The organism is Ruegeria sp. C11, assembly GCF_056537725.1.
In genome coordinates this window covers 1-56,659 of sequence record NZ_JBQFSB010000010.1, presented here as the reverse complement: position 1 = coordinate 56,659, position 56,659 = coordinate 1, and the positions used below count along the sequence as shown (strand labels likewise).

At 57.9% G+C, this 56,659-nt stretch carries 54 protein-coding genes and 1 tRNA gene (1 of these 55 cut by a window edge); 33 read left to right on the top strand and 22 right to left on the bottom strand.

Annotation, left to right across the window (positions count from 1 at the left end; translation table 11 throughout):
- On the top strand, positions 1-472 hold the 3' portion of the coding sequence (locus ACR0NA_RS17170) for a DUF899 family protein (RefSeq protein ID WP_480730974.1). The gene continues 176 nt to the left of window position 1, outside the view; 472 of the gene's 648 nt are visible here — the last part of the coding sequence; the start codon falls outside the window, past its left edge; the stop codon is at positions 470-472.
- Here the strand turns inward: ACR0NA_RS17170 and ACR0NA_RS17165 are convergent.
- The 3 genes from ACR0NA_RS17165 to ACR0NA_RS17155 form a co-directional block, all read right to left on the bottom strand.
- Entirely contained in the window at positions 469-840 is a 372-nt protein-coding gene (locus ACR0NA_RS17165; RefSeq protein WP_480730972.1) for a DUF922 domain-containing protein, read from the bottom strand. The genes ACR0NA_RS17170 and ACR0NA_RS17165 overlap by 4 nt on opposite strands.
- An 89-nt stretch (positions 841-929) precedes the next feature.
- Positions 930-2,318, bottom strand: coding sequence for an adenosylhomocysteinase (gene ahcY / locus ACR0NA_RS17160; RefSeq protein WP_480453074.1), 1,389 nt, complete (start codon positions 2,316-2,318; stop codon positions 930-932).
- Positions 2,319-2,419: 101 nt separating this feature from the next.
- Positions 2,420-2,734: a hypothetical protein gene (locus tag ACR0NA_RS17155; RefSeq protein WP_170655303.1), complete on the bottom strand. Its 315-nt coding sequence runs from the start codon at positions 2,732-2,734 to the stop codon at positions 2,420-2,422.
- A gap of 206 nt (positions 2,735-2,940) precedes the next feature.
- Here ACR0NA_RS17155 and ACR0NA_RS17150 point away from each other — a divergent pair, with 206 nt between their 5' ends.
- Together ACR0NA_RS17150 and ACR0NA_RS17145 are read left to right on the top strand one after the other, a co-directional pair.
- Positions 2,941-3,534, top strand: coding sequence for an HD domain-containing protein (locus ACR0NA_RS17150; protein WP_480730969.1), 594 nt, complete (start codon positions 2,941-2,943; stop codon positions 3,532-3,534).
- Positions 3,535-3,707: 173 nt separating this feature from the next.
- On the top strand, positions 3,708-4,919 hold the full coding sequence (locus ACR0NA_RS17145) for a caspase family protein (protein ID WP_480730967.1): 1,212 nt from the start codon (positions 3,708-3,710) through the stop codon (positions 4,917-4,919).
- Positions 4,920-5,027: 108 nt separating this feature from the next.
- Here the strand turns inward: ACR0NA_RS17145 and ACR0NA_RS17140 are convergent, their stop codons facing one another.
- Together ACR0NA_RS17140 and ACR0NA_RS17135 are read right to left on the bottom strand one after the other, a co-directional pair.
- Positions 5,028-5,582 carry an ActR/PrrA/RegA family redox response regulator transcription factor gene (locus tag ACR0NA_RS17140; RefSeq protein WP_170655312.1) on the bottom strand — a complete coding sequence of 185 codons (555 nt, stop codon included), beginning with the start codon at positions 5,580-5,582 and terminating at the stop codon, positions 5,028-5,030.
- An 84-nt stretch (positions 5,583-5,666) separates the two neighbouring features.
- Positions 5,667-6,287: an SCO family protein gene (locus tag ACR0NA_RS17135; protein ID WP_480730964.1), complete on the bottom strand. Its 621-nt coding sequence runs from the start codon at positions 6,285-6,287 to the stop codon at positions 5,667-5,669.
- Positions 6,288-6,377: 90 nt separating this feature from the next.
- Here ACR0NA_RS17135 and regB point away from each other — a divergent pair, with 90 nt between their 5' ends.
- From regB to trxA, 8 genes are all read left to right on the top strand, one after another.
- Positions 6,378-7,775 (top strand): sensor histidine kinase RegB, encoded by a 1,398-nt coding sequence (regB, locus tag ACR0NA_RS17130; protein WP_480730962.1) that lies wholly within the window; start codon positions 6,378-6,380, stop codon positions 7,773-7,775.
- Positions 7,776-7,842: 67 nt separating this feature from the next.
- Positions 7,843-9,351 carry a PAS-domain containing protein gene (locus tag ACR0NA_RS17125; RefSeq protein WP_480730960.1) on the top strand — a complete coding sequence of 503 codons (1,509 nt, stop codon included), beginning with the start codon at positions 7,843-7,845 and terminating at the stop codon, positions 9,349-9,351.
- A gap of 44 nt (positions 9,352-9,395) precedes the next feature.
- Positions 9,396-9,866, top strand: a complete 471-nt coding sequence (tsaE, locus tag ACR0NA_RS17120; RefSeq protein ID WP_480730958.1) for a tRNA (adenosine(37)-N6)-threonylcarbamoyltransferase complex ATPase subunit type 1 TsaE — start codon at positions 9,396-9,398, stop codon at positions 9,864-9,866.
- Positions 9,863-10,867 (top strand): aminoglycoside phosphotransferase family protein, encoded by a 1,005-nt coding sequence (locus tag ACR0NA_RS17115; RefSeq protein ID WP_480730956.1) that lies wholly within the window; start codon positions 9,863-9,865, stop codon positions 10,865-10,867. Before tsaE ends, ACR0NA_RS17115 begins: the two co-directional genes overlap by 4 nt.
- Positions 10,864-11,550 (top strand): nucleotidyltransferase family protein, encoded by a 687-nt coding sequence (locus ACR0NA_RS17110; protein ID WP_480730954.1) that lies wholly within the window; start codon positions 10,864-10,866, stop codon positions 11,548-11,550. The genes ACR0NA_RS17115 and ACR0NA_RS17110 overlap by 4 nt, the downstream gene beginning before the upstream one ends.
- On the top strand, positions 11,543-14,470 hold the full coding sequence (addB, locus tag ACR0NA_RS17105; protein WP_480731206.1) for a double-strand break repair protein AddB: 2,928 nt from the start codon (positions 11,543-11,545) through the stop codon (positions 14,468-14,470). The genes ACR0NA_RS17110 and addB overlap by 8 nt, the downstream gene beginning before the upstream one ends.
- Entirely contained in the window at positions 14,467-17,826 is a 3,360-nt protein-coding gene (gene addA, locus ACR0NA_RS17100) for a double-strand break repair helicase AddA (protein WP_480730952.1), read from the top strand. The genes addB and addA overlap by 4 nt, the downstream gene beginning before the upstream one ends.
- Before the next feature lie 60 nt (positions 17,827-17,886).
- Positions 17,887-18,207: a thioredoxin gene (gene trxA / locus ACR0NA_RS17095; protein ID WP_170655334.1), complete on the top strand. Its 321-nt coding sequence runs from the start codon at positions 17,887-17,889 to the stop codon at positions 18,205-18,207.
- A gap of 84 nt (positions 18,208-18,291) precedes the next feature.
- Here the strand turns inward: trxA and ACR0NA_RS17090 are convergent, their stop codons facing one another.
- A complete protein-coding gene (locus ACR0NA_RS17090) occupies positions 18,292-18,648 on the bottom strand; it encodes a hypothetical protein (protein ID WP_480730950.1) in 357 nt (118 codons plus the stop codon).
- Between the two features lie 191 nt (positions 18,649-18,839).
- Between ACR0NA_RS17090 and ACR0NA_RS17085 the strand changes: the two genes are divergently transcribed.
- Positions 18,840-19,190 carry a Lin0512 family protein gene (locus ACR0NA_RS17085; protein WP_480730948.1) on the top strand — a complete coding sequence of 117 codons (351 nt, stop codon included), beginning with the start codon at positions 18,840-18,842 and terminating at the stop codon, positions 19,188-19,190.
- A complete protein-coding gene (locus tag ACR0NA_RS17080) occupies positions 19,187-19,549 on the top strand; it encodes a Lin0512 family protein (protein ID WP_480730946.1) in 363 nt (120 codons plus the stop codon). The genes ACR0NA_RS17085 and ACR0NA_RS17080 overlap by 4 nt, the downstream gene beginning before the upstream one ends.
- 60 nt (positions 19,550-19,609) lie before the next feature.
- Here the strand turns inward: ACR0NA_RS17080 and ACR0NA_RS17075 are convergent, their stop codons facing one another.
- A complete protein-coding gene (locus tag ACR0NA_RS17075; RefSeq protein ID WP_480453090.1) occupies positions 19,610-19,804 on the bottom strand; it encodes a DUF1127 domain-containing protein in 195 nt (64 codons plus the stop codon).
- A 198-nt stretch (positions 19,805-20,002) separates the two neighbouring features.
- Here ACR0NA_RS17075 and hslV point away from each other — a divergent pair, with 198 nt between their 5' ends.
- Positions 20,003-20,554, top strand: coding sequence for an ATP-dependent protease subunit HslV (gene hslV, locus ACR0NA_RS17070; protein WP_480453091.1), 552 nt, complete (start codon positions 20,003-20,005; stop codon positions 20,552-20,554).
- A 7-nt stretch (positions 20,555-20,561) separates the two neighbouring features.
- On the opposite strand, the gene ACR0NA_RS17065 is transcribed toward hslV, so the two are convergent.
- Together ACR0NA_RS17065 and ACR0NA_RS17060 are read right to left on the bottom strand one after the other, a co-directional pair.
- A complete protein-coding gene (locus ACR0NA_RS17065; RefSeq protein WP_480730944.1) occupies positions 20,562-21,803 on the bottom strand; it encodes an MFS transporter in 1,242 nt (413 codons plus the stop codon).
- A gap of 129 nt (positions 21,804-21,932) precedes the next feature.
- Positions 21,933-22,331 (bottom strand): DM13 domain-containing protein, encoded by a 399-nt coding sequence (locus ACR0NA_RS17060; RefSeq protein WP_480730942.1) that lies wholly within the window; start codon positions 22,329-22,331, stop codon positions 21,933-21,935.
- A gap of 199 nt (positions 22,332-22,530) precedes the next feature.
- On the opposite strand from ACR0NA_RS17060, the gene hslU reads away from it, so the two are divergent.
- The 3 genes from hslU to ACR0NA_RS17045 all read left to right on the top strand — a co-directional run bounded on the left by hslU (position 22,531) and on the right by ACR0NA_RS17045 (position 26,268).
- Complete coding sequence (gene hslU, locus ACR0NA_RS17055) at positions 22,531-23,838, top strand: ATP-dependent protease ATPase subunit HslU (protein WP_480730940.1); 1,308 nt, start codon at positions 22,531-22,533, stop codon at positions 23,836-23,838.
- A gap of 103 nt (positions 23,839-23,941) precedes the next feature.
- The gene (locus tag ACR0NA_RS17050) at positions 23,942-25,051 is read left to right on the top strand and encodes an alpha/beta hydrolase (RefSeq protein WP_480730938.1); all 1,110 of its coding nucleotides are present in this window, start codon (positions 23,942-23,944) and stop codon (positions 25,049-25,051) included.
- Complete coding sequence (locus ACR0NA_RS17045; protein WP_480730936.1) at positions 25,048-26,268, top strand: MFS transporter; 1,221 nt, start codon at positions 25,048-25,050, stop codon at positions 26,266-26,268. The genes ACR0NA_RS17050 and ACR0NA_RS17045 overlap by 4 nt, the downstream gene beginning before the upstream one ends.
- Here ACR0NA_RS17045 and ACR0NA_RS17040 read toward each other — a convergent pair.
- From ACR0NA_RS17040 to ACR0NA_RS17030, 3 genes are read right to left on the bottom strand one after another with little or no spacing between them, the layout of a single operon-like run.
- The gene (locus ACR0NA_RS17040) at positions 26,265-26,852 is read right to left on the bottom strand and encodes a Smr/MutS family protein (protein ID WP_480730934.1); all 588 of its coding nucleotides are present in this window, start codon (positions 26,850-26,852) and stop codon (positions 26,265-26,267) included. The genes ACR0NA_RS17045 and ACR0NA_RS17040 overlap by 4 nt on opposite strands.
- The gene (gene mltA, locus ACR0NA_RS17035; protein ID WP_480730931.1) at positions 26,852-27,892 is read right to left on the bottom strand and encodes a murein transglycosylase A; all 1,041 of its coding nucleotides are present in this window, start codon (positions 27,890-27,892) and stop codon (positions 26,852-26,854) included. The genes ACR0NA_RS17040 and mltA overlap by 1 nt, the downstream gene beginning before the upstream one ends.
- On the bottom strand, positions 27,889-28,548 hold the full coding sequence (locus tag ACR0NA_RS17030) for a Tim44/TimA family putative adaptor protein (RefSeq protein ID WP_480453099.1): 660 nt from the start codon (positions 28,546-28,548) through the stop codon (positions 27,889-27,891). The genes mltA and ACR0NA_RS17030 overlap by 4 nt, the downstream gene beginning before the upstream one ends.
- Positions 28,549-28,656: 108 nt before the next feature.
- Between ACR0NA_RS17030 and ACR0NA_RS17025 the strand changes: the two genes are divergently transcribed.
- The gene (locus tag ACR0NA_RS17025) at positions 28,657-29,157 is read left to right on the top strand and encodes an FxsA family protein (protein WP_480730928.1); all 501 of its coding nucleotides are present in this window, start codon (positions 28,657-28,659) and stop codon (positions 29,155-29,157) included.
- 54 nt (positions 29,158-29,211) lie between these two features.
- On the top strand, positions 29,212-29,712 hold the full coding sequence (gene secB, locus ACR0NA_RS17020; RefSeq protein ID WP_170655362.1) for a protein-export chaperone SecB: 501 nt from the start codon (positions 29,212-29,214) through the stop codon (positions 29,710-29,712).
- A 25-nt stretch (positions 29,713-29,737) separates the two neighbouring features.
- On the opposite strand, the gene dnaQ is transcribed toward secB, so the two are convergent.
- The 4 genes from dnaQ to ACR0NA_RS17000 are packed head-to-tail and all read right to left on the bottom strand — an operon-like array spanning position 29,738 to position 32,475.
- A complete protein-coding gene (dnaQ, locus tag ACR0NA_RS17015; protein ID WP_480730926.1) occupies positions 29,738-30,463 on the bottom strand; it encodes a DNA polymerase III subunit epsilon in 726 nt (241 codons plus the stop codon).
- Positions 30,456-31,049, bottom strand: coding sequence for a dephospho-CoA kinase (gene coaE / locus ACR0NA_RS17010; RefSeq protein WP_480730924.1), 594 nt, complete (start codon positions 31,047-31,049; stop codon positions 30,456-30,458). The genes dnaQ and coaE overlap by 8 nt, the downstream gene beginning before the upstream one ends.
- Entirely contained in the window at positions 31,046-31,879 is an 834-nt protein-coding gene (locus ACR0NA_RS17005) for a shikimate dehydrogenase (protein WP_480730922.1), read from the bottom strand. The genes coaE and ACR0NA_RS17005 overlap by 4 nt, the downstream gene beginning before the upstream one ends.
- On the bottom strand, positions 31,876-32,475 hold the full coding sequence (locus ACR0NA_RS17000) for a Maf family protein (RefSeq protein WP_480730920.1): 600 nt from the start codon (positions 32,473-32,475) through the stop codon (positions 31,876-31,878). The genes ACR0NA_RS17005 and ACR0NA_RS17000 overlap by 4 nt, the downstream gene beginning before the upstream one ends.
- Before the next feature lie 406 nt (positions 32,476-32,881).
- Here ACR0NA_RS17000 and hemJ point away from each other — a divergent pair, with 406 nt between their 5' ends.
- From hemJ to ACR0NA_RS16965, 7 genes are all read left to right on the top strand, one after another.
- Positions 32,882-33,331: a protoporphyrinogen oxidase HemJ gene (hemJ, locus tag ACR0NA_RS16995; protein ID WP_480730918.1), complete on the top strand. Its 450-nt coding sequence runs from the start codon at positions 32,882-32,884 to the stop codon at positions 33,329-33,331.
- 125 nt (positions 33,332-33,456) lie between these two features.
- The gene (gene rho, locus ACR0NA_RS16990) at positions 33,457-34,728 is read left to right on the top strand and encodes a transcription termination factor Rho (protein ID WP_170655374.1); all 1,272 of its coding nucleotides are present in this window, start codon (positions 33,457-33,459) and stop codon (positions 34,726-34,728) included.
- Between the two features lie 30 nt (positions 34,729-34,758).
- Complete coding sequence (gene mnmE / locus ACR0NA_RS16985) at positions 34,759-36,045, top strand: tRNA uridine-5-carboxymethylaminomethyl(34) synthesis GTPase MnmE (RefSeq protein WP_480730916.1); 1,287 nt, start codon at positions 34,759-34,761, stop codon at positions 36,043-36,045.
- A 12-nt stretch (positions 36,046-36,057) separates the two neighbouring features.
- Positions 36,058-37,926 (top strand): tRNA uridine-5-carboxymethylaminomethyl(34) synthesis enzyme MnmG, encoded by a 1,869-nt coding sequence (gene mnmG / locus ACR0NA_RS16980; RefSeq protein WP_480730914.1) that lies wholly within the window; start codon positions 36,058-36,060, stop codon positions 37,924-37,926.
- Positions 37,923-38,546, top strand: a complete 624-nt coding sequence (gene rsmG / locus ACR0NA_RS16975) for a 16S rRNA (guanine(527)-N(7))-methyltransferase RsmG (protein ID WP_480730912.1) — start codon at positions 37,923-37,925, stop codon at positions 38,544-38,546. The genes mnmG and rsmG overlap by 4 nt, the downstream gene beginning before the upstream one ends.
- Positions 38,539-39,342, top strand: a complete 804-nt coding sequence (locus tag ACR0NA_RS16970; RefSeq protein WP_170655382.1) for an AAA family ATPase — start codon at positions 38,539-38,541, stop codon at positions 39,340-39,342. Before rsmG ends, ACR0NA_RS16970 begins: the two co-directional genes overlap by 8 nt.
- A 20-nt stretch (positions 39,343-39,362) precedes the next feature.
- Complete coding sequence (locus tag ACR0NA_RS16965) at positions 39,363-40,259, top strand: ParB/RepB/Spo0J family partition protein (RefSeq protein ID WP_480730910.1); 897 nt, start codon at positions 39,363-39,365, stop codon at positions 40,257-40,259.
- On the opposite strand, the gene ACR0NA_RS16960 is transcribed toward ACR0NA_RS16965, so the two are convergent.
- From ACR0NA_RS16960 to rph, 4 genes are read right to left on the bottom strand one after another with little or no spacing between them, the layout of a single operon-like run.
- The gene (locus ACR0NA_RS16960; protein WP_480730908.1) at positions 40,249-40,602 is read right to left on the bottom strand and encodes a YbaN family protein; all 354 of its coding nucleotides are present in this window, start codon (positions 40,600-40,602) and stop codon (positions 40,249-40,251) included. The two genes, ACR0NA_RS16965 and ACR0NA_RS16960, sit on opposite strands and share 11 nt — an antisense overlap.
- Before the next feature lie 3 nt (positions 40,603-40,605).
- A complete protein-coding gene (hemW, locus tag ACR0NA_RS16955; protein WP_480730906.1) occupies positions 40,606-41,760 on the bottom strand; it encodes a radical SAM family heme chaperone HemW in 1,155 nt (384 codons plus the stop codon).
- Positions 41,750-42,364 carry an RdgB/HAM1 family non-canonical purine NTP pyrophosphatase gene (rdgB, locus tag ACR0NA_RS16950; protein WP_480730904.1) on the bottom strand — a complete coding sequence of 205 codons (615 nt, stop codon included), beginning with the start codon at positions 42,362-42,364 and terminating at the stop codon, positions 41,750-41,752. Before rdgB ends, hemW begins: the two co-directional genes overlap by 11 nt.
- Positions 42,361-43,074, bottom strand: coding sequence for a ribonuclease PH (gene rph / locus ACR0NA_RS16945; protein ID WP_480730902.1), 714 nt, complete (start codon positions 43,072-43,074; stop codon positions 42,361-42,363). The genes rdgB and rph overlap by 4 nt, the downstream gene beginning before the upstream one ends.
- 112 nt (positions 43,075-43,186) lie before the next feature.
- Here rph and hrcA point away from each other — a divergent pair, with 112 nt between their 5' ends.
- A complete protein-coding gene (gene hrcA / locus ACR0NA_RS16940) occupies positions 43,187-44,251 on the top strand; it encodes a heat-inducible transcriptional repressor HrcA (RefSeq protein ID WP_480730900.1) in 1,065 nt (354 codons plus the stop codon).
- Between the two features lie 10 nt (positions 44,252-44,261).
- The gene (locus tag ACR0NA_RS16935) at positions 44,262-44,825 is read left to right on the top strand and encodes a nucleotide exchange factor GrpE (protein WP_170655396.1); all 564 of its coding nucleotides are present in this window, start codon (positions 44,262-44,264) and stop codon (positions 44,823-44,825) included.
- Between the two features lie 58 nt (positions 44,826-44,883).
- On the opposite strand, the gene mutS is transcribed toward ACR0NA_RS16935, so the two are convergent.
- On the bottom strand, positions 44,884-47,496 hold the full coding sequence (gene mutS, locus ACR0NA_RS16930; protein WP_480731203.1) for a DNA mismatch repair protein MutS: 2,613 nt from the start codon (positions 47,494-47,496) through the stop codon (positions 44,884-44,886).
- A gap of 162 nt (positions 47,497-47,658) precedes the next feature.
- On the opposite strand from mutS, the gene ACR0NA_RS16925 reads away from it, so the two are divergent.
- Together ACR0NA_RS16925 and ACR0NA_RS16920 are read left to right on the top strand one after the other, a co-directional pair.
- Positions 47,659-49,914, top strand: coding sequence for an NADP-dependent malic enzyme (locus ACR0NA_RS16925; protein WP_480730898.1), 2,256 nt, complete (start codon positions 47,659-47,661; stop codon positions 49,912-49,914).
- A 3-nt stretch (positions 49,915-49,917) separates the two neighbouring features.
- On the top strand, positions 49,918-50,793 hold the full coding sequence (locus ACR0NA_RS16920) for a ribokinase (RefSeq protein ID WP_480730896.1): 876 nt from the start codon (positions 49,918-49,920) through the stop codon (positions 50,791-50,793).
- Here the strand turns inward: ACR0NA_RS16920 and msrA are convergent.
- Entirely contained in the window at positions 50,787-51,452 is a 666-nt protein-coding gene (msrA, locus tag ACR0NA_RS16915; RefSeq protein WP_480730894.1) for a peptide-methionine (S)-S-oxide reductase MsrA, read from the bottom strand. The genes ACR0NA_RS16920 and msrA overlap by 7 nt on opposite strands.
- 239 nt (positions 51,453-51,691) lie before the next feature.
- Here msrA and ACR0NA_RS16910 point away from each other — a divergent pair.
- The 3 genes from ACR0NA_RS16910 (at position 51,692) to katG (ending at position 56,293) form a co-directional block, all read left to right on the top strand.
- Positions 51,692-51,767 (top strand) — tRNA-Thr (locus ACR0NA_RS16910).
- 254 nt (positions 51,768-52,021) lie between these two features.
- Entirely contained in the window at positions 52,022-53,359 is a 1,338-nt protein-coding gene (locus tag ACR0NA_RS16905; RefSeq protein ID WP_480730892.1) for a hypothetical protein, read from the top strand.
- A 738-nt stretch (positions 53,360-54,097) separates the two neighbouring features.
- Positions 54,098-56,293, top strand: coding sequence for a catalase/peroxidase HPI (katG, locus tag ACR0NA_RS16900; protein WP_480730890.1), 2,196 nt, complete (start codon positions 54,098-54,100; stop codon positions 56,291-56,293).
- The last annotated feature ends 366 nt before the right edge of the window (positions 56,294-56,659 follow it).

The window sequence follows — 56,659 nt, the reverse complement described above, 5'->3', positions numbered from 1 at the left end:
AGTCAATCTGTCATCGCTGTTTGGTGACCATGACGCGCTGGCGGTCTATTCCCTGATGTACGGTCCCAACGCCAAGGCCCCCTGCCCGATGTGTTCGGCCTTTCTGGACGGTCTGAACGGTCAGGTCGACCATATTATGCAAAAAGTGGCGGTGGCTGTGGTGGCGCAGAACGAGCCGCAGAAGCTGAAAGAGCTTAAGGCGCAGATGAACTGGGACAGCCTGCCGCTATATTCTGCGCTCGGGACCAGCTATCAACGCGATTATTTTGCTGAAAGCGACAAAGGCGACCAGCTGCCCATCCTGAACATATTCGTCCGCGATCCGGATGGCGTCCGTCATTTCTGGAGTTCCGAGCTGTTCTTTGAGCCCAGCAACTGGCAACCCCGCCATATCGATACGATCTGGCCACTGTGGAACCTGCTTGACCTGACACCGCAAGGACGCGGAGATTTCATGCCGCCGCTGCGCTAAAAAGAAACGCCATCAAGCGCGCCGTGGTCGGTTTTCCAGTCGAAAAGCCGGTCCTGAAAGCGCCATTTCAGGATCGTTGAATATGCGCCTTTGCACCCCTGCCGGGCAATCTGCTCGGCCGCGCGATGTCCATGGCGAGCGTGTTGCTTTTCATGAGCGGTCAATCCGGACAGCATAACATTCCATCTGGACCGCACGTTCAACGGCAATGAATTCGGGTCGGTGTGGCGGGGTAAGGTTATGGAAACGCGCAGCTTCACGTTACAATCAGCGTCCCAGTCCAAGGACCATCTGGTGTAACCCCACCATCCATAGGGGCCACCCGCTTTCATTTCGGCGCGCAATTCAGGAACCGAATTGCCAGACACCGAATAGTATACGGTTTCTTCTTCTACCGCGTATTGGGCGGCCGCGGGGGCCGCCCATAAAGCCACGCAAAAAGCGCAGGCCCTGATCATCAGTAACGGTAATGTTCCGGCTTGAACGGGCCCTCGGGTTTCACACCGATGTAGTCAGCCTGCTCGTTATCCAGCTGGGTCAACCGGACGCCGATACGGTCAAGATGCAGCCGGGCGACCTTTTCATCCAGATGCTTGGGCAGGATGTAGACGTCATTGTTGTACTCATCACCCTTGGTGAACAGCTCGATCTGCGCCAGAACCTGATTGGTGAACGAGGCCGACATCACGAACGACGGGTGGCCGGTGGCGTTGCCAAGGTTCAGCAGACGGCCTTCGGACAACAGGATGATGCGGTTGCCCGAGGGCATTTCGATCATGTCCACCTGGTCCTTGATGTTGGTCCATTTGTGGTTCTTCAGATTGGCCACCTGAATTTCGTTGTCGAAGTGACCGATATTGCCGACGATGGCCATATCCTTCATCTCGCGCATATGCTCGATGCGGATCACATCCTTGTTGCCGGTGGTGGTGATAAAGATATCTGCGCTGTCGACGACGTCTTCCAGCAGCACCACCTCGAAGCCGTCCATGGCGGCCTGCAGGGCACAGATCGGATCGACTTCGGTGACTTTCACGCGGGCACCCGCACCACGCAGCGACGCGGCCGAGCCTTTGCCCACATCGCCATAGCCGCAAACCACAGCAACCTTGCCCGCCATCATGGTGTCGGTGGCGCGGCGGATACCGTCGACCAGCGATTCCTTACAGCCATATTTGTTGTCGAACTTCGACTTGGTGACGCTGTCGTTCACGTTGATCGCCGGGAACGGCAGGTGGCCGTCCCTGACCAGCTGATACAGACGGTTCACGCCGGTGGTGGTTTCCTCGGACACGCCCTGGATCTGGTCGCGCATCTTGGTGAACCAGCCCGGAGAGGCCGCCATGCGCTTGGAAATCTGCGCCTTGATCACCTCTTCCTCTTCCGAACCCGGAACGGGGATGATGTCCTCACCCGCTTCGGCGCGCGCGCCCAACAGGATATACAGCGTTGCATCGCCACCATCATCCAGGATCATGTTCGGGCCATCTTCGAACAGGAAGGATTTGTCGAGGTAATCCCAATGCTCTTCAAGGGTCTGGCCCTTGATGGCAAATACTGGAATTTCTGCCTTGGCGATTGCAGCCGCGGCGTGGTCCTGCGTCGAAAAGATGTTGCACGACGCCCAACGCACATCCGCGCCCAGCGCCACCAGTGTTTCAATCAGAACGGCGGTCTGGATGGTCATGTGCAGCGAGCCGACGATGCGCGCGCCCTTCAGTGGCTTACTGTCCCCGTATTCGGTGCGCAACGCCATCAGGCCCGGCATCTCGGTTTCCGCAATATCCAGTTCCTTGCGGCCAAAATCAGCCAGCGAAATGTCTTTGACGATATAGTCCCCGGCCATCAGATGCTCCATTCCGGTTAATAATGTTCCGGAAAGCCCCTAACATCCCCTGAAACAGGTGGCAACGCAGATGGCAGGACTATGGGCCGCGCAGCTGCAAATCAGCTTGGCGTGCCTTCTGCCTTTATTTTTGGTATCGCTTCAAAAAAATCTGTGCCGGCGGCAACAATGCAGCTTATGCCGTTGGCATTGGTCAAAAGCACGGTGTAGGTGCCCGTAGCCTTCGAGGACCAGACCTCCATCACCGACTGTGCACCACGTGATTTCTGCAGCCCTCCAAAGGTCAGTTCCTCGGAATAGGTACTCTGCAGTTTCGCGATGACATCATCGCGTTGCGCACAGCTGGCGGCAAGGGCAGGCGGCGCAGTGGCGGCCATGCCGAATGCAAGGGCGACACCCAACAGACGTTTGAACATGACATGCTCCTTTCGTAACTGGTTTCGTTTCGAGAGGGGCACACCGGGAGAAGCATGCGCCCCCCTCAGGTCTTTATGTCGGGATCACCACGTGCCGGTTCAAAGCACGAATGCTCAAGAAAAAGTTGGCAGCATGTGATCCTGACAGGTAAAGCATACCATAAAAATGCGGCTTAATCGCGGCTGTTCGGACGAGGCATGGCATAATGGCAACACAACCCAGAGCATGGCAGCGGATGCTGTCGGGCCGCAGGCTGGACCTGCTGGACCCGACGCCGGTGGATATCGAGATCGAAGATATCGCCCACGGACTGGCCTTTGTGGCGCGCTGGAACGGGCAGACGGCGGGGGATTTTGCTTATTCCGTGGCCGAACATTCCCTGCTGGTCGAAGAACTTTTTGGCCGTATTTCGCCCAACGCACCGGCAAAATGGCGGCTGGCGGCCCTGTTACACGACGCTCCGGAATATGTGATCGGCGACATGATCTCGCCCGTAAAATCCGCCGTCGGTCCCGACTACGGCGCGCTAGATGATCGGCTGGCGGCGGCCATCCACATCCGGTTCGGCTTGCCTGCGGCGGTGCCCAAAACGGTGAAGCGGCAGATCAAGAAGGCCGACAAGATCAGCGCATGGATGGAGGCCACCCAGATCGCGGGCTTTTCCGAGGCCGAGGCGACGAAGTTCTTTGGTCGCCCGGACAAGTCAGTAATGGAGGGGCTGGAAATCCGGTTACGCCCGCCACTTGAGGTGCGGGAGGCATATACGGCAAGGCATGGGGCGTTGTTGGAGTTACTTTAGTTATCCGTTTTGAGCCAATGCTTGCCCTGAACGTGTGCACAAAGCTGGGTAAGCGCTAACTGTCGTGAATTGCGATGAGAGGTGCGAAACAGGCATCACACCATGACTGGTGCGCGTGTTATCGTGTAGTCTACAATTGGTTAGACGCTATCACGACAGACCTCAGATCAAAAATGTCAGACGATAGGTTACAATTTGAGCGCGAAAAGTGGCGCGACGAGATTCAGCTTCGCCGTGACGAACACGAACTCAAAAAGCGCGAAATGTCCCGCTCTGGGTGGAGAAGCCCATTGGTCGTTGCAATTGCAGCGGCTGCATTGGCTGCGATTAGCAATGGTGCGATCTCATTCCTAGACGCAAGACAACAGCGTGCTTTGGAGTTTCAGAGAACACAAGCACAGCTGAAGCTTGAAGATCAACGGGCTGAAGCCGCTCGTATCTTGGAAATGATCAAGAGTGGGGATGCGTCAGCTGTTCGCAACAACTTGCAATTTTTGATCGAGGCCGGCCTCATCGAAAATGAAGACCTGATCAGGCGCCTTGCGATTTATCTCAAAACAACGCCCGATGAGAGAATACCTCGATTGCCTCAACAGATTGCGCCGGGTGATGTTCCTTCGCGCAGGCTACATGTTCTGGCTGTGGGTGTTGGGGACTATCAGGCTTCTGCGATTTATTCCCTTAGCGCGCCCGTGGGTGATGCTGAAGCTGTTGTTGCAAACGCAATTCGACAACGTGGAGGACTCTATAGTGATGTCTCATCATTTCTCCTTACCGACGCAGAGGCGACCCGAAGCAACATTCTAAGAGCTGTTGAAGATCTCAATCACAGAGCCTCTGCAGCTAGTGGCGATGTTGCACTCATTCACTTTTCCGGACATGCCCATCAGGTAGACGAAGAGTTCTTTATCGTGCCTTATGACGCGGAATTTAATAGCGAAGCCGGACCTATTGATGCGTCATTCATTTCGATCTCTGAGCTTGGGGAGCTGCTGTCTGAACTAATCGAAACTACGTTCGTCGTGCTCACGATAGACGCATGTCCGGGTGGGAATTATCGCGCATTAGAGACTGTGCTCCCCCAAGAGAGGCTAACATTGGTTGTTGCCTCGCTTCCTGGTCAAGCTTGTTTGGATACTGCTTCCCAAAACCATGGCGCGTTGACTCTTGCTCTCCTGGAGGCCCTCGCAGGTGATGGTGATGAGGACGGCAATGGGGCAATAACCGTATCGGAGTTTGTTAACTACGTGCTTCAACGCGTACCTGAAGTGACCGACGGACATCAGGTTCCAGCCGCATCGTTAGGGTTCGATGGCGTAATTCTCACCGCTAGCGACGAGACTCCGATGACAAATAGGAACCTTCCTACCGGCGATACAGAATAAAGCAGGCGCTCTCTGCAAAGCAGGCCTTCATCATTTGCCCGCTTAGCAGACATATTCGAATTCTTGAGATCAGAGCCCGAATATTGAGTATTCCCGATAGGCAGTGCCCTACCGTGGACTACGCTTTGCCAGAATCCGCTGCAACGTCCGGCGGTGCATGTTCAGACGCCGTGCGGTCTCGGAAACGTTCCGGTCACACAGCTCATAGACCCGCTGAATATGCTCCCAGCGTACGCGATCCGCGCTCATGGGGTTTTCCGGTGGTGGGGGCAGTTCGTCGCCCTTGGCCAGTAGCGCGTTGGTGATGTCGGTCGCATCGGCGGGCTTCGACAGGTAGTCCGTCGCGCCGATCTTGACCGCTGCCACGGCGGTGGCAATCGCGCCGTACCCGGTCAGCACCACGACCCGGCTGTCAGGGCGTTTTTCACGCAATACCTCGACCACATCCAGCCCGTTGCCGTCTTCCAGCCGCAGGTCGACGACGGCGTAGGCGGGCGGGCGGGCGGTGGCGATGGCCTTGCCTGCGGCGACGGAACCGGCGGTTTCAATCTCGAAACCGCGTTTTTCCATGGCCTTGGCCAGACGTCTCAGAAACGGCTCATCGTCATCCACCAGAAGCAACGACTTGTCGGGACCGATTTCCAGCTGAGGGGTGTCTGCCATGCCTATACTTTCCGCTATTGCTGTTCTTTGGCTTAACAGAGAGTATTAGCAGCGCCTTGAGAAAGATCAAACGCCCTATTTCGGTTACATCTTTTCCAGAAAACATCCGATCTTGTCGGCCATCTGTTCTGGCGTCTCTTCGCGTTTGAAGAATTCGACAAAACCGTCCTGTGGCGTCACCAGATAGGAAAAGGTCGAATGATCGACCAGGTAATACTCGTCGCTTTTGTCATGGGCCTTGGAATAGGCCCTGTATGATTTTTTGGCCGCCTTGACCTGTTCCGGCGATCCGGTCAGCCCGATCATTCTTTCATGCAGGTTAAACGCGAAATCTCCGACCACTTCGGGCGTGTCGCGATCGGGGTCGACGGAGATGAAGACAGGCGTGACGGATTGACCGCGTTCGGCAAGAACATCAATCACTTCCGCGTTGCGGGCCACATCTAGAGGGCATACATCCGGACAGAAGGTATAGCCGAAATAAAGAAGCGTCGGTTCGGTGATCACATCCTTGTCAGTCACCGTCTCGCCCTTGGCATTGACCAGTTCGAACGGGCCGCCAATAGCCCCTGCACCACCGGCGATCTGGCTGGACCGGCATTGTGCGAATTTGTCGTCCGAGCCGTTTCTCTGTGTCAGCAGCCACATAGCTCCCAGTCCGACGGCAAGAACGACGGTTGCGGCAATGGCAAGAAGGCGGGTCATGACAAAATACCTGACGTTTGGGCTTGTTGATCGTTTCGGCCGGGACACCTATCAAGTTGCACAGCCGTTGCAACAGGACATAATCGACGCATGACGGATTCCAAGACAAGCCTTTGGCGCGGGCATGAGCGCAGCAGCTGGATTCGCCTGCGCACGCTGATCCTGTTGCGCTGGGTGGCAATCATCGGGCAGATCACGGCGATCACCGTTGCCCAGCGCACCTATCACGTACAGCTGGAACTGGGTCTGTGTTATTTCGCGGTCGGCGTGTCCGTTATGGGCAACCTGACCGCGATCCTGCTGTTTCCGGAAAACAAGCGTCTGTCGGAATTCGAAAACTTTCTGATGGTGCTGTTCGACCTGCTGCAGCTGGCCTTTCTGCTGTATCTGACCGGCGGGTTGAACAACCCCTTTGCCCTGTTGCTTCTGGGGCCGGTGACGATTTCGGCAAATGTCATGAGCCTGCGTTCAACCCTGATCATCGGTGGTGTTGCCGTCATACTGACAAGCCTGCTGGCCCAGTTTCACCTCCCACTCAGGACCGAGCTGGGCCTTGTTCTGCACATTCCCGAAATTCTGGTGTTCGGAAACTGGGCCGCGATCGTGATCGCCATCGTCTTTCTTGGCGCCTATTCCTATCGCATCAGCTCCGAGATCCAATCCATGTCCGAAGCGTTGTCAGCCACCCATATGGCACTGGCGCGCGAGCAGAAGCTGACCGATCTTGGCGGTGTCGTCGCGGCCGCCGCGCACGAACTTGGCACGCCTCTGGCCACGATCAAGCTGACAAGTTCCGAGCTGATCGAAGAACTGGATGACCAGCCTGACCTGAAAGAAGACGCGGCCCTGATCCGGGAACAGGCGGACAGGTGCCGCGATATTCTTCGGGACATGGGGCGGGCGGGCAAGGACGACCTGCATCTGCGTCAAGCACCGCTTTCGACGGTGATTCACGAGGCGGCAGAGCCTCATATCAACCGGGGCAAAAACGTTCTGTTCGATGAAGGCCCCGGTGTCGGGGGCGACGTTCAGCAACCATCAATCCTGCGCAAACCCGAGATCATACACGGACTGCGCAACCTGATTCAGAATGCGGTGGATTTTGCCCGTTCGGACGTCTGGGTCGAAGCGGAATGGACAGAAGACTGGATCACGATTGACATCATGGATGATGGTCGCGGGTTTCCTCCGCAGATGATCGGCCGGATTGGTGACCCGTTCATGCGTCGGCGGCGCGCCGAATCCGAACAGAAAAGACGCCCCGAATACGAAGGCATGGGGCTTGGCCTGTTCATCGCCAAAACCCTTCTGGAACGCAGCGGTGCAGAGCTGAAATTTGCCAACGGATCCGACCCTTACCAAAATCTGACGGATCAACCGGACCGGCGTGGCGCGATCGTAAAGGTCATCTGGCCACGCAAACTGGTTGACGCGCAAACCGGCGACAACCCGGTGCCCTCGGGCGCGAACCAGCAGATTCAGGTGTGAGTTAACACGCCGTTAACCATTGTGGCGGCATAGTCCACGCAGTTTCCCCCGCAAGGGCATTTTCGTGATGATTGATTGGATCATTCTGATCGCAGTGAGCCTGACCTCTGCCTGTCTGGCGGTGTTATGGCTGCGCCCAAGGCAAACCCATGGGGACACAACGTTTGGCCTGTCGTCACCAAACTCGATCTTTGACACCGTATTCCTGTTCGACGGCCCCAAACTGATCAGCCATTCGGACATTGCCCTTGCGGGATATGAAACCGTCGCCGACTGGGATGATCTGCGCCGACTGCTGCAACGGGATTTTCCCACCTTTCCCGAAACACCCGATATCGTTCGTGCGCGTGGTGACGTGGTGGTCTCGGCCATCGACTGCACGGTCCAGCGCGTTGTGTCATGCGAATGGATCGACGGCGTTGTCCGTGTCAGGTTGCACGACATGGCCGATAAACCCGGCCCGGTTCACACCGAAACCAGCGATCCCATGCGACTGGCTATGGAAAAGGCGCCCTATCCGGTCTGGTTTCAGGATCATCGGATTAAGGTTAGCTGGTGCAACGCAGCTTACATCGCGCTGGTGCGCAGGGTCCGGGGACCGGACGCCGACCTGACAGAGCCGCTTTTTACCGGGCTCGACAACTCTGTTCAGCACCACAACAGGCTTCGGGTTTCGATTGATGCCGACCCATCGGGTCGAAAACTGTGGTTCGATCTGACACCGGTGAACCGGAATGATGGCGTGCTTTGCTACGCGGCAGACATAAACCCGATTGTCGAGGCGGAAACCGCACAGCGGAAATTTGTGCAGACAATGGCCAAGACCTTTGCGCAGCTTTCAATCGGGCTGGCCATTTTTGATCGAAACCGGCAACTGGCCCTGTTCAATCCGGCGCTCATCGACCTGACCAGACTGCCACCCGATTTCCTGAGTTGCCGTCCCAGCCTGCCCAGCTTTTTCGATCGCCTGCGCGATCAGAACATGATGCCCGAGCCGAAAAATTACCGCAGCTGGCGCAGCCAGATGGATGATCTGCTGGAGGCGGCAGAGGGGGGCAACTATCAGGAAACCTGGTCTTTGCCTTCGGGATCGGTGTATTCCGTCAATGGCCGCCCACACCCGGATGGCGCAGTGGCCTTTCTGTTCGAGGATATCACGGCGGAAATCACCCTGACCCGCCGGTTCCGGTCCGAGATGGACCTCATGCAGTCGGTATTCGATAAGCTGGCCGACGCAATCGCAGTGTTTTCGGATGACGGAACGCTGGCATTCTCAAACTACGCACACCAGATTCTTTGGGATGAAAGCGCGGAAGAAGGGTTCGCCCCGATGACGGTGCTAGAGGCCACCCGGACCTGGCAGGAACGATGCGCTGCCACGCCGATATGGGGCGAAATACGTGATTTCGTTGAGATGCGGGAAAATCGGGCGGAATGGTCCGCCGAAATCCGCCTGCGCTCGGGCGAAGGTCTGACCTGTACGGTCAGCCCAATCCAGAACGGGGCCACCATTGTTCGTTTTACCGGGGACACGGTTCCGGTTGAAATTCCCGATCTCAGACAAATCCACGCCTGAACCGGGTTGCGGCTGAGTCGCGGCAAGGCCATTGTGGCGCCATGATGCAAACGCCGCATTCGATCACGCTGCGAACACCCGACGAAACGGCGTCGTTCGCCACCCGGCTTGGGGCTCAACTGGCCCCTGGCGACTGCCTTTTGCTGGGCGGAACCATCGGTAGTGGCAAGACCCATTTTGCGCGCAATCTGATTCAGTCGCTGATGGCGGTGCCCGAGGACGTCCCCTCGCCCACATTCACGCTGGTTCAGGTGTATGAAACCCAAAAAGGTGAGGTCTGGCATTCGGATCTGTATCGCCTCAGCGCCGTAGAAGAGCTTGAGGAACTGGGTCTGACCGAAGCGTTCGACTCGGCCATTTGCCTGATTGAATGGCCTGAAAAACTCGGACCGTTACGGCCAGAATCGGCCCTAACACTAACCTTTTCAACCGATCCCGACCATGAGGAGGTCCGCCAGCTATCGATGATCTGGTCGGATCCGAAATGGTCGACGCTGATGGAGAAAATTTCATGACCAACCGGACAGTGCTGGCCAAGGCGCTGATTGCGCAGACCCCATGGGTCAATGCGTCCAGTGCTCCGCTGGCCGGGGATGCGTCTTACCGACGATATGAACGCCTGACCGATCCGGACACGGGACGGACTGCGGTATTGATGGATGCGCCTCCGGATACCGGCGAAGACGTACATGCATTTGTCAGAGTTGCCGAATATCTGCGTTCAGCCGGACTGAACGCGCCCGAGATTTATGCCGAAGATTCAGAGTTCGGATTTCTGCTGCTGGAAGATTTCGGAGATGGCCTGTTTGCGCGCGTGCTAAAAAAGCAGCCGGAACTGGAACGCCCGCTTTACGAGGCCGCGACGGATGTCCTTGTCCACCTGCATCAGGCGCCGGTTCTGCCGCTCAACACTTATGATCCTTCAATGATGGCGGATCTGGCCGCGCTGGCGTTTACAAAATATGCTCAGGGCATTCTGGGGCAACATGATGCGACCGCGCGCGAACAGTTCGAGCGCCGGTTCGCCGACCTGCTGCATCAGGAAACGCATGGAACCAAGGTCGTGATCCTCAGGGACTATCACGCGGAAAATCTGATCTGGCTGCCCGAACGCGAAGGTCTTGCCCGCGTCGGCTTGCTGGATTTCCAAAGCGCCATGCTGGGGCATCCGGCCTATGATCTGGTCTCGCTTTTACAGGACGTGCGCCGGAACGTACCGGTTGGAATCGAGATGCGTATGCTCAATCGCTATATCGCGGCGACTGGTGTTGATGATCACGATTTCCGAACTGCTTATGCCGTTCTGGGCGTGCAGCGAAATCTGCGTATTCTTGGTGTTTTTGCCCGGCTGGCCCTGGAACGGGGCAAGCACCAGTATGTGGATCTGATCCCGGCGACCTGGACGCAACTGATGCGCGGGCTGGAAAATCCGGCGCTTGTTTCCGTCGCCGAATTGCTGCGCGAGGCGCTGCCGAAACCCACATCTGAAAATCTGGCGAGGCTTAAGGCGTCATGACCCGGCATCCGCAGTCCATCATGCTGTTTGCCGCCGGGTTCGGAACGCGCATGGGCGCGCTGACCCGAAACCAGCCCAAACCTCTGATCGAAGTGGGTGGGCGCCCTCTGGTCGATCACACGCTTGATCTGGTTCAGGGGGCTGGACCCCTGCGTACGGTTGCAAACCTGCACTACCTCGCGGATCAGCTTGAGGCGCATCTGAAACCCAAAGGGGTACTGCTGTCACGTGAAGAGCCTGAAATACTCGAGACGGGCGGCGGGTTGCGCGCGGCACTGCCCCTGTTGGGGGCCGAGCCGGTTTTCACCCTGAATACAGACGCCATCTGGGCCGGGCCGAACCCCCTGACCCTTTTGCAGGACTCGTGGAACCCCGACATCATGGATGCGCTGCTGATGTGCGTGCCGGTACCCAACGCAATCGGCCATGCCGGCTCCGGAGACTTTACCGCTGATGCCGAGGGCCGGATCACACGCGGCCCCGGCCTGATCTATGGCGGTGCGCAGATCATCAAGACCGATGGGTTGAGCGAGTTTCCGGAAAAGGCCTTTTCGCTCAACCGGCTTTGGGATCGAATGCACGATCAACGGCGGCTGTTCGCGGTCGAATATCCGGGAAAATGGTGCGATGTCGGCCGGCCCGAAGGCATCGCTTTGGCGGAAGGTCTGCTTGCGGATGTTTGAAACGGGCGACACCCCGCGTGTTTTTGCCGTACCTCCCGGCGCGGATTTCCCAAAGGTTCTGGTGGACGGGCTGCAGCACCGCAGCGCGCATCACCCGCCACAAGAGCTTGCCCGGGTTCAGCTGGTCGTGAACACCCGGCGCATGGCACGGCGGGTCAGGGACCTGTTCGATCAGGGGCCACCTTGCCTCTTACCACAAATCTCACTGGTCACGGATCTGGGTGAAGCGGCTGAGCTGTCTGATCTGCCCCCCGCCATACCCCCGTTGCGCCGACGGCTGGAGCTGACTCAGCTGATTTCAAAGCTCCTTGAGCAGCAACCCGATCTTGCCGCACGATCCTCGCTGTTCGACCTGTCGGACAGTCTTGCCGCCCTGATCGACGAGATGCAGGGCGAAGGCGTGCTGCCTGAGGCCATTCGCCAGCTGGATGTCAGCGACCTGTCCGGTCACTGGGCGCGTGCTCAGGCATTTATCGGGATCGCGGATCGGTTCATCGGCACCGATGACTCGGCGCTGGACGTTCAGGCGCGACAGCGCCGGGTTGTGCAGAACCTGATAAGCCGATGGCAGGCCGCACCGCCGCAACATCCGGTCATTTTGGCCGGTTCAACCGGATCGCGCGGCACAACAATGATGTTGATGCAGGCAATTGCGCGCCTGCCGCAAGGGGCTCTGATCCTTCCGGGATATGATTTCGATCAGCCGGATCACGTCTGGTCCGGCCTTGATGACGCGCTTTTGTCGGAAGACCATCCGCAATACCGGTTCCGCAAGCTAATGCGGGAACTGAACATGAATCCCGGACAGATTCAGCGCTGGTCCGATGAACAGGCCCCCTCGCCCGACCGTAACAGATTGATTTCCTTGGCATTGCGCCCGGCGCCCGTCACCGACGCGTGGATGAGCGAAGGTCCGCAGCTTGCCAACCTGCAAGACGCCACGGCCGACCTAACGCTGGTCGAGGCGCAATCGCCGCGTGCCGAAGCGCTGGCCATTGCGCTGCGTCTGAGGCAAGCCGCCGAAACTGGGCAAACCGCCGCCCTGATCACACCCGACCGCATGCTGACCCGTCAGGTCAGCGCCGCGCTGGATCGCTGGAACATCCTGCCCGACGACAGCGCCGGGCTTCCCCTGCAACTGTCACCGCCGGGCCGTTTCCTGAGACATGTCGCAGGGCTGTTCACCCGGCGGCTGGATGGTGAGGCGCTGCTGACGCTTTTGAAGCACCCGCTTTGCCACGACGGCGGCGAACGGGGTGCACATCTGCTGCACACCCGTGATCTCGAGCTTGACCTGCGCCGCAACGGACCACCTTTTCCGGACCGGCAAAGCCTGACCTCGTTCGGCACCCGCAAGGATGCGGACCAAAACTGGGTCAACTGGGTCGCAGAACGGTTCTGCGATCAGCAAGTGGACGGGGTTTTGCCGCTGAAAGACTGGGTTACCAGACTGCGCCTGAGCGCCGAGGCCATCTCGGCAGGCTATACGGGTGAGGATGGTACGATCTGGGATAAGAACGCCGGACAAAAGGCGCTGGCGGTGATTTCTCAGCTTGAGGATGAGGCTGACCATGGCGGTCCGATGACAGCCCGTGATTTTGCCGATCTGCTGGGCGCCTTGCTGGCGGGCGAGGAAGTGAGGGACCGGGACGCGCCGCATCCGCACATCATGATCTGGGGAACGCTTGAGGCGCGCGTTCAGGGGGCCGACCTGCTGATCCTGGGCGGTCTGAACGAAGGAAGCTGGCCCGAAGCACCGTCGCCCGATCCGTGGCTGAACCGACAGATGCGCGACAAGGCCGGATTACTATTGCCGGAAAGGCGGATCGGCCTGTCGGCCCATGATTTTCAGCAGGCCATCGGTGCCCCCGAGGTCTGGCTGACCCGGGCAACCCGATCCGACGATGCGGAAACCGTGCCGTCACGCTGGCTGAACCGGCTTTCGAACCTTTTGCAGGGACTGGCAGAGCAGGGCGGGCGGCGCAGCCTGCGCGCAATGCGCGACCGGGGTCAGAAATGGCTGCACTGGGCTGAAGCCCTTGAAAAGGCGTCGAATATCGACCCGGCGGAACGCCCGTCGCCGCAACCTCCGGTCAGCGCGCGACCGGACCGGTTGTCGGTAACCGAGATCAAGCGGCTGATCCGCGACCCGTATGCGATCTACGCAAAACATGTCCTGCGCCTGAAACCTCTGGACCCGTTGGTTCAGGCACCAGATGCCCTGTTGCGCGGGATTGTGATTCATGAAGTTCTGGAACATTTCATCAAGGACAGTGTCGTGGATACTGCGCTGTTAACCCGTGAAAATTTCCTGAAACGCGCCGAGGCAATCCTGATGGAACATGTTGCCTGGCCGACGGCCCGCAAGCTGTGGCTGGCGCGGCTGAACAGGATTGCCGACGCGTTTCTGACTGCCGAGGCGGCGCGCCGGGCAGATGGTGGCCCTGTCGCGTTTGAAGTTGATATGAATCTGCGCCTTGATCCGCTGAACTTTTCCATAGTGGGCCGTGCTGATCGCATCGACCTCAACAACCGCGGCGCTTTGCGGATCATTGACTACAAGACTGGCGCACCACCGACGGAATCGCAGCAGGCAAAGTTCGACAAGCAACTGCTGATCGAGGCCGCAATGGCCGAAGAGGGCGGCATAGACGGGTTTGATCCGACACCCGTTGGGCAGGCCATATTTATTGGCATGGGCGGCACCTACAAAGAGGTGCCCGCACCGCTGCAGAAAGAACCGTCAGACAAGGTTCTGGCAGAACTAATACAGCTGATATCAGCCTATTTAGAGCCTGATCAGGGCTTCTCGTCGCGCCGGATGCTGCACAAGGACAGCGATATCGGAGATTATGATCACCTCGCCCGGTTCGGAGAATGGGACCGAACCGCCGAACCCAAACCCGAGAGGCTGACGTGACCCCACGCGATGAAGCAACCGAGCGTCAGGTCCAGGCCGCGCGCCCCAACGCGTCCACATGGCTGGCGGCAAATGCCGGGTCCGGCAAGACCCGCGTTCTGACCGATCGCGTTGCGCGATTGCTTCTGAGTGGCGTCCAGCCACAGCATATTCTGTGCCTGACCTATACCAAGGCCGCCGCCAGCGAGATGCAGAACCGGCTGTTCAAGCGGTTGGGTGAATGGGCGATGCTGGATGATGCAAATCTGCTGAAACAGCTGACGGAACTGGGTGCCGAAGGTCACATCGACCTTTCGAGCCTGTCGCACGCGCGAACTCTTTTTGCCCGCGCGATCGAGACACCGGGCGGTTTGAAGATTCAGACCATTCACTCGTTCTGCGCGTCTTTGCTGCGCCGCTTCCCGCTTGAGGCAGGTGTCAGCCCGCAGTTTTCGGAGATGGAAGACCGCGCCGCCGCCTTGCTGCGCGAAGAGGTCATCGAGGATTTTGCAGGTGGCCCGCAGGCGCATCTGATCGATGGCATTGCCCGTTTTGTCACCGATACCGGTTTTGATACCCTTGCGGGTGCAATCACTCATAAACGAAACGGATTTGGCCGGTCGCTGGACAGGGATGCGCTGTTGGAGCTGTTTGGCCTGCCCGGCACTTTTGACGACAGCGCCTTGCTGAGTGAGGTCTTTGTTGGTGGTGAGGTCGAGCTGATCCAATCAATACTGACACCTCTCGCGGAAAGCGGCGGCAACAATGCAAAGGCTGCGGACAAGCTGGCCAGCATTGCCTCACCGGATCTGACAAGTCTGCCGCTATTGGAGAACGTTCTGCTGACAGGTGCCTCGGCAAAAGAACCCTTTACCGCCAAAATCGGTTCCTTTCCGACCAAGGCGTTGCGGGAAGGGGCCTTGGCTGGCCAGATGCCACAGCTTGAGGCGCTGATGCTTCGGGTCGAAGCCGCCCGCGAGCGGCGCCTTGCGTATGTTGCAGCGCAGAAATCACTGGCGCTGCACCGCTTTGCCGCCGCGTTCCTGCCGGAATATGAGCGACGCAAGCAGCTGCGCGGATGGCTGGATTTCGACGATCTGATCCTCAAGGCGCGGCAGTTGTTGAATGACCCCGCAGTTGCCGAATGGGTGCTGTACCGGCTGGATGGCGGGATCGATCATATCCTTGTGGATGAGGCGCAGGATACCAGCCCCGACCAGTGGGATGTGGTCGAAAAACTGGCACAGGAATTCACCAGCGGCGAGGGCGCAAGATCCGGGGTTGAGCGCACGATTTTCGTTGTCGGGGACAAGAAGCAATCGATCTATTCCTTTCAGGGCGCCGACCCCGAAGCGTTCGACCGGATGCAGGCCGAGTTTGGGCGAAAACTGCTGGAATCAGGCTCTAACCTGACGGATTTGACGCTTGAGTTTTCCTTCCGTTCGTCCAGCGCAATCCTGAATCTGGTTGATCTGGTGTTCGATGGCCGCACTGATGCGGGGTTTCACAAGGAATCGCTTCATCGCGCCTTCAAGTCAGACCTGCCGGGCCGTGTCGATCTGTGGCCGGTCGTGGAAAAGGTCGAAGAAGCACAGGATGGCGACTGGACCGATCCGGTGGACCGGCCCGGCGCGCGTCATCACACCGTCATTCTGGCAGAACAGGTGGCGCAGTCGATCAAGGCGATGATCGACAACGGTGACACGATCCCCGAGGACGGTGTAACGCGGGGTAGTTTTGTACGCCGCAAGGTCAGGCCGGGGGACTTTCTGATCCTCGTCCAGCGCCGGTCGGACCTGTTTGCCGAGATCATCCGCGCCTGCAAGACGGCCGGCCTGCCCATTGCGGGGGCGGACCGGTTGAAGGTGGGCGCGGAACTGGCGGTCAAGGATCTGGCGGCGCTACTGAGTTTTCTGGCCACGCCCGAAGACAGCCTTTCGCTTGCCACTGTGCTCCGCTCGCCCTTGTTCGGGTGGACAGAACAGCAGCTTTTCGATCTGGCGCATCGGCGGCAGGAAAAATTCCTGTGGGCCGCGCTGCGCAAGCGTGAAGGCGAGTTTCCCGAAACCCTTGCCGTTTTGAACGATCTGCGGGGACAAACGGATTTCCTGCGCCCCTATGACCTGATCGAACGCATTCTGACCCGCCATGATGGTCGGCGAAAACTGCTGGGCAGGTTGGGAGCCGAGGCCGAGGACGGGATCAACGCCCTGCTGTCACAGGCTTTGGCCTATGAGCGTACGGACATTCCAAGCCTCACCGGGTTTCTGGTCTGGATGCAGACCGACGATCTTGAGATCAAAAGACAAATGAGTGGCGTTGGTGACATGATCCGTGTCATGACCGTGCATGGCTCAAAGGGGTTGGAGGCGCCCATCGTGATCCTGCCGGATACCGGCAAACGGCAGCCGCCGCGCGATGCCGAGATCATGATGGCCGACGGAACGCCGGTGTGGAAAGTTCCGGCGGACGCTTCCCCAGCCATCATTGCCAAAGCCCGCGAAGCTGCGCGGACCCGGGAAGAAAATGAGCGTCTGCGTCTGTTATATGTGGCTCTGACACGGGCGGAAAAGTGGCTGATCGTCTGTGCCGCGGGGGATGTCGGCAAGGACGGCAACAGCTGGTACCAGATGGTCGAAGGCGCAATGGCGCAGGCCGGGGCCACACTTGTTACCGGCACAGACACCCGCAGGCTAGAGCATGGCGACTGGTATGGTTTGCCAGTCGTGGACAGCGAAGTCGTCGTCGAACATCCGGAACCGTTACCGGACATGTTCCATAAACCGGCGGATGCTCCGCCGGAAACACCCGAAGTTCTGAGCCCGTCAAATCTGGGCGGCGCCAAAGCTCTGGCCGGCGATGCAGGTCTGGATGAGGAGGCGGCAAAGGTTCGGGGTACACGGTTGCACCTGCTTCTTGAGCACCTGCCTCAAAGTGCCGAATCCGATTGGGCCGAGGTTTGCGGCAGGCTTCTGCCTGATATGCAGCAGGGTGAACGGGTTGCCCTGCTGAACGAGGCCACGGGCGTTCTTACCGCGCCTCATCTGCAGGTCGTATTCCATCCCGATGCGCTGGCCGAAGTTTCCGTTACAGCCAATTTGGGCGAGCGCCGGATTCACGGGGTGATCGACCGGCTGATCGTGACGGATACCGAGGTTCAGATCATTGATTTCAAATCAAATATGACCGTTCCGGCGGATGTGCACGACTGCCCCGAAGGACTGCTGCGCCAGATGGGGGCCTATGCCGAGGCCTTGCGCCAGATCTATCCGGATCGGGGTATCCGCACAGCCATCCTGTGGACCCGTACCGCCAACCTGATGTGGTTACCGCACGATCTTGTGACTGATGCACTTGAGCGAGCCCACATATCTTGACCTCCCATAGCGCGGCACATACTTTCAGTTCCCAAGCGTATCTCATTCAGGAGACAGAATATGTCCACCGTAGCCGTCACTGACGAAACCTTTGACGCAGAAGTCAAGAACTCGGACGTTCCCGTTGTCGTGGACTTCTGGGCCGAATGGTGCGGACCGTGCAAACAGATTGGCCCGGCTCTGGAAGAACTGGCTGCCGAGTATGGCGGCAAGGTGAAGATCGCCAAGGTTGACGTTGACAGCAACCCGAACGCCGCCGCTGCCATGGGCGTGCGTGGCATTCCGGCGCTGTTCATCTTCAAGGACGGTCAGGTCATTTCGAACCGGGCAGGCGCAGCACCCAAGGCGGCGCTGCAAAGCTGGATCGACGAGTCGATCTGAGCGATCCCAACGAAGAATTCAAAAGGCGCCTGTTTCAAGGCGCCTTTTTTTGTGCGCAAGAACGCCCCTGGAACAGGGCGTGGCTCAATCCAATGCCCAGCTTACTGAAATCCCGCTGCCCTCTTTGTGTGTGAAGGTGACAATGTTTCCTTCAACGGTAACTGTCTGGCAGTCATGCGGCAGCGTTTCTCCGTCAATTACGATATCACGGCAGTAATACCTTCCCTTCCATTCCCATGTGCCGGTGATGTCACCTTGATCAGGACCTTTGCCTTCGACCGTCCCGTTCCTGAGAATCCTTACCCAACTGTTATCCAGAACAAGCTTTTTATCGGACACCAATTCGATAAATTCTTGTTTTCCTTTAATTTCCTCAGCCATAACCAATGTTGAAACTGAGCTAAGCAATAAGAAGGCAGGTATAAGTCTTAGAAATTTCATCACTCGAATCCTTTCCTTTATTGAACTGAACAATAGACGTTTAGAAAATTTGGCTAAACGACTTCTCTGGCGCTACTAAATCCCTCGACCAGCTAACGGTTCAGGTGGCCGGATGTACCCGGCCATTCTGGTCCTTTCTATTTGTGCAAAGTCGTGCAGGTCTGGCCATGGAATTATGAAAAGGAGGCCACATGCCCAAAACACGCGTACTTGTGGAATTCGGAATGGGCACGTCGCTCAGGCGGGAAGATTATACCGAGGCCGCACTGCGGGCGGTCAGGGATGCGCTGTGGCGCAACTCGGTCAACATGGCCGAGCTGTTCGGCTTTCCCAAGGAAGCGATGATCATTGAAGCCGAGATCGGAGTGCAGCAACCCGACAAGGTGGATGCCGAGGCGCTGAAAGCAGTGTTCCCGTATGGCCAGCCGTCGATCACCGTCACGCAGGGCGGGTTGGACATCGACAAACCACAAGGCCAGGGCCGAACCGTCATTGCCAATGCGGCCATTGCCGTTTCGTTTGACATGGAGCGCACCGCATGACCGACAAACGCATCATTTTGGAAATGGGCACCGGCAATGACCTATATGGTCAGGATTATACCAAAGCCGCCCGCCGCGCGGTTCAGGACGCGCTGCACCATTCGTCGATCACCCTGTTTTCAAACCTTGGTATCGATCACAGCGAAATGCGGGTCGAAGTGACCATTGCCGTGCAGCAGCCTGACAAGGTGGATTGCGCGCTGGTCGCTGCCGATCTGCCGCGCGGGCGGGCGAAGGTGCGGGCCGTCAAGGGCGGGCTGGATGTCGAGGATGCCGACACGGGCACACGTCACGTCGTGGCGACTGCGGCTGTCGAGGCGTTTTTGCCGGATCTTTCCGGTCAATACCAGCAGAGCTGACAAAAAAGGCCGCTCATTCACATGAGCGGCCTGTCTTAATTTGGTGATCCGTTGTCGGGATCAGATTTTTTCGATGTCGCTACGGCTCAGGCCGATATCGGAAAGCTGGGCGTTGCTCAGCTTCGAAAGAATTTTGCGGGTCACCCGGGCTTCGTTCCATTCGATGATGGCGTTTTTGGCCGAGATGAAAGCGTCCACTACATGGAGAACGGTAGCTGCTCCGAGCGGCGCATGGATGTTTGCGGTAGTTGCCATTTTGCGCGTTCCTTTTAACTCAAACAGCCGACCCCTCGTCGGTTGTAAGCCTCATGTAAGTGCATTCACTGAGTCCCACAATTGCCGGTTCGACAGCCCCGGAATGCAATTTATGCATATCTTTGAGGTGGTTTGAGAACCGGTTGCGTCACACGCGCAGTCGGCCCATATAGTTCTGCGAACCCAACGGAGGCTTTCATGGCAGATAACGATTTTCCCGGTTGGCACGGCACGACCATCATCGGCGTCAAGAAGGGCGGCAAGGTTGTCATTGCCGGGGACGGTCAGGTCAGCCTAGGGCAGACCGTGATCAAGGGAGCCGCACGTAAGGTGCGCCGCCTGTCGCCGGGCGGGTTCGAGGTTGTGGCAGGCTTTGCCGGATCGACCGCGGATGCCTTCACCCTGCTCGAGCGGCTTGAGGCCAAACTGGAGGCGACACCGGGTCAGCTGACGCGGGCCTCTGTAGAGCTGGCCAAGGACTGGCGCACCGACAAGTACCTGCAAAAGCTGGAGGCGATGTTGATCGTGACCGACGGCACCGAGCTATTGGTGATCACCGGGGCAGGGGATGTGCTGGAGCCCGAGCATGATGTGGCTGCCATCGGATCGGGTGGTAACTTCGCGCTGGCCGCCGCGCGGGCCATGATGGACAGCGACAAGACTGCAGAAGAGGTTGCGCGCGAGGCAATGGCGATTGCCGCCGATATCTGCGTGTATACCAACGGCAACCTGACGGTTGAAACCATCTAGTGACGGGTCAGGCCAACAGCGCGGCGATCTCTTTGCCGCGCCATCTGCGATACATCCCGATGATGCCGATGATGGCCGAGGCGATCACGATGTAATACGGTACGCGGATGTCGATGCTCATCAACCCGCCGCCAATCAGTGACATGATGCCGCCTGCTAGGCAGAACACGGCGGTCGTGACGCCCATGACCCAGCCCTGATCCCCTTCGCTGACGCTTGAGGAAAACAGGCCCAGCATTGTCGGATAGGCAACCCCGAACAGGAAATAGAATAAGAACACCGGGATATAGCTGAGCACGCCGCTGGGGCTGAAGGCGAATGCAAAGCCGCAGATGACCATGGTCACAAGTGAAGTGTGAATGATGCTGTGCTTGCTGAACCGTTCCTGCGCAGGCTTCACCAGAAAAGTGCTGGAAAAGGCCAGTGCAAAACCGATGGTCACCATCGCCATGCTGCCGCCCACGACGCCGTAACCGAAAGCGCTCGTCAGGAAGTTATCGACGAAGACGTAAAACGTGACGTTGGCGATCATGAAAAAGGTATAGACGGGCAGGATTTTCAGCACCATCGGATGGCCGCGTACCGCGATCAGGCTGTCGGTGATGTCACGCGCACGAAAGACGAACTGCACCCTTTCGGTCCGGGTGTTCTTGAAAAAGAACAGCACCAGAAAAATCGCGATGAAAACAAGGATGAAGGCGCCGTAGAAAGGTGTTTTGAGTGTTGCGGCGCTGCCCAGCAGGGTTTTGTCCGACAAGACAGCGCCGATGATCGGGCCGCCGACAAGGCCAAAGCTGACACCTGTCACGATATAACCCATGTTGCGGTCTCGATCCGCCGCATCTGTGCTGCCATCGATCATGGCGGCCTGCGCTATGGGCTGGTTTCCGGCCGTAAACCCGGTGATGCACCTTCCAAGGATCAGCAGGGCCAGACTGTTGAGATATAGCGACACGATCGTGATGGCATACCCGGCCAACGCGCCACCCAGACAGATCAGCAGAGCATTCTTGCGGCCAATCGAATCCGAAACCTTGGAAACGTAAACAACGCCCAGAAACCACGACAGGAAAAACGATCCGATGACGAGGCCATAATAGAAATGGCGGCTGCCCATCGGCGTCGATTTGGGGAGAAACCCGGAATCCGTTTCCATGATCAGCGAGTTGATGATCGGAAAGACCAATCCCTGTCCGATCAGGTCGACAAAAACAACAAAAAGCAATGTGATCCGGGTAATGGTTGTCATGCAAAATTCCCCCAATGGCGGGAGTTTAGCAGAATTTCCGTTTTTTCCCACCGGATCGGAAGGGCTGGGTTCGGAATGCAAGTGGGGCCGGCGGATCCGGCCCCTTTTACACCGCGTTTTGCGCCTGATTTAGTTCAGCGTCGCTACGCCCAATGGCACACCGGCGACTTCGCACCAGATGTAAACCTCGTTGTATTTCGACGTGTCCAGCGTTGGCGGCACCGCGTAAGACTGACTGCCGGTTAGATTCAGCAGCGCACCCAGTTTGGTGTCGGGATCGTATGTTCCGTCCGTGCCCAGCGCCACGCGCGGATCCGGGCCGCCATCCAGTGAGAAGTTATCGCCGAGTTCGACGATATAGCGGTCACCATCTTTGACCAGCTTGACGGAACCGCTGGTGACATGGTTCGAACGGCCTTCGAAGCTGCCTTTTTTGTAGCCACCAGCCAATGCGGTAGTAGCACTGGCAAGGGTCAGGGCCGCGCCCGAAGCAGCAGCGGTAAGAAACAGGGAACGGCGAGTCAGCATTTCGGTTGGTCTCCATTGAATAGATACAGGCGACATGCCTGATGCCGTTCTTTATGTCGGAGGATGAGGTGAGTAAGCCACTCACAACACAACGAGAAAGCGTGCGCGTTTCGTGTGCACGCGTGATCTTTTCGTGATCGGCTTGTGTTTTTGCGCCCCATGATTAGGTTCCGGGGCGGAACAATTGGATAGAAAACACATGACCGACCTGACCCCGCGCGAGATCGTCTCGGAACTGGACCGTTTCATCATTGGCCAGAAGGATGCTAAACGCGCGGTTGCCGTGGCCCTGCGCAATCGCTGGCGGCGCAAGCAGCTGCCCGATGACATCCGCGAAGAGGTCTATCCCAAGAATATCCTGATGATCGGCCCCACCGGCGTCGGCAAGACCGAAATCAGCCGCCGTCTGGCCAAACTAGCGCGGGCGCCCTTCATCAAGGTCGAGGCGACCAAGTTCACCGAGGTTGGTTATGTCGGGCGCGACGTGGAACAGATCGTGCGCGATCTGGCAGATGCGGCGATCTTACAAACGCGTGAGTACATGCGTGAGGATGTGAAGGCGCGGGCGCACCAGGCCGCCGAGGATCGGGTCATTGCCGCCATCGCCGGTGAGGACGCCCGCGAAGGTACGCGCGAAATGTTCCGCAAAAAGCTGAAAGCGGGTGAGCTGGATGACACGGTGATCGAGCTGGAACTGTCGGATACATCGAATCCAATGCCGATGTTCGACATTCCCGGCCAGCCCGGCAGCCAGATGGGGATGATGAATCTGGGTGACATATTCGGCAAGGCTTTCGGGGGTCGGACGGTCAAGCGCAAGATGACCGTCGCGGACAGTTATGAAGCGCTGATCGGCGAAGAGGCCGACAAGCTGCTGGATGACGAAACTGTCGCCCGCACCGCGCTGGAAGCGGTCGAACAGAACGGCATCGTGTTTCTGGACGAGATCGACAAGGTCTGCGCCCGGACCGAGGCGCGTGGCGGCGATGTCAGCCGTGAAGGCGTGCAGCGTGACCTGCTGCCGCTGATCGAAGGCACCACGGTGTCAACGAAACACGGCCCGGTCAAAACCGACCATATCCTGTTCATCGCCAGTGGCGCATTTCACATCGCCAAACCATCCGACCTGTTGCCCGAACTTCAGGGCCGTTTGCCCATCCGGGTCGAGCTGCGCGCGCTGACCGAGGGGGATTTCGTGCGCATCCTGACCGAAACCGACAACGCGCTGACGCTGCAATACACCGCGCTGATGGGTACCGAAGAGGTCACAGTGGATTTCAGCGAGGATGGCATAGCAGCCCTTGCCCGGATCGCGGCCGAAGTGAACCAGAGCGTCGAAAACATCGGCGCGCGGCGGCTTTACACGGTCATGGAGCGAGTGTTCGAGGAGCTGTCCTTTGTGGCGCCCGACAAGGCGGGCACACAGATCACGGTGGACGCGAAATTCGTGCAGGACAACCTTGGCGAACTGACGAAATCGACCGACCTGAGCCGCTACGTCCTGTAGCGGCTGGCAGGCATTCGCGGATTAACCACCATATGCCCGAACCCACTGGACGCGTCCCTTTTTTTATATAACGTGACGCTGACTAAATTGGAGTTGGGCTCAGGTGCGGATTCTTCTTGGCTTTCTGCTCGTGTTCGCGATGGCCGCGTGTACAGATCGCAGTGTTTCGGTCACGGTGCCCGAAGCGCTGGAGGTTGGCACACCGGAAACGGTGTTCGCAGCAACGATCCGCGCACAGGAACTGGACGGAACATACGGGTTCCAGCGCGCGGATCGGCTTCGGTTTATGAAAATGACGGTATCCGTTCCGCCGACGCACACGCCGGGCAGTCTGAATTTCTCATACGGCAATCCTAATCCGGATAAGCAGTTCGTGCTGGCCGGTGTGACCGAGTACAATTCGGCGCAGGATTTCGGTCGGCATCTGCGGAACAAGATGGGCAGACCCGCCCGCGAAGTGACCATCTTTGTGCACGGCTATAACGCCACTCAGACCGAGACGGCGTTTCGCGCGGCGCAGCTGTCGCATGATATCGGTATCCCCGGATCGATCCTGATCTATTCCTGGCCCAGCCGGGCCAGGGCAGGTGGCTATGCCTATGACATCGACAGTATGCTTTTTGCGCGCGACGGGCTGGAACAGACAATTCGCGACCTTAAGGCCCTCGGGGTGGAGCGTGTGGTCATTGTCGCCCATTCTATGGGATCGGCCCTGACGATGGAGATGATGCGCCAGGCCGAGCTACGCCAGCCGGGTTGGTCAGCGAAAAACATCGAAGGTGTGATCCTGATCTCACCCGATCTGGATGTGGATGTATTCAGATCACAGATGGACAGCATCAAGAACCCACCTCAGCCCTTCGTCGTGATGGTGTCCGAGAAGGACAAGATACTGAACATTTCGGCACGCATTCGAGGCACATCCAGAAGCGATCGGCTGGGCAGCATCGACTCGGTCGAGAAGGTGGCGGAATATCCGATTGATGTTCTGAATACGACGGCGTTCAGTGGCGATGCGGAATCATCTCACTTTGTTGCGGCGACATCCCCTGCATTGCTGTCCATTCTCAGTTCGGCACGCAAGGTCAGCGATACGTTTGGCCCCGACAAACCAGGAATTGATCTGCTGGTTCCGCCGAATGCCCGGCATAACTCGGGCGCTACGGAAATCGTACTGACCGAAAGCGGGTCTGCGACCGTCGCAACCGAATGATGATGGCCGGGTTGCGCCGGTACCTTGCCGGGAACGCAACCTGGTTGAGCGCGGGAATTCTACTGACATTTCTGTCCAGTTTCGGTCAGACCTTTCTTATCTCGGTCTTTGCCGGGGAAATCCGGGCCGAGTACGGGCTGAGCCACGGGGGATGGGGCGGCATCTATTCGCTGGGAACTACCGCGTCGGCGGTTGTCATGATCTGGGCGGGCGGTCTGACCGACATATTCCGGGTCCGGGTTCTGGGGCCGGCAGTTCTGGGCGGACTGGGGCTGGCGGCGCTGGCAATGGCATTCAACACCTGGTTGTTGTTGCTGCCGGTGGTGATTTTCCTGCTGCGTTTTTTTGGACAAGGCATGAGCAACCATCTGGCGCTGGTGGCCATGGCGCGCTGGTTTACGGCGACGCGGGGCAGGGCGCTGGCCATCGCCACGCTTGGCTTTGCCGCCGGTGAGGCACTGTTGCCGCTGTTGTTCGTTTCAGCGATGGCTGTTATCGACTGGCGTCTGCTGTGGGTCGGGTCCGCCTGCGTCGCCTTTCTGGGAATCCCCGTGCTGATGCGGTTGCTGCGCAGGGAGCGTACACCGCAAAGCCTGTCCACCTCATACTCGGCAACCGGCATGGAAGGCCGTCACTGGACACGGCGCGAAGCGCTGTTGCATCCGCTGTTCTGGTTCATGACACCGGCGTTGCTGGGCCCATCCGCCTTCATTACCGCGTTTTTCTTTCATCAGGTTCATCTGGCCGAGACAAAAGGCTGGCAGCATGTGGAGCTGGTCGCGCTGTTTCCCGCCTTTACCGCAGTTGCGATGATTTCCATGTTCGCTTCGGGCTGGGCGCTGGACAAATGGGGCACCGCGAGGATGATGCCGTTTTCCCTGCTGCCAATGGCGATCGGGTTCGGCATTCTATCCACCATCCAGTCGATCGGCGGTGCACTGGTGGCCATGTCTTTTCTTGCTGTGACCATGGGCGCGAACGGCACGTTGCCCAGCGCCTTCTGGGCCGAGTTCTACGGCACCCGGCACATCGGTGCGATCAAGGCAACCGCAGCTGCGGTCATGGTTCTGGGGTCGGCCATCGGGCCGGGCCTGACGGGCGTACTGATCGATCAGGGGGTCGGGCTGGAAACACAGTTCGGATGGATCGCCGTCTTTTTCCTGCTGGCCTGTCTGTCGGTGGGATTCGGTATCGCCCGCGCTGTGCGCAGCCTTTAGCGGGTGCGGCGGAGATAGACGTAGTAGGCCCCATCACCGCCATGGCTGATATGCGCGGGCGTGACCTGCATCACCGCCTGCGTCAGCGGCGGCAGGGATAGCCATTGCGGCACCTGATTGCGCAGAACACCGCGGGGTGTGGGAATGGGGCCGGGTTCGTCCCGGTCCTTGCCCTTGCCGGTGATCACCAAAACCAGCCGCTTGCCCGACGCCTGTGCCGACAGGATGAACCGGATCAGGGCCGGATGGGCGGTGTCTATCCGCATCCCGTGCAGGTCAATCCGGCCTTCGGGTTTCAGCTTACCCCGTTTCATCCGGCCAAACGCCTTTTTGTCCATCTGAACCGGCGCAGCGCGCAGGCTTTCGGTCAGGGTAGGTTTGAACCGATCCGCAGGCGCCTTGGGTTTGGCGGATTGCCCAACATCAAATTCGTCAATGCGGGGTTTCGGCGTTTTCTTCGGCTTGGGTTTGGGCAGGCTCACCGGGTGAACCGATTGCGGGATTTCGGGATGCAGACGCTCGGTCTGGCGCGAAACCTTGCGCCACAACTCGATCTCTTCTGATGTCAGCTTGCGGCGCGACATCAGAATTCATCCGGTAAAAGGGCATAGGCACGCTGAATCGGCAACAAAACCACCATCCGGCCCGGATCTTTCAGCCTGCCCGCCGCCTGACCCGCAGCATCGCCGGTACCGTAAAAGATATCGGCGCGCTGAGCGCCCTTGATAGCTGATCCGGTATCCTGCGCGACCATCAGGCGGCGCATGGGAGTTTTGCCATCCTTTTCGACCCAGACCGGCGCACCCAGCGGGGTAAAGGCCGGATCGGCGGCAATCGTGCGCAGGGTTGTGACCGACCGGTTCATCGCACCTAGCGGCCCAAGTTCGGGCGCCACGCGCGTGACCTCGCGAAAGAACACATAGGAGGGATTGTGGAACAAAAGCTCGGCCCCGGCCTCAGGGTTCTTGCGGACCCAGCTTCGGATCATCTGGGCGCTGACCTGATGCGCCCCCAACAAGCCACGCCGGACCAGCTCGGCCCCGATGGAACGGTAGGGATGGCCGTTTGCGCCGCCATATCCGACCCGCAGCATCTTACCATCCGGCAAACGGATACGGCCCGAACCCTGTATCTGCAGAAAGAACAGCTCGACCGGGTCGTCTACCCATGCAATTTCGAGACCGCGATTTTCCATCACGCCGCTGCTCAGCAACTCGCGCCGGTCGAGCCACTGGGATGCATCGCGCGCCTCTGGCGGGATGCGATACAGCGGGTATCTGTATCTGTCAGAGCGGGTCTTGGACCCGTCTAGCTCCGGTTCGAAATAGCCAGTGAACAGGGCGTCATCGCCGTCTTCGACCAGAACCGGGCGAAAGAACAGCTCGAAAAACGACTTGGCGGCGTCACCGGAATATGTCCGCGCCACCCCACACAGGGCACGCCAGTCCGGATCGTCCAGATCCCCGCAAGTGTTCAGAAAAGTGGAAAGGGCCGCCCCATGGTCATCAGCGGCCCAGCCATCCAGTTCGTCAAACGACAGGATCGTTCGCGTCACTTCTGCTCCGGCCGCGCTTGCCGCAGTCATCGCACCCGCCAGAGCAAGCGACCGGAGGGCACCAATCATGCGTCCGTTGCAACAAGCAGCCAGTTCGGATCGTCGGTGCCCATAACACGGGCAAAGGTCCAGCTGTCCTTTTGGCGTTTCACGGTGTTCGGGTTGCCTTCGATGATATCGCCGCCGCGGTCACGCACGACCGAGGTCAGTTCGCCCACAAACCGCATGGTGATTTCGGCGCGGTTGGTATCCTTGTCGAACTGTGCATCCGCCAGCACCGTTTCGCGAACGCCGATGAATTCGGCCTCGATGGTCAGGCCTTGATCTTCGCGGGCGGCGACAACCGAGACGAAGGTGTCAAACACGTCTTCCGCCAGGAAAGGCTGAATTTCATCCAGATTGCCGCGTTCGAACCCCATCACGATCATTTCATAGGCGCCGCGCGAACCCTGAACGAATTCGCTGACCGAAAAGGTCGGCTCCACCCGCTTCATTGCGGCCAGCGTCTGCGCCTGTTCGCTGTCTTCGGGCACATGATCTGTGATGTCGTGATCAGGGCCACCTTCGATCACCTCGAAATCCCGGCGCGACTTGTTGTTGTCGGGTTGCTGCGACAGGGGCGGCTTTTCAAACCCTTCGCGCGTACCCAACACGTTCTTCAGACGCAGGATCAGGAAAACTGCAATGCCGGCCAGCACTAGAAGCTGGATCAGGGGTGAATTCATTTCGTCCTCTTTTCAGAACCGAGACTTGGTATACATGGCCTCGTGCTACTATGTAGGTGACAGTCGGGGGCAAGTCCACAGCCCGCCGTGCATGAAAGGATAACCCGGATGTACCTTTTTCTGGCTTTTTTGCTGGTTCCGATCATCGAAATCGCCCTGTTCATACAGGTTGGCGGTCTGATTGGGCTGTGGCCGACCCTTGCCATCGTCGTTCTGACGGCCGTAATGGGCACGGTTCTGGTCCGGACACAAGGTCGCATGGCGCTTGGACAGCTGCAGCGTTCGTTTGCCGAACTGGACGACCCGACCGAGCCGTTGGCCCATGGCGCGATGATCCTGCTGTCGGGTGTTCTGCTGCTGACGCCGGGGTTTTTCACCGACGCCATCGGGTTTGCATTACTGATCCCCGCCGTCCGGGTGGGCGTGTTCCGCTACGTTCAGTCGAAAGTTACCGTTTCCCATTTCCAGATGGGAACCCGGACCAATTTCAGATCCGGGCAGGATCCGTTTGGTCAGGGTGACACGATCGACGGCGAATTCACCGAAGTACAGCCTAAAAGAGAATCGTCCGGACCCTCGAAATGGGTCGAAGGCCCGCACCGGCATTGAGGTGCCGCGCGCAAGTTGCTAAGCAGTGGCGAATTTCATTTTTGGAGTAGTTCCATGACCGAAGAAAGCGCCGCAGGAAACGCCGCGGCCGAACAGGCACCACAGGTTCAGATGCGTGTTCTGGGGCAGTTCATCCGCGACATGTCCTTTGAAAACGTAATGGCGCAGAAAGGTGTATCGGGCGATATACAGCCCGAGGTCGCCGTTCAGGTAAATCTGGACGCCAAGAAACGGCCAACCGAGCATCAGTATGAAGTTTCGATCAAGCTGAGCGTCAAATCCAAGGCCAAAGGCATGGAAGACGTTCTGTTCCTGTTCGAGGTCGACTATTGCGGGCTGTTCCACGTCGAGGGTGTGCCCGAGGATCAAATGCATCCATTCCTTCTGATCGAATGCCCACGCATGCTGTTCCCGTTCCTGCGCCGCATCGTCAGCGACGTGACCCGCGATGGTGGGTATCCGCCGGTCAACCTGGACAACATCGACTTTGTTGCGCTGTATCGCAACGAGCTGATGCGCCGTCAGGCCGAACAGGCGCAGAAATCCGAAGCCTGATCAGATAATCCGCGCCTGATATCGGTCAGGCGCGGTTCCACAGGGCGTTTTCGCCCAATTTCCCGACAAAAGTTTCATGCGCGGCGCGCTCGTCCTCGGTGATCCGCGAGGGTAACGGCGTTGCGCGCGGGGTGGGGCGCCAGTCTCCGGCCCCGCCGGAACCCATCGAGGCCGCGGATGTCGCCAGCCCAAAGTCGGGCTGACGCCCGCCGATCAGTTCCAGATAGACCTCAGCCAGAATTTCCGAGTCTAGCAACGCGCCGTGCAAAACACGGTTAGAGTTGTCGATGCCGAACCGGCGGCACAAAGCATCCAGCGATGCGGGCGAGCCCGGAAACCGTTTGCGCGCGATGGCCAGCGTGTCGATAGCCTGATCCATCGGGATCAGGGGCACATTCATCCAACCCAGTTCGGCGTTCAGGAATTTCATATCGAAGGACGCGTTGTGGATCACCAGCTTGGCGTCGCCCACGAAATCGCGGAACTCCTGCCCAACCTTTGCAAAGACCGGCTTGTCCCTAAGCGTGATCTGCCCCGATTCCGGCGGGCGCGGGGGGTCCAGCAGGTCGGGACCGATGCCGTGAACGCCAAACGCCTCTTCGGGCATCGACCGTTCGGGATTGATGTAGACGTGATAGGTTTCGCCCGTGGCCACGTGGTTCCACAGCTCAACCGCGCCGATTTCAACGATCCGGTCGCCGCTTTCCGGATCAAAGCCGGTGGTTTCGGTGTCGAGAACGATCTCACGCATGTGTCAGCCCTGCCCGTATCTGCCTGACGATATCCTGCACCTGCGCGCGCGCATGGTCCAGAGTGTCCGTGACAATCACGAAATCCGAACGGGCGCATTTTTCATCGTTGGGCATCTGTTTGGAACGGATCTGTTCGAACTGCTCTGCCGTCATGGTTCCGCGCGCCATCACGCGGTCTTTCTGAACTTCGGCGGGGACGGACACGCAAGCAACCGCGTCCATCGCAGCCTCGCCGCCGGTTTCAAACAGCAGTGGAATGTCAAAAACCAGAATGTCGGCGTCCGCATCCTGACGGAATTGCGCACGATCCATAGCCACCAGCGGATGAACAATGCCCTCAATGCGTTTCAGAGTTTCGGGGGTTTCCGAGATGATCCGTTTTAGTGCGTCGCGGCTGACGGCACCGTTGACAATAGCCTGCGGAAAGACCGCGCGCATTGGCTCAACCGCCGCTCCGCCCTTTGAATAGAGTCTATGTACGGCTGCATCCGCATCCCACAACGCGCAGCCTTCCTGGACGAACATCTGCGCTGTGGTGCTTTTTCCCATGCCGATCGAGCCGGTCAGACCAAGCAGAAAACTCATGCCAGGGCCGCCGTGCGGGTTGCCTCATCCACCTCGGGGCGCTGACCGAACCAGCGCTCAAAACCCGGAACTGCCTGATGCAGCAACATGCCCAGACCGTCGACGGTGGTACATCCTGCCTTTTCCGCCTCATGCAGCAGGTGGGTTTGCAGAGGAGCATAGACCAGATCAGTTACAACTGTACCCGGCTGGAGACCGTCCAGAGGGACACGCAGTTCGGGCTGGCCAGTCATGCCAAGCGAGGTGGTGTTTACCACCAGCTCGGACCCTTCGATAACATTTCCCGCCTGAACCCAGTCAACTACGGTGATCCGTTGACCGAATTCCTCTTTCAGATGATCGGCCCTGCTGCGGGTGCGATTGGTCAGCATAATCTCGGGGACGCCTGCATCGGACAGGGCGGCAATCACCGCGCGGGCCGCACCGCCCGCGCCAAACACGACGGCCGGCCCATCCTGCGGGTTCCAGTCGGGCGCACCTGCGCGCAGGTTTTCCATGAAACCATAGCCATCCGTATTGTCCGCATGAATGGTTCCGTCCGTGCGGAAAGTCAGGGTATTTGCCGCCCCGATCACCGATGCGCTGTCCGAGACATGATCGGCCAGACGCAGTGCGGCCTCTTTATGCGGAACGGTGATGTTGGCACCCACGAAACCGGTCTTGGGCAATGCGCGCAACACCTGTTCCAGATCGGCGGGCGCGACGTCCATCGGAACATAATGCCCCGGCAGATCATAAGTTCTGAGCCAGTGACCATGCAGCTTTGGCGATCTGGAATGCGCAATGGGATGCCCGATCACCCCGGCCAGTGGAATCCGCTTGTCGGTCATTGTTCGATCACCCCTCGCAACGCCAGAAAATTGAGAAGCTCCAGCAGGGGCATACCCAAAACGTTAAAATAGTCGCCGTCAATGGTGGCGAACAGGCGCACGCCTTCTTCCTCGAGCTTGTAGGCACCCACCGCGTGGCGGATGCTGTCCCAGTTTCGCGCCACATAAGATTTCAGATAAGCGTCCGAACTGGCGCGCATCCGCAACCGCACCTGCCCGACGTGCCGCCACACCGGTTCGCCGTTTTGATAGATCACGGCTGCCGACAACAACATGTGCCGCTTGCCGCGCATCTTTTTCAGCTGCGCCAGCGCCTCGTCGGGCGATTGAGACTTCGACAGAAGCTGACCGTCAAAGTCCAGAACCTGATCGCAGCCCAAAACCATTGCACCGGGGTTCTTGTCGCTGATCCTGCGCGCCTTCAGCTCGGCCAGCGCATCGGCAATATCGCGGGGCGGTGCGTCCTCGGCCAGAAGGGCGCGTTTCACCGTATCTTCGTCGACACGCGGAATCTGGACAGCAAATGGAACACCCGCATTTTCCAGCAACTGCGCGCGGATCGCTGAGCCTGATGCAAGGATAAGGGGGACAGACATGTGGAAAACCCCGTGGGCAAATCGTTGAACGTTCCTGAACGGTTTGTATGGGTTTCCGGTTGACACGCAACCCCGCGAATTTCGCCCGAAACTTCCCTGAGTCGCCCGAACTCTGTCCAGCCGGGACAAGGATAAGTGGCCTGATCAGGATAACCGGGATATTCCGTAACCATCCTGTAGTTATCCCCAGATTGATACCCTTTCGTGTTCAGGTAAATATTTGATATTATTCCATTAATCAGGTTTCTGGGAAACATTCCGTATGCCCCGGAACTTTCCTTTCCACCTGGGGAAAACTGAGGGGTAAAAAAGTAATCCACGGTTTTTGTTCACACTACAAAACCATCATCCTTTTTCTTTTCTTTCTTTTTTATTAGGGATGACCCGTCCAACGCCCGGAGCCGGAATGACCGATCTGCTTTACACACTGTACCCATGGGTGAAATCGTTTCACATCATGGCTGTCATTTCCTGGATGGCTGGCCTGTTCTACCTGCCCCGGCTTTTCGTCTATCACGTCGAACAGGCTCAGGAAGTTGACGGTGCATCGAAAATCTTCCTTGAGATGGAAGACAAGCTGTTGCGTGTCATCATGCGCCCAGCGATGATTGTGACATGGGCCTGCGGGCTGATCATGGTCTTTACCCCCGGCGTTGTCGGCTGGGACTGGGCCTGGCCCTGGGCCAAGGGCGCAGCGGTGATCGGCATGACGTGGTTTCATCACTGGCTGCTGGCGCGACGCAGGGATTTCGCAGAAGGGCGAAACACCCTGACAGGGCGTCAGTACCGCATGATGAACGAGGTTCCCACCGTTCTGATGGTGGTGATCGTGCTTGCCGTGGTTTTGAAATTCTGAAGCAGGTTTGACTCCGGACGGCAGTCAGCCTATGTAGGTCAAAACGCGCCCGTCCGGGTGGCGTCTCTTTCCTGTTTGAAATCCAACTCTGAGCCGCAACTGATGTGGCCAAGGTCCGTATCATCATGACAACTGAATCCCTGAATCTTGCCGACCTCAAGGCAAAAAGCCCCAAAGACCTTCTGGCGATGGCCGAAGAGCTGGAGATCGAAAACGCCTCGACCATGCGTAAGGGCGAAATGATGTTCCAGATTCTGCGCGAACGTGCGGACGAAGGATGGGTCGTTGGCGGTGACGGGGTGCTGGAGGTCCTGCAGGATGGTTTCGGCTTTCTACGGTCGCCTGAGGCGAACTATCTGCCGGGTCCGGACGACATCTATGTGTCGCCTGACATGATCCGTCAGCATTCGCTGCGCACCGGGGATACGGTCGAAGGTGAAATCAAGGCACCCGACGATAACGAGCGTTACTTTGCCCTGACCAAAGTCACCAAGATCAACTTTGAGAACCCCGAAAAGGCCAAACACAAGATCCTGTTCGACAACCTGACGCCGCTGTATCCCGACGAGCGGCTGAAGATGGAGATCGAGGATCCCACCATCAAGGACAAGTCGGCCCGTGTGATCGACCTGGTGGCCCCCATCGGTAAGGGTCAGCGTTCGCTGATCGTGGCGCCACCGCGGACCGGTAAAACAGTAATCCTGCAGAACATCGCGCATTCGATCGAACAGAACCATCCTGAGTGTTATCTGATCGTCCTGCTGATCGACGAACGCCCGGAAGAGGTTACCGACATGCAGCGCTCGGTGAAGGGTGAGGTTGTATCCTCGACCTTTGACGAACCGGCAACCCGCCACGTGGCCGTGTCCGAGATGGTCATCGAAAAAGCCAAGCGGCTGGTCGAGCATAAACGAGATGTTGTTATTCTTCTCGACTCGATCACAAGACTTGGTAGGGCGTTTAACACCGTGGTGCCATCCTCGGGTAAAGTTCTGACCGGTGGTGTGGATGCGAATGCGCTGCAGCGGCCAAAGCGGTTCTTTGGTGCTGCCCGGAACATCGAAGAGGGCGGGTCGCTGACCATCATCGCCACAGCGCTGATCGACACCGGCAGCAGGATGGACGAAGTGATCTTTGAAGAATTCAAGGGCACCGGTAACTCGGAAATCGTTCTGGATCGCAAGATCGCGGACAAGCGCGTGTTCCCGGCTATCGACATCCTCAAGTCCGGCACACGGAAAGAGGACCTGTTGGTCGATAAGGGCGATCTGGCCAAGACCTTTGTCCTGCGCCGCATCCTCAACCCGATGGGAACAACCGATGCGATCGAGTTCCTGTTGTCGAAGTTGAAACAGACCAAGACAAACGGTGAGTTCTTCGATTCGATGAACACCTGACACAGGTCTTAAACGACGCGAGGCCTTCGAATGGACACGATATTCGCCTTGGCCAGCGCACAAGGCAAAGCCGGGGTGGCGGTCATCCGCCTCTCTGGTCCTCAGGCAATTTCCGCAGCGGGTGCATTGACCGGTGGCAGCCTTCCGGCGCGCGGGATGCGTGTGCGCAGTCTGTTTGCGTCCGATGACGCGCGGCTGGATGACGGGCTGGTTCTGACCTTTCAGGCCCCGGCCAGCTTCACCGGCGAAGATGTTGCCGAGTTGCAGGTTCATGGCAGCACGGCCTCGATAAACGCAATTCTGCGATGTTTGTCCGAGATTGAAGGCCTACGCATGGCTGAACCCGGTGAGTTCACCAGGCGGGCATTGGAAAACGGTAAAATGGACCTGGCGCAAGTCGAAGGGCTGGCTGATCTGATCGACGCCGAAACCGAAGTGCAACGCAGGCAGGCCCAGACCATACTGGCCGGAGAGTTGGGGCAACTGGCCGAAGGATGGCGGCGCAAGCTGATCCGGGCGGCATCCTTGCTCGAGGCGGTGATCGACTTTGCCGATGAGGATGTGCCTACGGACGTAACCCCTGAAGTGCGCGACCTTGTGACCGAGGTCATGGCAGAGCTGGAGCGGGAAGCAAAGGGTGTCACAATTGCCGAACGCATCCGCACCGGGTTCGAAGTGGCGATCGTCGGTCCGCCAAATGCGGGAAAATCCACCTTGCTGAATGCGCTGGCGGGGCGGGAAGCTGCCATAACCTCGGAATACGCCGGAACGACGCGGGACGTTATCGAAGTCAGAATGGATCTCGCCGGGCTACCGGTCACCCTGCTGGATACGGCAGGATTGCGGGACACTGATGATCATGTTGAAGGCTTGGGAATTGCCTTGGCGCGCAGGCGGGCTGAATCAGCTGATTTGAGGGTGTTCCTGACAGACGCTCCCGATGATCTTGGTATTCCGATGCAATCCGGTGATATTCACGTTCTGCCAAAATCCGATACCCGCGGAACTGGTGATGTCGGAATTTCAGGGAAGACGGGTCAGGGAATTGATCGGTTGATTTCCCAGATATCGCGTGTGCTATCAGACCGGGCCACAAGTTCTGGTATTGCAACGCGGGAACGGCATCGTGTCGCTATGAACAAGGCGTATTCTGCGCTTGGCGCTGCCTTGGAGGTTCTGGAATCGGGTGATGATTTGTATGATATCGCAGCTGAAGAGATGCGAACCGCCATTCGTGCCCTGGAATCACTGGTCGGCAGAATAGATGTTGAAAATCTACTGGACGAGATTTTCGCCAGTTTCTGCCTTGGTAAGTAAGGAGTGTTTCACGTGAAACATTCACAATTCGATGTTGTCGTTGTTGGTGCGGGCCATGCCGGAACCGAAGCTGCCCATGCGGCTGCACGCATGGGCGTGAACACGGCTTTGGTAACGCTGTCGGAAAATGATATCGGCGTCATGTCCTGCAATCCGGCAATTGGCGGGTTGGGCAAGGGGCACCTTGTTCGCGAGATCGACGCATTGGACGGTGTCATGGGGCGTGTCGCGGATCAGGCGGGGATTCAGTTTCGTCTGCTGAACAAGCGAAAGGGCCCGGCCGTGCAGGGACCACGGGCGCAAGCTGATCGTGCCTTGTATCGCGCAGCCATGAAGCGCGAAACGGTGGGGCGGGAAAACCTGACGGTTGTTGAAGGCGAAGTTGTCGATTTCCTTATCGAAAACCATCGAATTACCGGAGTAGAACTGGCAGACGGTTCGATTGTCCCAACCAAAACGGTGATCCTGACTTCGGGGACCTTTCTACGGGGTGTCATTCATATCGGTGATGTTTCGCGACCCGGTGGGCGTATGGGTGATCGGCCATCCGTCCGGCTAGCTGAGCGTCTGGATAGTTTTGATCTGCCTTTGGCCAGATTGAAAACCGGAACACCCCCGCGTTTGGATGGGCGTACAATCGACTGGTCTGATCTGGAACGGCAGGATGGTGATGAGGATCCTACCTTATTCTCCTTTCTTTCCAATCAGGTAATTGCCCCCCAGATTGCCTGTGGTATCACGCATACAAATGCGCGGACCCATGAAATCATTGAAAAAAACCTGTCCCGCTCTGCAATGTACGGGGGGCACATCGACGGGGTCGGTCCGAGGTATTGCCCCTCGATCGAGGACAAGATTGTTCGCTTTGCGGATAAGGACTCGCATCAGATCTTTTTGGAGCCTGAAGGCGTTTCAGATCATACGATCTATCCAAACGGTATTTCCACGTCTTTGCCCGAAGATATTCAAGAAGAATACGTACGTTCAATCAAAGGGCTGGAGAACGCCACGATTCTGCAACCGGGCTATGCCATCGAATATGACTATGTCGATCCGCGGGTCCTGACCGCTCAGCTTTCCCTGCCTGAAGTGTCCGGCCTGTACCTGGCGGGGCAGATCAACGGTACAACTGGATACGAAGAGGCGGCGGCACAAGGTTTGGTTGCCGGGCTTAATGCCGCGTTGGAAGTGTTGGGTAGGGATCGCCTGAACTTCACCCGTTCAAACAGTTATATTGGGGTTATGATTGACGATCTTACTACCCGTGGTGTGGCCGAACCCTATCGAATGTTTACATCACGCGCTGAATTCAGGCTTTCGCTGAGGGCGGACAATGCTGATCAGCGGCTTACTCCGATTGGAATCGATGTTGGATGTGTGGGGGATATTAGGCGGACAGTATTTCAGAAAAAACTGGAGAAGCTGGAAACCGTGAGGTCGGCGTTGACCAAGCGTACTTATACACCACGTGAGGTTTTGTCAGCAGGGATTGAAGTCAATCAGGATGGAAACCGGCGGGACGGAATGGCCATACTGGCCTTCCCTCACGTGACTTTTGAACAGTTATTGCCGTTGGTTGAAGGATTGAAAGAGGTCGATGGCGACACCCGCCGTCAGATCGAAAGGGATGCTTTGTACGCCAACTATATTGCGCGTCAGCAGCGCGACGTAGAAGCGATGAAGCGCGATGAGGCGCATGAAATCCCCAGGGATTTTGACTATTTTGCTTTGGACGGGTTGTCCGCTGAAATGAAGCAGAAGCTGTCAGAGGCGAAACCTGCCAATATTGCGCAAGCCAGCCGTGTAGAAGGTGTGACTCCCGCCGCATTGACGTTGGTTTTGGCAAAGCTGCGCCGTAAACAGAAAGCCATGAAGGCATGAGTCCTGAACACGGGCAGATGCTCTCTGAGCTGAATGTTTCACGTGAAACACAAGAGCGCCTGGCGGTATTCGTAGATCTTTTGCAGCGGTGGAATCCAAAGATCAATCTGGTTTCGAAAAACAGTCTGAAGGATGTATGGACCCGGCATATTGTTGATTCTGTGCAGGTTTTTCGGTGCACCTCTTCCTCCCAAAACTGGGTGGATCTGGGGAGCGGGGGCGGGTTTCCCGGGATAATTTGCGCGATATTGGCAACAGAGGAAGCACCGGGAATGGAATTTACGCTGGTGGAAAGCGATCAGCGTAAATCGGCATTTCTACGCAATGCCGCCCGTGAATGTGGCGCGTCTTGCCGGGTGATTTCGAAGAGGATCGAGGCAGTTGATCCGTTGAATGCGGATATTTTGTCAGCTCGGGCGCTGGCGGATCTGACAGTTTTGCTATCTTTTTGTCATAGGCATTTGGGGGCAGGCGGCACGGCGCTGTTTCCAAAAGGCGCCACGTGGAAAAAAGAACTGGCAGAGGCTCGCAAGGAATGGAAATTCGATGCTGAGCCGATTACAAGTTTGACTGAACCTCAGGCAGTTATCCTGAAAATAAAAGGAGTCACACGTGGTTGATTTGTCTCGTCCTGTTGGGCCCCGGATCATAGCGGTTGCCAATCAAAAGGGCGGAGTTGGAAAAACCACGACAGCGATCAACCTGGCAGCGGGCCTCGCTGAAGCAAACTGCAGGGTTCTGGTGGTGGATCTGGACCCTCAGGGCAACGCATCGACCGGATTGGGGGTCGAGGACCGAGATTGGACCACTTATGATCTGATTTTGGACGATGCACCGTTGGAGGCGGTCGTTCAGGAAACCGAGATCGGTGGTTTGTACATTGTTCCCGCGACCGTCGATCTGAGTTCTGCGGATATTGAACTGATTTCAAACGAAAAACGCAGCTACCTTTTGCATGATGCACTGCGACAAACCGCGATTGACGGGTATGAGTTCGATTATGTCCTTATCGATTGCCCTCCGTCGCTGAATTTGCTGACTGTAAATGCAATGGTGGCTGCACATTCGGTGCTTATTCCGCTCCAAAGCGAATTCTTCGCGTTGGAGGGTTTGTCCCAGCTTATGTTGACTGTTCGCGAGGTTCGGCAGACTGCGAATCCGAACCTGAGAATCGAAGGTGTTGTGTTGACCATGTACGACAACCGCAACAACTTGTCCCGTCAGGTGGAAAAGGATGCGCGTGACAATCTGGGCGGGATGGTGTTTAAAACCAAGATACCAAGAAATGTCAGGGTCAGCGAAGCGCCGTCATTTGCGCTTCCGGTGTTGCAGTATGACTCGGGTTCGCTTGGGGCTATGGCCTATCGACATCTGGCGCGCGAGGTCATGCAAAAACACAACAGAATTGCTGCTTGAACGGCGGTCAGGAGGGCACAGTGAACGTCAAAAAGGGAAAATCCAGAGGGCTGGGGCGCGGATTGTCCGCCTTGATGGCGGATGTCACCCATGATGTCGAAGGTGCCGTTGCGACCTTGCCGCGCCGCCCGGACATGGAAGTGCCAATCGAAAAGCTGCGCGCCAACCCAAATCAGCCACGCCGGACGTTTTCGCAGGGGCAGTTGGACGAGCTGGCAGCGTCGGTCAAGGAAAAGGGGATCATCCAGCCCCTGATTGTTCGTCCGCTGAACGGTGGAGAATATGAAATCGTTGCGGGTGAGCGCCGCTGGCGGGCGGCGCAAATGGCGCAGTTGCACGAAATCCCGGTTATCGTGCGCGAGTTTGATGACACCGAGGTCCTTGAAGTTGCGATTATCGAGAACATTCAGCGCGCAGACCTGAATGCGGTTGAAGAGGCCGCCGGGTACAAACAACTGATGGATCGGTTTGGCCACACGCAGGAAAAGCTGGCCGAGGCCCTTGGGAAAAGCCGCAGCCACATTGCCAACCTGCTGCGTTTGCTGTCCTTGCCAATGGATGTTCAGGCGTTGGTGATCGAAGGAAAGCTGTCGGCAGGGCATGCACGGGCATTGATTACTGCTGAAAACCCGTCGGAACTGGCCAAAATCGTGGTTCGGGACGGGTTGTCGGTGCGGGCGACCGAGGCTTTGGTCAAAAAGCAGCTTCAGGGCGATACTGAGAAATCTCCGACGCGCGCGAAAAGTGCAGGCACGGATAAGGATGCAGACACGCGTGCCTTGGAAAAGGATTTGTCGGCCATTCTGGCGATGAAGGTTTCGATCAACCACAAGGCCGGAACGGAAACTGGGCAGGTGGTTCTGACTTATGAAAACCTGGATCAGCTGGACGATCTGTGCGCAAAGCTCAGCCGTTAGGGCGTGTCCAGATAAAGATCATCACTGCGGACAGAACCACGGCCTGAATGATCAGAACGTGTGACGGCAAGGCTAGCAAAAAAGACAGGCCAAACACGGCGGCGACCGAGACGGTGGCCGCCTTTTTTGCGGCCGGTCGAATGGCTCCGGAGCTTTGCCAATCCAAAATCATGGGACCAAAGGTTCGGTGAGAAATCAGCCAATTGTGCAATCGTGATGAGGAGCGGGCAAAGAAGAACGCCGCCAAAAGCAGAAAGGGCACTGTCGGTAATAGGGGTAGGGCAATCCCAATCACGGCAAGCCCAACACTGATCAGACCTAAGGCGGCCCAAATGTACTGCATCCTCTACCCCAATAATTCTCGAATCACGGCATTCAGCACGGCACGCCCATCTTTGGTGGCGATCAGTTGTCCGTCTGTTTGGTCTACCATGCCAAACTCGATCAGATCGTTCAGCTTGTCCTGCGGTAGCGGATAGTCTGACAATGCATTGAATCTGTCAATATTTAGCCCCTCAATGATCCGCAAACACATCATGAGGTATTCATTTGCCTGATCTTGCCGCGAAAGCACGTCTCGTTGCTTTTCCCCGCCGCCGCTGTTTGCCGCGTTGAGCCAGGCATTCGGGGACAAATAGGTTTCCGTGGCCAGCTTCCGACCGCCAACCGTTATCCGCCCATGCGCACCGGGACCGATACCGACATAATCCCCGTATCGCCAATAGATCAGGTTGTGTTGCGACTCGGCCCCCGGGCGGGCATGGTTCGAAACCTCATAAGCGGGCAGGCCATGCGCCTCGCAAATCTCTTGCGTGGCTAGATACATGTCGGCGGCGCTGTCATCTTCGGGCAGGCCACGCAGTTTGCCGATGGCATAGCGATCACCAAAGGCCGTGCCTTCTTCAATGGTCAGCTGGTAAAGTGACAGATGGTCAACCGCCATGGACAACGCCTCGGTCAGTTCCGCGCGCCAGGTTTCGAGTGTTTGGTGTTGCCGCGCATAAATCAGATCGAAACTGACGCGATCAAAGCAGTTTCTGGCGATATCGAAGGCTGATCGGGCCTCGGCGACGGTGTGAATGCGCCCAAGGCGTCGCAAGTCTTCGTCGTTCAGGGCCTGCACACCCATTGAGATACGGTTCACACCAGCGTCTCGATAAGCGGCAAACCGGCCCGCTTCGACCGAGCCGGGATTGGCCTCAAGCGTGATCTCCATGTCATTGGCGGGTCGCCAGAGGGCACGGGCTTCATCAATTACCGCGGCGACGGTTTCGGGCGCCATCAGGGAAGGCGTGCCACCACCAAAGAAGATCGTGTTCAGGACGCGGTCAGGCGTTTCGGCCGCAGACCGCTTTAATTCGCTTAGATATGCATCAAGCCATTGTTTTTGATCAATATTTTTTGATACATGGCTGTTAAAGTCGCAATAGGGGCATTTGGCCTCGCAAAAAGGCCAATGCACATACAGGCCAAAGCCCCCGTTGCGCCAATCATCCGCCAAAACAGCCTTTCACGAACATCTCCACTGCGCGACCGCGATGGCTGATCTTGTTCTTTTCCCAACGATCCATCTCGGCAAAGGTAATGTCATGGCCGTCCGGGACAAACATCGGATCATAGCCGAAACCATCCTTGCCGCGGATCGGCCAGACCAGATGACCGGGGGCGATGCCTTCGAACACTTCGTCATGACCATCGGGCCAGGCCAGAACCAGCGTACAACGGAATTGTGCGGTACGCGGATGGGCGGCGTTTTTTGCCTCCAACTCGTCATGCGCACGGGTCATCGCCATCAGGAAATCGCGGCCATTGCCGGTTTCGGCCCAATCGGCGGTATAGACCCCCGGCGCTCCGTTCAACGCATCGATGGTGATGCCGGAATCGTCCGACAGTGCAGGCAGGCCGGTGGCCTGGGCGGCGGCGTGGGCCTTGATCCGGGCGTTGCCGACGAAAGTATCTTCGGTTTCTTCCGGTTCAGGCAGGTCCATCTCTCCCGCGCCGACAACAGTCACGCCAAAGGGTTCGAGGAGATGGGCCATCTCCTCCAATTTGCCCTTGTTGTGGGTGGCTACCAGCAGCCTGTCACCGTCGAACTTGCGTGTCATGCGGTGGCGGCCTTTTGGGCTGCGGCCAGTTCGCCCACGCCTATTTCCGCCAGATCCATCAGCTGATCCATCTGTGCGCGGCTAAAGACCGAGCCTTCGGCGCTCATCTGTACCTCGATCAGTTTGCCCGATCCGGTCATGATGAAATTACCGTCGACGCCCGCCTCGCTGTCTTCGGGGTAGTCGAGATCCAGCACCGGTTGACCCGCGTAGATACCGCAGGACACGGCGGCCACGGGATCGACCAATGGATCGGAAATCACATCGCCGGCTTTCATCAGCTTGTTCACCGCCAGACGCAGCGCAACCCAACCGCCGGTGATCGACGCGCAGCGGGTGCCGCCGTCGGCCTGAATCACATCACAGTCTACGGTGATCTGACGTTCGCCCAGTGCAACCCGGTCTACGCCCGCGCGCAGGGCACGGCCGATCAGGCGCTGAATTTCGACGGTTCGTCCACCTTGCTTGCCGCTTGCTGCTTCACGCCGCATCCGGGTGTTGGTGGCGCGGGGCAGCATGCCGTATTCCGCGGTGACCCAACCCAGACCTGAACCCTTGATAAAGGGGGGCACGCGATCTTCGATCGTGGCGGTGCACAGAACATGGGTGTCGCCCATCTTGATCAGGCAGGAACCTTCGGCATGTTTGGTGAACCCCGTTTCGATTGAAACGGCGCGCATTTCGCTTAAATCTCGTCCTGAGGGTCGCATGGAAAATCCTTTGTTTGCTGGGTTGGGGATAACGCCCCGCGGCGTTACGATGCAACCCCGATTGACCTTTCAATTGCCTGCGATTTAATGACGGTCCAGCAAGGGAACGCCGATGAGCGAAGCAAGTAAAATTCTGGACGAGATGAATGACCGGTCGCGCGAGGTGTTCCGGCTGATCGTCGAGAGTTATCTGGACAGCGGCGAACCCGTCGGCAGCCGAACCCTTACACGCACTCTGTCGGAAAAGGTCAGTGCCGCGACCGTGCGCAACGTGATGCAAGATCTGGAGTTTCTGGGTCTGCTCGACAGCCCTCATGTCAGTGCCGGCCGGATTCCGACGCAGCAGGGATTGCGGATGTTCGTGGATGGCTTGCTGGAAGTGGGTGATCTGGGGGCTGATGACCGGCAGAAGCTGGACGAAACATTAGGCTCTAACGCAGGGGATGTGGGCGGAATGCTGGACCGGGTCGGGTCGGCATTGTCACACGTGACGCATGGGGCGTCGCTGGTTTTGACCCCCAAGCATGAGTCCGAAATCAAACATATCGAGTTCGTCTCACTGGCCCATGATCGCGCGCTTGTGGTTCTGGTCTTTTCGGATGGGCAGGTTGAAAACCGCCTGTTCACACCCCCTCCGGGGCAGACGCCAAGTTCGATGCGCGAGGCGGCGAATTTTCTGAACGCTCTGATCGAGGGGCGGACGCTGAGCGAAGTGCGTCGCCAGATGCAAAGCCAGATCGCATCGCGCAAGCAGGAAATTGACGTTTTGGCGCGTGAGATGGTCGACAGTGGCATGGCCGTGTGGGAGGGCGACGGGACCGACTCGGCCAGATTGATCGTCCGGGGGCGGGCGAATCTGTTAGGTGAACCGGGCGAAGCAGGGGAACTGGACCGGATCCGAACACTGTTTGACGATCTGGAACGCAAGCGGGATATCGCGGAATTTCTGGAATTGACCGAAGAAGGCGAAGGTGTGCGCATTTTTATCGGCTCTGAGAACAAACTTTTCTCACTTTCGGGTTCCTCTTTGGTGGTGTCTCCATATATGAACGCTGATCGAAAGATAATCGGTGCGGTCGGGGTCATCGGGCCCACGCGACTGAATTATGGACGGATCGTGCCGATCGTGGATTATACGGCGCAACTGGTCGGCAAGCTGATATCCGACCGGAGCTAGAGGGTAAGAGATGGCAGAGCCCAAGAACGAAGATTTTCTGGACGATATCGCAACCGCTGAAGCGGAAGAACTGGCCGAGGAATTTGCGGAGATCAGTGAAGAGGCGCTGGAAATTGATGCGCTGCGCGCGGAACGTGACGAGTTCAAGGACAAGTTCATGCGCGCGCTGGCGGATGCGGAAAACGCGCGCAAACGTGGCGACAAGGCGCGCCGAGATGCGGAACAGTATGGTGGTTCAAAACTGGCGCGCGACATGCTGCCGGTTTACGACAACATGAAGCGCGCGCTTGAGGCGGCGACCGATGAGCAGAAAGAAGTGGCTGCCGGTCTGATCGAAGGTGTCGAGCTGACCATGCGTGCCCTGAAGGACGTGTTCCAGAAACACGGGATTGAGGTGATCACGCCCGAGGTTGGCGACCGGTTCGACCCAAAAGTACATGAAGCGATGTTCGAAGCGCCGGTGCCGGGAACCCGGGCAGGGGACATCATTCAGGTCTCGGCCGAGGGGTTCATGCTGCACGACCGGTTGCTGCGTCCAGCACAGGTTGGGGTGTCTTCGACGCCTGCGAGCTGATTGGCCTCGTAGAGGCCAAGCCTTCGGCGAGAGTATTTTTGAAAAGATGAAGGGGCGGTCAGGTGTTGGCCGCCTCTTTCAGTTTGTAGATCAGGTCCAGCGCCTCGCGCGGGGTGAGTTCATCCGGCAGAATGTCATTGAGCATGTCTGTTACGGGTGAAGCTTTGGGCGCAGGTGGCGGCGGGGGCGCGGCCGTGAACAGGGGCAGATCGTCGATTAGGGCCTTTTGCTTGCCGCCTTCTCGTTCGGTTTTCTCCAACTGGTCCAATACAACGCGGGCGCGTTCGACGACGGATGTCGGCAGGCCGGCAAGTTGCGCGACCTGCACACCGTAGGATCGGTCGGCAGCGCCTTTGTGGACTTCATGCAGGAAAATCACCTCACCTTCCCACTCTTTGACCGCGACGGTGGCGTTGTCGACGCCTTTCAGTTTCCCGGCCAGAGCGGTGAGTTCGTGATAGTGTGTGGCAAACAGGGCGCGGCATTTATTCGAGGCGTGCAGATGTTCAAGCGTCGCCCAGGCGATGGAGAGGCCATCATAAGTGGCCGTGCCGCGCCCGATTTCATCAAGGATGACCAGAGCGCGGTCATCCGCCTGATTGAGAATGGCGGCGGTTTCGACCATTTCGACCATGAAGGTCGAGCGCCCGCGCGCAAGGTCGTCCGAGGCTCCGACACGACTGAACAACTGGCTGACAATGCCGACATGCGCCCGTTCTGCCGGAACATAGCTACCCATCTGGGCCAGTAGGGCAATTAGTGCATTCTGGCGCAGAAAGGTTGATTTACCAGCCATGTTGGGGCCGGTCAGCAGCCAGATCGCCGCGCCTGTTTCGGCGCTGAGGCCGCAGTCATTGGCAATAAATGCGTCGCCCCCTTGTTGGCGCAGCGCGTGTTCGACGACCGGATGTCTGCCGCCCTGTACGTCGAAGGCGCGAGACGTGTCGACCTGTGGACGGCACCAGTTTTCTCCGCGTGCGATATCGGCCAGCGCTGTAGTCAGATCCAGTTCGGCCAACCCACGAGCGACTTGATTCAAGTGCGCGGCCTTGGTCAGAATTTCGCCAGAAAGCCTTTGATAGAGCCGCTTTTCGATCTCCAATGCCAGATTGCCTGCATTCAGGATGCGGGTTTCGATCTCGGACAGTTCAACGGTGGTGAACCGGACCTGATTGGCCGTGGTCTGGCGGTGAATGTAGGTTTCGCTGAAGGGTGGGTTCAGCATTTTTTCGGCATGGGTGGCGGTGGTTTCGATGAAATAACCCAGCACGTTGTTGTGCTTGATCTTCAGCGACGTGATGCCGGTGTGTTCCGCGTATTTCTGTTGAAAACCAGCGATGACCGAGCGGCCTTCGTCGCGCAGGGTGCGGGCCTCGTCCAGCTCTTCGTCGTAACTGGGTGCGATGAAGCCACCATCACGGGCCAGCAGTGGGGGTTCGGCAACAAGGGCTTCGTCCAGCAGGGCCAGCAGTTCGTCGAATCCGGTCAGGTTTTGTACAGCAGTCGCCAACTGGACCGGCAAGTCGCGGCTTTCGCACAGTTCAGCAATGGTCGCGGCCTGGGCCAGCCCATTGCGGATGGCGGCCAGATCGCGGGGGCCGCCCCGTTCCAGCGACAGGCGGGACAGGGCGCGATCCAGATCGGGGGTTTTGCGCAGCGTCTCGCGCAGGTCCGAGGCGGTCAGGCTGTCTTCGGCCGCAAAGGATACCGCGTCCAGACGGGCGTGGATGACATCCAGATTGCGCGATGGGCTTGAGAGACGTTGTTCCAGCAACCGCGCACCGCCCGGTGTGACGGTGCGGTCGACCACGGACAACAGCGATCCGGCGCGACCCCCTGACAAGGACCGGGTCAGTTCCAGATTGCGCCGTGTGGCGGCGTCGATCTGTACGATGCGGTCTTCGGATTCTTTCAGTGGTGTTTGCAGCAGGGGCGGTTTGCCCTTTTGCGTGATCTCCAGATAATCGATCAGCGCGCCCATCGCTGAAATCTCGGCGCGTCCGAATGTGCCGAACGCATCCAGCGCGCCCACGTGAAACAGGCCGCAGATGCGTTTTTCCGCCGCGGTGCTGTCGAAACTGGCGCGTCCGATCGGCGTCAGTGAAATCCCCAGATCGCGGACGGGTTCCTGCAGCGCCTGTTCGGACCCATCGGCCACGATCAGCTCGGACGGGGCTAGTCGTGCCAGCTCAGGGCTGAGCCGCACCGAGGTCAGCGGCATCACGTGAAACGCGCCGGTTGAGATATCGGCCCAGGCCAGCGCGGCCTCATCCCGGACCTCGGCGTAAGCGGCCAGAAAGTTGTGGCGGCGGGCCTCAAGCAAGGCGTCTTCGGTCAGGGTGCCGGGTGTCACCAGACGCACGACATCGCGCTTTACCACCGATTTAGAGCCTCTTTTCTTCGCCTCGGCCGGGCTTTCCATCTGTTCGCACACAGCGACGCGGAACCCTTTGCGGATCAGCGTCAGCAGGTAACCTTCGGCGGCATGGACGGGCACGCCGCACATTGGAATGTCGTCGCCATTGTGTTTGCCACGTTTGGTCAGGGCGATATCCAGCGCCTCGGCCGCGTTGACGGCATCCTGAAAAAACATCTCATAGAAATCGCCCATGCGATAAAACAGCAGGGCATCGGCGTGGGCCTCTTTGATTTCGAGATACTGCGCCATCATCGGCGTGACTGTGGACAAGGCGGCTCCCTTCTGGCGTATTCCGGACGCGACCTTACAAATCCCCCTTCTGCTGTGAAAGATGAAAACGTATTCCCGTTGAGGCGGGCGATTGCCTGCGCTATGAGGCGGAAGCCCCGAAGATGCAGAGAAACGACCCATCACATGCCCAAAGCGAAAATCACCAAAGAAGAGGCGCTGGCCTTTCACATCGAACCGACCCCCGGCAAGTGGGAGGTGCAGGCCACCGTTCCCATGACCACACAGCGGGATTTGTCGCTGGCTTACAGCCCCGGCGTGGCTGTTCCATGTGAAGCAATCGCCGAAGCCCCCGAAACGGCGTATGACTATACCAACAAGGGGAACCTTGTTGCCGTGATTTCCAACGGGACAGCTGTTCTGGGATTAGGCAATCTGGGCGCGCTGGGCTCGAAACCCGTGATGGAGGGGAAATCTGTCCTGTTCAAGCGGTTCGCGGATGTGAACTCGATCGATATCGAACTGGATACTGAAGACCCGGATGAGTTTTGCCGCGCAGTGCGGCTGATGGGGCCGACATTCGGCGGCATCAACCTTGAAGACATCAAGGCGCCCGAATGTTTCATCATCGAACAGCGCCTGAAGGAAGAGATGGATATCCCCGTCTTTCACGATGACCAGCACGGTACAGCGGTGATCTGTGCGGCAGGGCTGATCAACGCGCTTCAGATCTCGGGCAAAAAGATCGAGGATGTGAAGATCGTGCTGAATGGGGCAGGTGCTGCGGGGATCGCCTGTATCGAGCTTCTCAAGGCGATGGGCGCGCGGCACGAGAATTGCATCGTCTGTGACACCAAAGGTGTGATCTATCAGGGCCGGACCGAGGGCATGAACCAGTGGAAATCGGCCCATGCGATCACGACGGACCTGCGTTCGCTTGAGGATGCGATGAAGGGTGCCGATGTGTTCCTTGGCGTTTCGGTCAAGGGTGCCGTGACGCAGGAGATGGTTGCCAGCATGGCCGACAATCCGGTGATTTTTGCCATGGCCAACCCGGATCCCGAGATTACGCCGGAAGAGGCGCACGAGGTGCGTGTCGACGCCATCGTTGCCACCGGGCGCAGCGATTATCCCAATCAGGTCAATAACGTGCTTGGTTTCCCCTATCTGTTCCGGGGGGCGCTGGACATTCACGCCCGCGCCATCAATGACGAGATGAAGATTGCCTGCGCGCACGCGCTGGCGCGTCTGGCACGCGAGGATGTACCGGACGAGGTGGCGATGGCCTACGGCAAGTCTCTGACATTCGGTCGCGACTACATCATCCCGACACCGTTCGACCCGCGTCTGATTCACCGCATTCCGCCAGCCGTGGCAAAGGCTGGGATGGACACCGGGGCAGCGCGGCGTCCGATCATTGACATGGAGGCTTATGAGCTGAGCCTGAAATCGCGGATGGATCCGACGGCCAGTATCCTGCGCGGCCTGAACGCCCGGGCGCGTGCTGCGCAAAGCCGGATGATCTTTGCCGAAGGTGACGATCCCCGCGTGCTGCGCGCTGCGGTGATGTATCAGCGCTCGGGGTTCGGCAAAGCGCTGGTTGTGGGTCGGCTCGACGATGTGAGGGAAAAACTGGAAGCTGCCGGCCTGGCGGATGCCGTGCGCGAGATTGAGGTCGTCAATGCGGCCAACACCCAGCATCTGCAGACCTACAAGGATTTCCTGTACAAACGCCTGCAACGCAGGGGTTTTGACGGCAAGGACGTTCATCGTCTTGCCGCACGGGACCGGCATGTGTTTTCGGCCCTGATGCTGGCACATGGGCACGGGGATGGTCTTGTAACAGGCGCGACGCGCAAGTCGGCGCATGTTCTGGACCAGATCAACCATGTGTTTGACGCAGGTGCTGCGGATGGCGCGGCAGGAATTACGGCACTGTTGCACAAGGGGCGGATTGTACTGATCGGCGACACTCTGGTGCATGAATGGCCGGATGAGAATGATCTGGCGACGATTGCCGAACGCGCCGCCGCTGTTGCCCGCCATATGGGGCTGGACCCGCGTGTGGCGTTCGTCAGCTTTTCGACCTTTGGCTATCCGGTTTCGGAACGGACAGAAAAGCTCTATAAAGCGCCGCAGGTGCTTGAGGCGCGCCGCGTCGATTTCGAATACGAAGGCGAAATGACCGTGGATGTCGCGCTGAACGCGCATCAACAGGAGGCCTATCCGTTCTCACGTCTGACCGGCCCGGCCAACATCCTGATCGTCCCGGCCCGCCATTCTGCCAGTATTTCGACCAAACTGATGCAGGAGATGGGTGGCGCAACTGTGATCGGCCCGATTCTGACCGGGATCGACAAGCCGATTCAGATTTGCTCGACGGTTTCGACTGCGAATGACATTCTTAACATGGCCATTCTGGCCTCCTGCGATATCGGGTGATCCATGACGATCTGGAACCTCGGCTCAATCAATGCGGATATGGTCTATGCCGTTCCGCATCTACCCGGCCCGGGTGAGACGCTTGCCGCCTCGGCGCTGGACAAGTTTCTGGGTGGCAAGGGTGCGAATATGTCTGTTGCCGCGGCGCGGGCGGGATCGCATGTCTGCCATATCGGCGCGATCGGGCCAGATGGGCGCTGGGCGCGGGACCGGCTGACGGAATACGGCGTGGATACCCGCCAGATTTCCGAGGTTGATGTGCCGACAGGCCATGCCATCATCTCGGTTGATGCGGATGGGGAAAACCAGATCATTCTTTTTCCGGGCGCCAATCAGGAAATTCAGCAAAAGCAGGTGGCGCAAGCCTTGACTGGGGCGCGATCGGGCGATCTGCTGGTGATGCAGAACGAAACAAGCGCGCAGGTTGATGCCGCAAAACTGGGACGTGAGAGAGGGCTGGTGGTCTGCTATGCCGCCGCACCGTTTGACGCAGACGCGGTCAAAGCCATTCAGCCCTATCTGGATTTTCTGATCCTGAACGAGATCGAGGCCGAGCAACTGCGTCAGAGTACGGGCCTTGCGGCCTCAGAATTGTCGGTCGAACACGTCATCGTCACGCTTGGAGCGGGGGGTGCGCGGTATATTCGGCGCGGTCAGGCGGTGCAGGAGTTTCCAGCGCACAAGGTTGACCCGGTCGATACCACTGGCGCGGGCGATACCTTTACCGGATATGTTCTGGCAGGGATGGACCGGGGTTTGCCGATGGCGCAGGCGATTTCACAGGCCATGCGCGCCGCAGCCCTTATGGTGACGCGGCGCGGAACAGCCGATGTGATCCCGGACCTGAAAGAGGTGCAGGCGGCCCGACTGGATCAGTGACCGGCCGCAAATGGTGCGGCAGTGCCCCAAAGCTCCTTGACGCGGGCATCACGCCCGCAGGCCTTGCGATACGCCTTATACGCATTGCGCTGACGTTTGGGGCCAAAGCGGGTGAAGATCAGCTTGTCACCTTTGTAGTAGTCCTGATGGTAGGCTTCGGCCGGATAAAAGGTCGATTGCTGCAGGATCGGTGTAACGATCGCCTGCCCCAACGCGTTCTGAGCGTCCTTCCTGGCCTGCTCAGCCTGCGCCTTTTCGCCTGTATTAGAGACGAATATCGCCGTGCGATAACTTTCTCCCCTGTCGCAGAACTGGCCCCCGGCATCGGTCGGGTCGACCGACCGGAAGAACATGTTCAGCAACGTTTCTCGCGATACTTTCGTCGGATCGAACGTGATTTCGACGGCCTCGTAATGGCCGGTTCCGCCCCGTGAGACCTGATCGTATGTGGGGTTGTCCAACTTGCCGCCGGTATAACCGGATACAGCCTCGAGCACGCCGGGAACAGATTCGAAATCCGATTCAACGCACCAGAAACATCCGCCAGCCACTGTCAGCGACTGGGTTTCAGCGGCTTGCGCGACAGCGGGGGTCAACGTTGCGGCTAGTGCGAAGACTGCGGCAAGCGCTAGAGGTTTGTGTTTTGCAATCGGGGTCATCTGCGTCTCCTTCGAAGGCAGGCTGCCAACAGAATAAGGGGTGAGCAATCCGATGACATCTTTTGTCACGCGCTGGTGAGACGAGTTTACCGAACCGGGAACCGCAATTTTCCGAAGGGATGTCGGGTATGGGGAAATCGGAACTACGAGTGCTTGGTTTGCTGGAAACTCAAGTAATGATCCCGACCCGATTACGCCTTGCACGATTACGGCCGACCGTTTAAACGAACCCCCGGTGTGCCGCTGTAGCTCAGCTGGTAGAGCACGTCATTCGTAATGATGGGGTCGTAGGTTCGAGTCCTATCAGCGGCACCACTTTTCTCCGATAGCACCCCTATTTTGACACTGAAATCAATGCCTTCGGGAAATCCGCGAGGTGACGTTTGCGCTTTCGATTTTAAGACATCCGGGCTAGGCTGCGCTCAGGATTGGCAGATAGGGCCAGTCTCGGGGCAACGTAACCCTGCACGAAGCGGTTGCTGCAGACCGTAATGCACCTCCTGGTACCCTATGGCCGGGGAGGCTATGGCGTATGTCTGGTGGCCGATTTCGTTAGTAAAGGGACCGCTATGAGCAGCAAAAAATCGAAGAATATGGGAACTACAGCCGTAAAAACACTCGTCCGTTTTCTGATTGTTATGGTGGAACTCGTCTTCTTTATCTTGGCGATGTTCGTATTACAGGAGGTGAGCTTCAGCGCTTTGTTAGTCGTTGCCGCACTTCTGTTTTTTGTCTTTGCCTTCACCGTAGTCACGGGCAAAGGCGTTCCGCATTTCCAGCATCGAGGCAAAGCGCTGCTTTTTTTGTTCGCTGTGATCATTTGTGTGCAAGGCGCGCAGGTGTCCAATCAACAGCGGGAAGAACGATTGGCAACCCTGCGCCTGACTGACACCGATAGTTACTTGTCCGAACTGGCTGAGGTCGATGAGGATCGGTGGCTCACGGAACTAGAGGAGCTAAGACCGGAAGAATTTCAAGTGGAAATCGCAAGGCGAGAGGACGAATCCGAAAAGATCGCTGCAGCTAGCAACTCCACACCGACAAAACCGGATGGCGAACAAGCCGCTTTGCAGGTGAGCGTTTCAGCAAGCGGAGAAATACCGGACCCATGTGGCAACGGCGGTCTCGTGCTTAATGATGTTGTCGCTGTCTCGGGCGAACATGATATCCACGTCGAGCCAGCATCGTCGGCATCCAAGGTCAAGAATCGAAAAGCATCTCGGGCAATCGGCGAGGACGTTTTCCATCGTATCGACAATTCGACGACCGTGAAGCGACTGTGCGCGCAAGCAGAGTGGACGAAAGTACAGATCGTCAGCCCAGACTGGCTGACCCATGTGCGCGGTTGGGTTCCCAGTGATGGGTTGCGCGAGATCGAGCGCACAGCAAGCGGCAGACGCGTCTATGTAGAAGATGATTTCTACTGGGACGATGATACTTCGAGGTTCAAACCGCAGATCATCGCCGTGGTGAACAAGATCGCTCGTGAGAACCGCAACTGCAGCAGTATTGACCCTTCGTCTGTTGCGAAGTCGTCTTCAAAAAGCAAGGCAGGCGATCCCGTCTTTTATGTCACCTGCGGCTCGCTGGAAAGCGCCTTCAATGTTTGGTTCCGCCCCATAGATGCCGAAACAGGACAGCAATTTAGGGCAACGGAACCACTGGCAAAAAGCGTAGCTGTGAACAGCTGTGAGGCCGTAGCGAAACAAGCCGCAGTGCATCCTTCGACAGTAAAATTCTCTCGACTTTGGGACTTGGCGTACATGCCGCACGTTTCAGGACGGGCTCGTGTCATTTCCTCATTCACCGCGAAGAACGCGCTAAATTTGGAACTGAAATACCGGATCGAATGCTTGTTCGATGGCCCTACGTTAATTGAGACTAACATTGCGGAGAGTATCGGCTGAGAAGTAAATAGGTAGCGTAGCAATGTAGCAATATAGGCCACCCACGGCGCAGAAGTGCTCAGCGCGTCCTCTGCCGTCTGCTAAGGTCAAGATCGCTTAGCCGTTTATTACAGCTAAACGCTTACACCGCGCGAAACAGGCTTCCGACGGCCAGTTGTCCAATCTCGTCATCCAATTGGGCAAAGAGGGAAAAACATACCTGTATAGGTAGTATGGCGCCCCGATTCTAGCACTGGAATCAACACCTTCGGCAAGTCTGCAAGGTGACGTTTGCGCTATTTATTTTCAGACATCCGAGCCGGGCTGTTTTCAGGGTCGGCAAACAGAGCTGCTTGCGAGGCTCTGTAACCCCTCCCCGTAGCGGTCGGCGAAGAACGTAAATCGCGCGAGCAAGCCAACCTGAAGGCCGCTAATGTACTTCAATTTCGCTGGGTAGGCTTGACGTTGACCGAGGTTGGCCTCGCGGCCATCAAAGTGACTTTGGTCACCCCATAAGAATAATCTATGAAATTGATTGAAAAACAAAACTTATTAGAATGGATCAAAAGTGTTAGATCTGTTCACGACGAGACAGGGAGTCACATTTTCTGAACCGAGCATTCTCAGACATTGGCGTTTCGCAGGAATTAACGTGAGGCGGGGTTTGGTGGCTCGGTGGAAGATGTGCTTTCGTCTTCGGCGATATCTCTGTTTCTAAATTAAAATCTGCCAAAACCACAGCCATGATTGGAGACTGAAATGGACGGAAGCGACAATGCCAGCATGGGTAAGTGCCCTGTCATGCACGCAACCTCGGGGGTCAGGTCGAACCGCGACTGGTGGCCCAACCAGCTGAACCTCAACATTCTTCATCAGCACGCGCCTGCGTCCAATCCAATGGGCGGGGAGTTCAATTATGCCGAAGAGTTCAAAAAGCTGGACCTGAAGGCGCTCAAGCAGGACCTTTATGCGCTGATGACCGACTCGCAGGATTGGTGGCCTGCGGATTACGGACATTATGGCGGTCTGTTCATCCGTATGGCCTGGCACAGCGCGGGTACCTACCGGACGGCAGACGGCCGCGGTGGCGGTTCGACCGGTACGCAAAGGTTTGCGCCGCTCAATAGCTGGCCGGACAACGGCAATCTGGACAAGGCGCGTCGTCTGCTGTGGCCGATCAAGCAAAAATACGGAAACCAGATCTCGTGGGCCGATCTGATGATTCTGGCGGGGAACTGCGCCATCGAGTCCATGGGTGGTAAGACTTTTGGCTTCGCCGGAGGCCGCGAGGATATCTGGCAGCCCGAAGAAGACATCTACTGGGGGACCGAGACCGAGTGGCTGGGAGACGAGCGTTACAGTGGTGAACGTGATCTGGAAAATCCGCTGGCCGCCGTTCAGATGGGCCTTATCTACGTGAACCCGGAAGGTCCGGATGGCGAGCCGAACGTTCTGGCCTCGGGCCGTGATATCCGCGACACGTTTGGCCGGATGGCGATGAACGATGAAGAAACCGTTGCGCTGGTCGCCGGTGGCCACACCTTTGGCAAAGCGCATGGCGCGGGTGATCCTGACCTGGTCGGCCCCGAGCCCGAAGCGGCCCCGATCGAGGCGATGGGCTTGGGTTGGATCAACGACTTTGGTAGCGGCAAGGGTGACGACACCACCACCAGCGGCATCGAAGGCGCCTGGACCGCAAACCCGACGAAATGGGACAACGGCTATTTCGACCTGCTGTTCGGATATGATTGGAACCTGACCAAAAGCCCGGCGGGCGCTTGGATCTGGGAACCTGTCGGTGTCCGGGAAGAGGATATGGCCCCGGCAGCGGGCGATCCGTCGAAAAAGGTCAAGACCATGATGACCACCGCCGACATGGCGATGCGGATGGACCCAATCTATGGCCCGATCTCAAAGCGGTTCCATGAAAATCCGGATGAATTTGCGGATGCCTTCGCGCGCGCGTGGTTCAAGCTGACCCATCGCGACATGGGCCCGCGCTCCCGCTATCTGGGTGAGGAGGCACCGGAAGAGGAACTGCTGTGGCAGGACAATGTTCCGTCCGTCGATCACGATCTGATTGATGACGGGGATATCTCCGGGCTGAAGGCAAGCATCCTGGCCTCTGGCCTGTCGGTATCCGAACTTGTTTCGACGGCCTGGGCATCGGCATCGACTTTCCGGGGATCCGATATGCGCGGTGGTGCCAATGGCGCGCGTATCCGGCTTTCGCCGCAGAAGGATTGGGAAGTCAATGAACCTCTGAAGCTGTCCAAGGTCCTGACTGCGCTGGAGGCAGTGCAGACTGCCTTTAACGATGCGCAATCGGGCAACAAGAAAGTGTCGCTGGCCGATGTGATCGTTTTGGGCGGATGCGCGGCAATCGAGCAGGCCGCCAAAGCGGCGGGTCATGATGTTGAGGTTCCGTTCAACCCGGGCCGCACGGATGCGTCCCAGGACCAGACGGATGTCGCATCCGTAGGGATGCTGGAACCGATTGCAGATGGTTTCCGCAACTATCAGCAAAAGGAATACAGCGTTTCAGCAGAGGAGTTGCTGGTCGACAAGGCGCAACTGCTCACTTTGTCCGCACCCGAAATGACAGCTCTTGTCGGCGGTATGCGCGTTCTTGGCGCAAATGCCGATGGGACGTCTCATGGTGTATTCACCGACCGGGTTGGGACACTTAGCACGGACTTCTTCGTCAACCTTCTGGACATGGGGACCGAGTGGAAACCGGCCGCGGACGGAGGCGGCGTGTATGAAGGCCGCGATCGCGCCACAGGCAACGTCAAATGGACAGGAACCCGTGTTGATCTGGTCTTTGGCTCAAATTCCCAGCTGAGAGCGATTGCGGAGGTTTTTGGCCAGGCTGATGCCGGAGGCAAATTTGTCTGCGATTTCGTCTCTGCATGGAACAAGGTGATGAACGCTGATCGCTTTGATCTGAAGTGACTTCACCTGGACATTGGTGAACTGCGCCGTCACGGGAAACCGTGGCGGCGTTTTCTATTGGTGAGTTTCTGGTGAAAGTCCTGTCGGGTGTACGATTCCGTCCACAGGCGGTCCCCTGGGTCTCGAAGCGGATGGTTTTGGGGGAGTGTGGCCGGGGAAAATGAGTACATTATTAACTTAAGCTATTGTTTTCATTAAGGTGCGTAAGTTTTCGCCGAGAAATGTGAAGTTTTTTCAAAATGGGGGTTGCAGGTCTCGGACCTAATCCGTAAATACCCCTTCACCGGCGCTGCTGAGGCGCTTGGGACGCGGCGGAAGCGGCGGAGACGCTCAGGATAGACTGGGGGCATCTGAGGTTGTGATTTG

Bases quoted from the DNA above. Each gene is read 5' to 3' on its own strand.
- ahcY (WP_480453074.1), bottom strand. From the start codon at position 2,318: ATGGCCGGGGACTATATCGTCAAAGACATTTCGCTGGCTGATTTTGGC.
- ACR0NA_RS17155 (WP_170655303.1), bottom strand. From the start codon at position 2,734: ATGTTCAAACGTCTGTTGGGTGTCGCCCTTGCATTCGGCATGGCCGCC.
- ACR0NA_RS17150 (WP_480730969.1), top strand. From the start codon at position 2,941: ATGGCAACACAACCCAGAGCATGGCAGCGGATGCTGTCGGGCCGCAGG.
- ACR0NA_RS17145 (WP_480730967.1), top strand. From the start codon at position 3,708: ATGTCAGACGATAGGTTACAATTTGAGCGCGAAAAGTGGCGCGACGAG.
- ACR0NA_RS17140 (WP_170655312.1), bottom strand. From the start codon at position 5,582: ATGGCAGACACCCCTCAGCTGGAAATCGGTCCCGACAAGTCGTTGCTT.
- ACR0NA_RS17135 (WP_480730964.1), bottom strand. From the start codon at position 6,287: ATGACCCGCCTTCTTGCCATTGCCGCAACCGTCGTTCTTGCCGTCGGA.
- regB (WP_480730962.1), top strand. From the start codon at position 6,378: ATGACGGATTCCAAGACAAGCCTTTGGCGCGGGCATGAGCGCAGCAGC.
- ACR0NA_RS17125 (WP_480730960.1), top strand. From the start codon at position 7,843: ATGATTGATTGGATCATTCTGATCGCAGTGAGCCTGACCTCTGCCTGT.
- tsaE (WP_480730958.1), top strand. From the start codon at position 9,396: ATGCAAACGCCGCATTCGATCACGCTGCGAACACCCGACGAAACGGCG.
- ACR0NA_RS17115 (WP_480730956.1), top strand. From the start codon at position 9,863: ATGACCAACCGGACAGTGCTGGCCAAGGCGCTGATTGCGCAGACCCCA.
- ACR0NA_RS17110 (WP_480730954.1), top strand. From the start codon at position 10,864: ATGACCCGGCATCCGCAGTCCATCATGCTGTTTGCCGCCGGGTTCGGA.
- addB (WP_480731206.1), top strand. From the start codon at position 11,543: ATGTTTGAAACGGGCGACACCCCGCGTGTTTTTGCCGTACCTCCCGGC.
- trxA (WP_170655334.1), top strand. From the start codon at position 17,887: ATGTCCACCGTAGCCGTCACTGACGAAACCTTTGACGCAGAAGTCAAG.
- ACR0NA_RS17090 (WP_480730950.1), bottom strand. From the start codon at position 18,648: ATGAAATTTCTAAGACTTATACCTGCCTTCTTATTGCTTAGCTCAGTT.
- ACR0NA_RS17085 (WP_480730948.1), top strand. From the start codon at position 18,840: ATGCCCAAAACACGCGTACTTGTGGAATTCGGAATGGGCACGTCGCTC.
- ACR0NA_RS17080 (WP_480730946.1), top strand. From the start codon at position 19,187: ATGACCGACAAACGCATCATTTTGGAAATGGGCACCGGCAATGACCTA.
- ACR0NA_RS17075 (WP_480453090.1), bottom strand. From the start codon at position 19,804: ATGGCAACTACCGCAAACATCCATGCGCCGCTCGGAGCAGCTACCGTT.
- hslV (WP_480453091.1), top strand. From the start codon at position 20,003: ATGGCAGATAACGATTTTCCCGGTTGGCACGGCACGACCATCATCGGC.
- ACR0NA_RS17065 (WP_480730944.1), bottom strand. From the start codon at position 21,803: ATGACAACCATTACCCGGATCACATTGCTTTTTGTTGTTTTTGTCGAC.
- ACR0NA_RS17060 (WP_480730942.1), bottom strand. From the start codon at position 22,331: ATGCTGACTCGCCGTTCCCTGTTTCTTACCGCTGCTGCTTCGGGCGCG.
- hslU (WP_480730940.1), top strand. From the start codon at position 22,531: ATGACCGACCTGACCCCGCGCGAGATCGTCTCGGAACTGGACCGTTTC.
- ACR0NA_RS17045 (WP_480730936.1), top strand. From the start codon at position 25,048: ATGATGATGGCCGGGTTGCGCCGGTACCTTGCCGGGAACGCAACCTGG.
- ACR0NA_RS17040 (WP_480730934.1), bottom strand. From the start codon at position 26,852: ATGTCGCGCCGCAAGCTGACATCAGAAGAGATCGAGTTGTGGCGCAAG.
- mltA (WP_480730931.1), bottom strand. From the start codon at position 27,892: ATGATTGGTGCCCTCCGGTCGCTTGCTCTGGCGGGTGCGATGACTGCG.
- ACR0NA_RS17030 (WP_480453099.1), bottom strand. From the start codon at position 28,548: ATGAATTCACCCCTGATCCAGCTTCTAGTGCTGGCCGGCATTGCAGTT.
- ACR0NA_RS17025 (WP_480730928.1), top strand. From the start codon at position 28,657: ATGTACCTTTTTCTGGCTTTTTTGCTGGTTCCGATCATCGAAATCGCC.
- secB (WP_170655362.1), top strand. From the start codon at position 29,212: ATGACCGAAGAAAGCGCCGCAGGAAACGCCGCGGCCGAACAGGCACCA.
- dnaQ (WP_480730926.1), bottom strand. From the start codon at position 30,463: ATGCGTGAGATCGTTCTCGACACCGAAACCACCGGCTTTGATCCGGAA.
- coaE (WP_480730924.1), bottom strand. From the start codon at position 31,049: ATGAGTTTTCTGCTTGGTCTGACCGGCTCGATCGGCATGGGAAAAAGC.
- ACR0NA_RS17005 (WP_480730922.1), bottom strand. From the start codon at position 31,879: ATGACCGACAAGCGGATTCCACTGGCCGGGGTGATCGGGCATCCCATT.
- ACR0NA_RS17000 (WP_480730920.1), bottom strand. From the start codon at position 32,475: ATGTCTGTCCCCCTTATCCTTGCATCAGGCTCAGCGATCCGCGCGCAG.
- hemJ (WP_480730918.1), top strand. From the start codon at position 32,882: ATGACCGATCTGCTTTACACACTGTACCCATGGGTGAAATCGTTTCAC.
- rho (WP_170655374.1), top strand. From the start codon at position 33,457: ATGACAACTGAATCCCTGAATCTTGCCGACCTCAAGGCAAAAAGCCCC.
- mnmE (WP_480730916.1), top strand. From the start codon at position 34,759: ATGGACACGATATTCGCCTTGGCCAGCGCACAAGGCAAAGCCGGGGTG.
- rsmG (WP_480730912.1), top strand. From the start codon at position 37,923: ATGAGTCCTGAACACGGGCAGATGCTCTCTGAGCTGAATGTTTCACGT.
- ACR0NA_RS16960 (WP_480730908.1), bottom strand. From the start codon at position 40,602: ATGCAGTACATTTGGGCCGCCTTAGGTCTGATCAGTGTTGGGCTTGCC.
- rdgB (WP_480730904.1), bottom strand. From the start codon at position 42,364: ATGACACGCAAGTTCGACGGTGACAGGCTGCTGGTAGCCACCCACAAC.
- rph (WP_480730902.1), bottom strand. From the start codon at position 43,074: ATGCGACCCTCAGGACGAGATTTAAGCGAAATGCGCGCCGTTTCAATC.
- hrcA (WP_480730900.1), top strand. From the start codon at position 43,187: ATGAGCGAAGCAAGTAAAATTCTGGACGAGATGAATGACCGGTCGCGC.
- ACR0NA_RS16935 (WP_170655396.1), top strand. From the start codon at position 44,262: ATGGCAGAGCCCAAGAACGAAGATTTTCTGGACGATATCGCAACCGCT.
- mutS (WP_480731203.1), bottom strand. From the start codon at position 47,496: ATGATGGCGCAGTATCTCGAAATCAAAGAGGCCCACGCCGATGCCCTG.
- ACR0NA_RS16925 (WP_480730898.1), top strand. From the start codon at position 47,659: ATGCCCAAAGCGAAAATCACCAAAGAAGAGGCGCTGGCCTTTCACATC.
- ACR0NA_RS16920 (WP_480730896.1), top strand. From the start codon at position 49,918: ATGACGATCTGGAACCTCGGCTCAATCAATGCGGATATGGTCTATGCC.
- msrA (WP_480730894.1), bottom strand. From the start codon at position 51,452: ATGACCCCGATTGCAAAACACAAACCTCTAGCGCTTGCCGCAGTCTTC.
- ACR0NA_RS16905 (WP_480730892.1), top strand. From the start codon at position 52,022: ATGAGCAGCAAAAAATCGAAGAATATGGGAACTACAGCCGTAAAAACA.
- katG (WP_480730890.1), top strand. From the start codon at position 54,098: ATGGACGGAAGCGACAATGCCAGCATGGGTAAGTGCCCTGTCATGCAC.